Source organism: Bradyrhizobium sp. DN3, from assembly GCF_041357655.1.
Taxonomy (GTDB): domain Bacteria; phylum Pseudomonadota; class Alphaproteobacteria; order Rhizobiales; family Xanthobacteraceae; genus Bradyrhizobium.
This window is the reverse complement of sequence record NZ_JAULLN010000017.1, coordinates 109,968-166,040: the sequence shown is the minus strand read 5'-3', so window position 1 is coordinate 166,040 and position 56,073 is coordinate 109,968. Positions and strand designations below refer to the sequence as shown.

The 56,073-nt window shown below is 64.6% G+C and carries 57 protein-coding genes and 1 pseudogene (2 of these 58 running past the window's edge); 35 read left to right on the top strand and 23 right to left on the bottom strand.

What is annotated here, in order from left to right; all coding sequences use genetic code 11:
* Window positions 1-263 carry the 5' portion of an SRPBCC family protein gene (locus AAE027_RS24600; protein ID WP_128932943.1) on the bottom strand. It extends 184 nt beyond the left edge of the window, so 263 of the gene's 447 nt are visible here — the first part of the coding sequence; its start codon is at window positions 261-263; the stop codon falls past the left edge of the window.
* 169 nt (window positions 264-432) lie between these two features.
* Here AAE027_RS24600 and AAE027_RS24595 point away from each other — a divergent pair, with 169 nt between their 5' ends.
* The 3 genes from AAE027_RS24595 to AAE027_RS24585 all read left to right on the top strand — a co-directional run bounded on the left by AAE027_RS24595 (window position 433) and on the right by AAE027_RS24585 (window position 3,103).
* A complete protein-coding gene (locus AAE027_RS24595) occupies window positions 433-1,788 on the top strand; it encodes a 3-carboxy-cis,cis-muconate cycloisomerase (protein ID WP_370988935.1) in 1,356 nt (451 codons plus the stop codon).
* Window positions 1,789-1,825: 37 nt separating this feature from the next.
* Window positions 1,826-2,608, top strand: a complete 783-nt coding sequence (gene pcaD, locus AAE027_RS24590; protein ID WP_370988934.1) for a 3-oxoadipate enol-lactonase — start codon at window positions 1,826-1,828, stop codon at window positions 2,606-2,608.
* Window positions 2,609-2,710: 102 nt separating this feature from the next.
* Window positions 2,711-3,103 (top strand): carboxymuconolactone decarboxylase family protein, encoded by a 393-nt coding sequence (locus AAE027_RS24585; protein ID WP_370988933.1) that lies wholly within the window; start codon window positions 2,711-2,713, stop codon window positions 3,101-3,103.
* Here AAE027_RS24585 and AAE027_RS24580 read toward each other — a convergent pair.
* The gene (locus tag AAE027_RS24580) at window positions 3,065-3,589 is read right to left on the bottom strand and encodes a hypothetical protein (protein ID WP_370988932.1); all 525 of its coding nucleotides are present in this window, start codon (window positions 3,587-3,589) and stop codon (window positions 3,065-3,067) included. The genes AAE027_RS24585 and AAE027_RS24580 overlap by 39 nt on opposite strands.
* Before the next feature lie 205 nt (window positions 3,590-3,794).
* Window positions 3,795-3,956, bottom strand: a complete 162-nt coding sequence (locus AAE027_RS24575) for a hypothetical protein (RefSeq protein ID WP_370988931.1) — start codon at window positions 3,954-3,956, stop codon at window positions 3,795-3,797.
* 269 nt (window positions 3,957-4,225) lie between these two features.
* On the opposite strand from AAE027_RS24575, the gene AAE027_RS24570 reads away from it, so the two are divergent.
* From AAE027_RS24570 to AAE027_RS24550, 5 genes are all read left to right on the top strand, one after another.
* Complete coding sequence (locus AAE027_RS24570; protein ID WP_130220606.1) at window positions 4,226-5,143, top strand: ABC transporter permease subunit; 918 nt, start codon at window positions 4,226-4,228, stop codon at window positions 5,141-5,143.
* Between the two features lie 30 nt (window positions 5,144-5,173).
* Window positions 5,174-6,475: a high-affinity branched-chain amino acid ABC transporter permease LivM gene (gene livM / locus AAE027_RS24565; protein ID WP_370988966.1), complete on the top strand. Its 1,302-nt coding sequence runs from the start codon at window positions 5,174-5,176 to the stop codon at window positions 6,473-6,475.
* Window positions 6,472-7,305, top strand: coding sequence for an ABC transporter ATP-binding protein (locus AAE027_RS24560; protein ID WP_370988930.1), 834 nt, complete (start codon window positions 6,472-6,474; stop codon window positions 7,303-7,305). The genes livM and AAE027_RS24560 overlap by 4 nt, the downstream gene beginning before the upstream one ends.
* Window positions 7,302-8,045: an ABC transporter ATP-binding protein gene (locus AAE027_RS24555; protein ID WP_370988929.1), complete on the top strand. Its 744-nt coding sequence runs from the start codon at window positions 7,302-7,304 to the stop codon at window positions 8,043-8,045. Before AAE027_RS24560 ends, AAE027_RS24555 begins: the two co-directional genes overlap by 4 nt.
* 170 nt (window positions 8,046-8,215) lie before the next feature.
* Window positions 8,216-9,334 (top strand): branched-chain amino acid ABC transporter substrate-binding protein, encoded by a 1,119-nt coding sequence (locus tag AAE027_RS24550; RefSeq protein WP_370988928.1) that lies wholly within the window; start codon window positions 8,216-8,218, stop codon window positions 9,332-9,334.
* A 76-nt stretch (window positions 9,335-9,410) separates the two neighbouring features.
* Here AAE027_RS24550 and AAE027_RS24545 read toward each other — a convergent pair whose 3' ends face one another.
* Window positions 9,411-9,794, bottom strand: coding sequence for a response regulator (locus tag AAE027_RS24545; RefSeq protein ID WP_370988927.1), 384 nt, complete (start codon window positions 9,792-9,794; stop codon window positions 9,411-9,413).
* A 235-nt stretch (window positions 9,795-10,029) separates the two neighbouring features.
* Between AAE027_RS24545 and AAE027_RS24540 the strand changes: the two genes are divergently transcribed.
* Entirely contained in the window at window positions 10,030-12,867 is a 2,838-nt protein-coding gene (locus tag AAE027_RS24540) for a PAS domain S-box protein (RefSeq protein ID WP_370988926.1), read from the top strand.
* Window positions 12,868-12,925: 58 nt separating this feature from the next.
* Window positions 12,926-13,930: a P1 family peptidase gene (locus AAE027_RS24535; RefSeq protein WP_370988925.1), complete on the top strand. Its 1,005-nt coding sequence runs from the start codon at window positions 12,926-12,928 to the stop codon at window positions 13,928-13,930.
* Between the two features lie 170 nt (window positions 13,931-14,100).
* On the opposite strand, the gene AAE027_RS24530 is transcribed toward AAE027_RS24535, so the two are convergent.
* Window positions 14,101-14,898, bottom strand: a complete 798-nt coding sequence (locus AAE027_RS24530; protein ID WP_370988924.1) for an EF-hand domain-containing protein — start codon at window positions 14,896-14,898, stop codon at window positions 14,101-14,103.
* A 282-nt stretch (window positions 14,899-15,180) separates the two neighbouring features.
* On the opposite strand from AAE027_RS24530, the gene rpe reads away from it, so the two are divergent.
* From rpe to AAE027_RS24510, 4 genes are all read left to right on the top strand, one after another.
* The gene (rpe, locus tag AAE027_RS24525; RefSeq protein WP_370988923.1) at window positions 15,181-15,882 is read left to right on the top strand and encodes a ribulose-phosphate 3-epimerase; all 702 of its coding nucleotides are present in this window, start codon (window positions 15,181-15,183) and stop codon (window positions 15,880-15,882) included.
* 151 nt (window positions 15,883-16,033) lie between these two features.
* Complete coding sequence (locus AAE027_RS24520; RefSeq protein WP_164940187.1) at window positions 16,034-16,177, top strand: hypothetical protein; 144 nt, start codon at window positions 16,034-16,036, stop codon at window positions 16,175-16,177.
* A 5-nt stretch (window positions 16,178-16,182) separates the two neighbouring features.
* A complete protein-coding gene (locus tag AAE027_RS24515) occupies window positions 16,183-16,362 on the top strand; it encodes a hypothetical protein (protein ID WP_370988922.1) in 180 nt (59 codons plus the stop codon).
* 25 nt (window positions 16,363-16,387) lie between these two features.
* Entirely contained in the window at window positions 16,388-16,579 is a 192-nt protein-coding gene (locus tag AAE027_RS24510) for a hypothetical protein (RefSeq protein WP_370988921.1), read from the top strand.
* Window positions 16,580-16,601: 22 nt separating this feature from the next.
* Here the strand turns inward: AAE027_RS24510 and AAE027_RS24505 are convergent, their stop codons facing one another.
* From AAE027_RS24505 to AAE027_RS24485, 5 genes are all read right to left on the bottom strand, one after another.
* Window positions 16,602-18,029 (bottom strand): serine/threonine protein kinase, encoded by a 1,428-nt coding sequence (locus tag AAE027_RS24505; RefSeq protein ID WP_370988920.1) that lies wholly within the window; start codon window positions 18,027-18,029, stop codon window positions 16,602-16,604.
* 5 nt (window positions 18,030-18,034) lie between these two features.
* Complete coding sequence (locus AAE027_RS24500) at window positions 18,035-18,775, bottom strand: metallophosphoesterase family protein (protein ID WP_091888979.1); 741 nt, start codon at window positions 18,773-18,775, stop codon at window positions 18,035-18,037.
* A 116-nt stretch (window positions 18,776-18,891) separates the two neighbouring features.
* Window positions 18,892-19,497, bottom strand: a complete 606-nt coding sequence (locus AAE027_RS24495) for a hypothetical protein (RefSeq protein ID WP_370988919.1) — start codon at window positions 19,495-19,497, stop codon at window positions 18,892-18,894.
* On the bottom strand, window positions 19,490-20,176 hold the full coding sequence (locus AAE027_RS24490) for a hypothetical protein (RefSeq protein ID WP_370988918.1): 687 nt from the start codon (window positions 20,174-20,176) through the stop codon (window positions 19,490-19,492). Before AAE027_RS24490 ends, AAE027_RS24495 begins: the two co-directional genes overlap by 8 nt.
* A complete protein-coding gene (locus AAE027_RS24485; protein WP_370988917.1) occupies window positions 20,173-20,943 on the bottom strand; it encodes a MotA/TolQ/ExbB proton channel family protein in 771 nt (256 codons plus the stop codon). The genes AAE027_RS24490 and AAE027_RS24485 overlap by 4 nt, the downstream gene beginning before the upstream one ends.
* Window positions 20,944-21,156: 213 nt before the next feature.
* Between AAE027_RS24485 and AAE027_RS24480 the strand changes: the two genes are divergently transcribed.
* From AAE027_RS24480 to AAE027_RS24470, 3 genes are all read left to right on the top strand, one after another.
* On the top strand, window positions 21,157-22,527 hold the full coding sequence (locus AAE027_RS24480; protein ID WP_370988916.1) for a sensor histidine kinase: 1,371 nt from the start codon (window positions 21,157-21,159) through the stop codon (window positions 22,525-22,527).
* A gap of 7 nt (window positions 22,528-22,534) precedes the next feature.
* Window positions 22,535-23,188 (top strand): response regulator, encoded by a 654-nt coding sequence (locus tag AAE027_RS24475; protein WP_370988915.1) that lies wholly within the window; start codon window positions 22,535-22,537, stop codon window positions 23,186-23,188.
* Window positions 23,189-23,298: 110 nt separating this feature from the next.
* Complete coding sequence (locus AAE027_RS24470) at window positions 23,299-23,604, top strand: hypothetical protein (protein WP_370988914.1); 306 nt, start codon at window positions 23,299-23,301, stop codon at window positions 23,602-23,604.
* A gap of 34 nt (window positions 23,605-23,638) precedes the next feature.
* Here AAE027_RS24470 and AAE027_RS24465 read toward each other — a convergent pair whose 3' ends face one another.
* Window positions 23,639-24,226, bottom strand: coding sequence for a TetR/AcrR family transcriptional regulator (locus AAE027_RS24465; RefSeq protein WP_370988913.1), 588 nt, complete (start codon window positions 24,224-24,226; stop codon window positions 23,639-23,641).
* A 565-nt stretch (window positions 24,227-24,791) separates the two neighbouring features.
* Here AAE027_RS24465 and purB point away from each other — a divergent pair.
* Window positions 24,792-26,099 (top strand): adenylosuccinate lyase, encoded by a 1,308-nt coding sequence (gene purB, locus AAE027_RS24460; RefSeq protein WP_091888994.1) that lies wholly within the window; start codon window positions 24,792-24,794, stop codon window positions 26,097-26,099.
* Between the two features lie 169 nt (window positions 26,100-26,268).
* Window positions 26,269-27,441 (top strand): M20 aminoacylase family protein, encoded by a 1,173-nt coding sequence (locus AAE027_RS24455; RefSeq protein ID WP_370988912.1) that lies wholly within the window; start codon window positions 26,269-26,271, stop codon window positions 27,439-27,441.
* Between the two features lie 24 nt (window positions 27,442-27,465).
* Here AAE027_RS24455 and AAE027_RS24450 read toward each other — a convergent pair whose 3' ends face one another.
* The 3 genes from AAE027_RS24450 to AAE027_RS24440 form a co-directional block, all read right to left on the bottom strand.
* On the bottom strand, window positions 27,466-29,283 hold the full coding sequence (locus tag AAE027_RS24450; RefSeq protein ID WP_370988911.1) for a caspase family protein: 1,818 nt from the start codon (window positions 29,281-29,283) through the stop codon (window positions 27,466-27,468).
* Window positions 29,284-29,332: 49 nt separating this feature from the next.
* Window positions 29,333-31,132, bottom strand: coding sequence for a caspase family protein (locus AAE027_RS24445; protein ID WP_370988910.1), 1,800 nt, complete (start codon window positions 31,130-31,132; stop codon window positions 29,333-29,335).
* A gap of 207 nt (window positions 31,133-31,339) precedes the next feature.
* Entirely contained in the window at window positions 31,340-33,247 is a 1,908-nt protein-coding gene (locus AAE027_RS24440) for an acyl-CoA synthetase (RefSeq protein WP_370988909.1), read from the bottom strand.
* Window positions 33,248-33,498: 251 nt separating this feature from the next.
* Here AAE027_RS24440 and AAE027_RS24435 point away from each other — a divergent pair, with 251 nt between their 5' ends.
* The 10 genes and pseudogenes from AAE027_RS24435 to AAE027_RS24390 all read left to right on the top strand — a co-directional run bounded on the left by AAE027_RS24435 (window position 33,499) and on the right by AAE027_RS24390 (window position 41,043).
* Window positions 33,499-34,572 (top strand): SecDF P1 head subdomain-containing protein, encoded by a 1,074-nt coding sequence (locus AAE027_RS24435; protein WP_370988908.1) that lies wholly within the window; start codon window positions 33,499-33,501, stop codon window positions 34,570-34,572.
* Window positions 34,573-34,815: 243 nt separating this feature from the next.
* Window positions 34,816-35,622: a Crp/Fnr family transcriptional regulator gene (locus tag AAE027_RS24430; RefSeq protein WP_370988907.1), complete on the top strand. Its 807-nt coding sequence runs from the start codon at window positions 34,816-34,818 to the stop codon at window positions 35,620-35,622.
* Window positions 35,623-35,809: 187 nt separating this feature from the next.
* Window positions 35,810-36,607, top strand: a complete 798-nt coding sequence (murI, locus tag AAE027_RS24425) for a glutamate racemase (RefSeq protein WP_370988906.1) — start codon at window positions 35,810-35,812, stop codon at window positions 36,605-36,607.
* 61 nt (window positions 36,608-36,668) lie between these two features.
* A complete protein-coding gene (locus AAE027_RS24420) occupies window positions 36,669-37,442 on the top strand; it encodes an HpcH/HpaI aldolase family protein (protein ID WP_370988905.1) in 774 nt (257 codons plus the stop codon).
* 49 nt (window positions 37,443-37,491) lie between these two features.
* Window positions 37,492-37,624 (top strand): annotated as a pseudogene (locus AAE027_RS24415) (cupin domain-containing protein); the annotation flags it as partial.
* A gap of 105 nt (window positions 37,625-37,729) precedes the next feature.
* On the top strand, window positions 37,730-38,497 hold the full coding sequence (locus AAE027_RS24410) for an acyltransferase (RefSeq protein WP_370988904.1): 768 nt from the start codon (window positions 37,730-37,732) through the stop codon (window positions 38,495-38,497).
* Window positions 38,498-38,696: 199 nt separating this feature from the next.
* Complete coding sequence (gene rpsD / locus AAE027_RS24405) at window positions 38,697-39,314, top strand: 30S ribosomal protein S4 (protein WP_018647416.1); 618 nt, start codon at window positions 38,697-38,699, stop codon at window positions 39,312-39,314.
* 115 nt (window positions 39,315-39,429) lie between these two features.
* A complete protein-coding gene (locus tag AAE027_RS24400) occupies window positions 39,430-39,657 on the top strand; it encodes a hypothetical protein (protein WP_370988903.1) in 228 nt (75 codons plus the stop codon).
* Entirely contained in the window at window positions 39,654-39,929 is a 276-nt protein-coding gene (locus AAE027_RS24395) for a type II toxin-antitoxin system RelE/ParE family toxin (protein WP_370988902.1), read from the top strand. The genes AAE027_RS24400 and AAE027_RS24395 overlap by 4 nt, the downstream gene beginning before the upstream one ends.
* A gap of 46 nt (window positions 39,930-39,975) precedes the next feature.
* Window positions 39,976-41,043, top strand: a complete 1,068-nt coding sequence (locus tag AAE027_RS24390) for a threonine aldolase family protein (protein ID WP_370988901.1) — start codon at window positions 39,976-39,978, stop codon at window positions 41,041-41,043.
* A 106-nt stretch (window positions 41,044-41,149) separates the two neighbouring features.
* Here the strand turns inward: AAE027_RS24390 and AAE027_RS24385 are convergent, their stop codons facing one another.
* Genes AAE027_RS24385 through grxD form a run of 4 tightly spaced genes read right to left on the bottom strand, consistent with a single transcriptional unit; the run spans window position 41,150 to window position 44,628 of the window.
* Entirely contained in the window at window positions 41,150-42,409 is a 1,260-nt protein-coding gene (locus AAE027_RS24385; protein WP_370988900.1) for a serine hydrolase domain-containing protein, read from the bottom strand.
* 1 nt (window position 42,410) lies between these two features.
* Window positions 42,411-43,697: a serine hydrolase domain-containing protein gene (locus tag AAE027_RS24380; protein WP_370988899.1), complete on the bottom strand. Its 1,287-nt coding sequence runs from the start codon at window positions 43,695-43,697 to the stop codon at window positions 42,411-42,413.
* A gap of 46 nt (window positions 43,698-43,743) precedes the next feature.
* On the bottom strand, window positions 43,744-44,298 hold the full coding sequence (locus AAE027_RS24375) for an O-acetyl-ADP-ribose deacetylase (protein WP_370988898.1): 555 nt from the start codon (window positions 44,296-44,298) through the stop codon (window positions 43,744-43,746).
* A gap of 3 nt (window positions 44,299-44,301) precedes the next feature.
* The gene (gene grxD, locus AAE027_RS24370; RefSeq protein WP_061883061.1) at window positions 44,302-44,628 is read right to left on the bottom strand and encodes a Grx4 family monothiol glutaredoxin; all 327 of its coding nucleotides are present in this window, start codon (window positions 44,626-44,628) and stop codon (window positions 44,302-44,304) included.
* A 249-nt stretch (window positions 44,629-44,877) separates the two neighbouring features.
* Between grxD and egtB the strand changes: the two genes are divergently transcribed.
* Window positions 44,878-46,176: an ergothioneine biosynthesis protein EgtB gene (egtB, locus tag AAE027_RS24365; protein WP_370988965.1), complete on the top strand. Its 1,299-nt coding sequence runs from the start codon at window positions 44,878-44,880 to the stop codon at window positions 46,174-46,176.
* Window positions 46,177-46,224: 48 nt separating this feature from the next.
* On the top strand, window positions 46,225-47,196 hold the full coding sequence (gene egtD / locus AAE027_RS24360; RefSeq protein ID WP_370988897.1) for an L-histidine N(alpha)-methyltransferase: 972 nt from the start codon (window positions 46,225-46,227) through the stop codon (window positions 47,194-47,196).
* A gap of 10 nt (window positions 47,197-47,206) precedes the next feature.
* Here egtD and AAE027_RS24355 read toward each other — a convergent pair whose 3' ends face one another.
* Both AAE027_RS24355 and AAE027_RS24350 read right to left on the bottom strand, forming a co-directional pair.
* A complete protein-coding gene (locus AAE027_RS24355; protein WP_370988896.1) occupies window positions 47,207-48,388 on the bottom strand; it encodes a low temperature requirement protein A in 1,182 nt (393 codons plus the stop codon).
* Between the two features lie 38 nt (window positions 48,389-48,426).
* Window positions 48,427-48,672 carry a BolA family protein gene (locus tag AAE027_RS24350; RefSeq protein WP_128932902.1) on the bottom strand — a complete coding sequence of 82 codons (246 nt, stop codon included), beginning with the start codon at window positions 48,670-48,672 and terminating at the stop codon, window positions 48,427-48,429.
* 174 nt (window positions 48,673-48,846) lie between these two features.
* Between AAE027_RS24350 and AAE027_RS24345 the strand changes: the two genes are divergently transcribed.
* Window positions 48,847-49,206, top strand: a complete 360-nt coding sequence (locus tag AAE027_RS24345; protein ID WP_091889032.1) for a DUF427 domain-containing protein — start codon at window positions 48,847-48,849, stop codon at window positions 49,204-49,206.
* 122 nt (window positions 49,207-49,328) lie between these two features.
* On the opposite strand, the gene AAE027_RS24340 is transcribed toward AAE027_RS24345, so the two are convergent.
* On the bottom strand, window positions 49,329-49,502 hold the full coding sequence (locus AAE027_RS24340; RefSeq protein WP_007612121.1) for a DUF1328 domain-containing protein: 174 nt from the start codon (window positions 49,500-49,502) through the stop codon (window positions 49,329-49,331).
* A 174-nt stretch (window positions 49,503-49,676) separates the two neighbouring features.
* Between AAE027_RS24340 and AAE027_RS24335 the strand changes: the two genes are divergently transcribed.
* On the top strand, window positions 49,677-50,867 hold the full coding sequence (locus AAE027_RS24335; RefSeq protein ID WP_370988895.1) for an acyltransferase family protein: 1,191 nt from the start codon (window positions 49,677-49,679) through the stop codon (window positions 50,865-50,867).
* Window positions 50,868-51,067: 200 nt separating this feature from the next.
* Here AAE027_RS24335 and purL read toward each other — a convergent pair whose 3' ends face one another.
* Window positions 51,068-53,278, bottom strand: a complete 2,211-nt coding sequence (gene purL, locus AAE027_RS24330; RefSeq protein WP_370988894.1) for a phosphoribosylformylglycinamidine synthase subunit PurL — start codon at window positions 53,276-53,278, stop codon at window positions 51,068-51,070.
* A gap of 184 nt (window positions 53,279-53,462) precedes the next feature.
* On the opposite strand from purL, the gene AAE027_RS24325 reads away from it, so the two are divergent.
* Together AAE027_RS24325 and AAE027_RS24320 are read left to right on the top strand one after the other, a co-directional pair.
* Window positions 53,463-53,942, top strand: coding sequence for a PaaI family thioesterase (locus AAE027_RS24325; protein WP_370988893.1), 480 nt, complete (start codon window positions 53,463-53,465; stop codon window positions 53,940-53,942).
* Window positions 53,943-54,017: 75 nt separating this feature from the next.
* Window positions 54,018-54,983 carry a DMT family transporter gene (locus tag AAE027_RS24320; protein WP_370988892.1) on the top strand — a complete coding sequence of 322 codons (966 nt, stop codon included), beginning with the start codon at window positions 54,018-54,020 and terminating at the stop codon, window positions 54,981-54,983.
* Between the two features lie 26 nt (window positions 54,984-55,009).
* Here the strand turns inward: AAE027_RS24320 and AAE027_RS24315 are convergent, their stop codons facing one another.
* Window positions 55,010-56,073, bottom strand: the 3' portion of a protein-coding gene (locus AAE027_RS24315) for an NAD(P)H-dependent oxidoreductase (protein ID WP_370988891.1). It continues 292 nt past the right edge of the window; the window shows 1,064 of its 1,356 coding nt (coding positions 293-1,356); its start codon lies off the right edge, out of view; it ends in the stop codon at window positions 55,010-55,012.

Here is a 56,073-nt window from a genome sequence, read left to right as displayed (position 1 = left end):
CCGGCCACCCCACCCTCACCCTCACCGGAGATCTTGTAGCCATTGGGCGGGTCGAGATCGGACAGCATGACCTTGCCCCTGAAGCGCGCGGACACTGGCCCGACCTTCATTTTCGCCGTTGCGCGAAAGCCGCCGTCGTCAGTTTTCTCCAGCTCCTCGCAGCCGGGAATGCAGGCCTTCAGCACCTCGGGATCATTGAGCTTGTCCCACACGGCCTCGCGCGACGCCGCAAGCTGGACTTCGCCGTTCATCGTCATGGCCATGGGTGCCTCCCGGATCGCACAACTATAATGCTGTTCAAGTAACGCACGGAGGCCGTAAAGGAAAGGGCGGGCCCCGGTCACGTGCAATGCATATTCGCAACTGCAAAAAGCTTGCGCCGATGGTTTGGGATTGGCACAGGCGGGCCATGGTGGTTAGGTCCCGCACAATATGAGCACTTCCCTCTCCCCCCTGCTCGCGCCGATGCTGTCGAGCGCAGCCATGCGCGCGGTCTGCGACGACCGGTCGACCCTTCAGAACATGCTCGATTTCGAGGCAGCCCTGGCGCGGGCCGAGGCTGCCACAGCTGTGATTCCCGCATCCGCGGTGGGGCCGATCGCGTCTGCCTGCAAGGCTGATGCCTTTGATATGGCAGCCCTGGCCGAGGCGGCAACGCGATCAGGCAATCTCGCGATTCCCCTGGTCAAGGCGCTGACCGCCAATGTCGGCAAGGCCGATGCGGAGGCCGCGCGTTACGTGCATTGGGGCGCGACCAGCCAGGACGTCATCGATACCGCGACCATGCTCACGCTGCGCGCCGGCATCGATGCGCTGGACGCCGACCTCAGCCGCGCCATCAAGGGTTTTGCCGCGCTGGCGCGAGCCCATCGCGCCACCGCGATGGTAGCGCGGACCTGGCTCCAGCACGCGCTGCCGATGCCGTTCGGCCTGAAGGCCGCCGAATACGCCGCAAGCCTCGCCCGCGCCCGCTGCCGCCTCAGGCGGCTCTCCCGCGAGGGCCTCGCGCTGCAATTCGGCGGCGCCGCCGGCACGCTCGCCGCGCTCGGCGATAAGGGGCTCGCGGTCGCCGAGCGGCTGGCGCAGGAGCTGAACCTGCCGCTGCCTGAGGCGCCCTGGCACACCCATCGCGACCGCATCGCGGAAGCCGCCTCCTGCTTTGCAATTCTCGCCGGCAGCTGCGGCAAGATCGCGCGCGACGTCTCGCTGCTGATGCAGACCGATGTCGCCGAAGCGTTCGAGCCCGCCGGTGAAGGCCGCGGCGGCTCCTCGACCATGCCGCACAAGCGCAACCCGGTTGCCGCCGCGAGCGCGCTCGGCGCTGCGACCATGGCCCCGCAGCTCGCCGCGACGATTTTTGCCGCGCAAGTGCAGGACCACGAACGCAGTGCCGGCCCCTGGCACGCGGAATGGCCGACGCTGCCGCAATTGATGCTGGTCACCTCGGGGGCGCTTGCCGCAATCGTCGACATCGCCGAAGGCCTCGACGTCGACGCCGCGCGCATGCGCAGCAATCTCGATGCGACGCACGGCCTGATCATGGCGGAAGCGGTCACCTTTGCGCTGGCCGAGAAGATCGGCAAGAGCGATGCGCATCATCTCGTCGAGGCCGCCAGCAAGCGCGCGGTCGCCGAGAAGAAGCATCTGCGCGAGGTGCTGTCGGCCGATTCGCTAGTCACTGCTCATCTGCCGCCGGAAAAAATTGCGGCATTGTTCGATCCGATGGCCTATCAAGGAGCTTCCCAAGCCCTGATCGACCGGCTGCTCGACAGCCTCGGCCGCGAATAAGAACCGCAATTACGACCAAATACGACGGAGACGCCGCATGCCCATGATCGATGCCGACGGATGCCTGCTCAACGTCTCCGTCGACGGCCGCGACGGCGGACCGACCTTGATGCTCTCCAACTCGCTCGGCTGCACGCTTCAGATGTGGGAGCCGCAGATGAAGGCGCTGACGCAGGTGTTCCGCGTCATCCGTTACGACCGCCGCGGCCACGGCAAATCGAACGTGCCGCCCGGTCCCTACACGATGGAGCGCTTCGGCCGCGACGTGCTCGCGATCCTCGACGATCTCAACATCGAGAAGGTGCATTGGTGCGGCCTGTCGATGGGTGGCATGGTCGGGCAATGGCTGGGCGCCAACGCGCCGGAACGCTTCGGCAAGATCGTCCTCGCCAACACCTCTTGCTACTATGCCGAGCCGACCAAATGGCTGGAGCGCATCGACGCCGTGAAGAAGGGCGGCATCGCGGCGGTCGCGGATGCCGTGATCGCGGGCTGGCTGACCCAGGACTTCCGCGAGCGCGAGCCCGAGATCACCGCCAGAATGAAGTCGATGCTGCTCGCCTCCCCCGTCGAGGGCTATCTCGCTTGCTGCGAGGCGCTGTCGACGCTGGACCAGCGCGCGCTGCTCCCCAAGATCAAGAGCCCGACGCTGGTGATCGCCGGCCGCCACGACATGGCGACGCCGATCTCGGCAGCCGAACTGATCCGCTCGAGCATTCCCGGCGCCAGCATGACCATCATCGACGCCGCCCACATTTCCAACGTCGAACAGCCGCACGCGTTTACGGACGCGGTGGTGGGATTCTTGACGCAGCGCTGATCTCACAACGCGTCATTGCGAGGAGCGTAGCGACGAAGCAATCCAGACTGACGCATTTCTGGATTGCTTCGCTACGCTCGCAATGACGAAGGAGGAAACACAATGGACGACCAGAACCGCCGCGATGCCGGCATGAACGTACGCCGAAAGGTCCTGGGCAATGCCTGGGTCGACAAGTCGATCGCGGGCCGCAACGCGTTCAACACCGACTTCCAGGACCTGATCACCCGCTATGCCTGGGGCGAGATCTGGACGCGGCCGCATTTCGACCAGCGCACGCGGCGGGTGCTGGTGATCGGCACCATGGTCGCGCTCGGGCAATGGGACGAATTCCGCCTGCATGTGCGCGCCGCGCTCGCCGAGGGCGGCTTCACGCCCGACGACATCAAGGAGATCCTGCTGCAGCAGGCGATCTATTGCGGCGTCCCGGCGGCGAACCACGCCGTGAAGGAAGCCTCAGCGATTGTGCAGGAGCTCGGCCTGCTCAAGACTTAGCGGCGCGGCGGTCTCGACGGTCTTTGGCGCCGTCGCCGGCTTCTCGATCACCACCACGATGGCGGCACCGAGCAAGAGCAGGAGCTCGGTAGCGTGCAGCCGGAGCGCGGCCATCTCGCCGACCTTCGAGGCCATCACCATGCTGGCAAACGAGATAAGGCTGCCGATCGCCAGGGCAATGCCGAGTGCCTCGTCGCTGCCGCCATTCTTCCGCGTGCGGGGGATACAGAGCAGCGCGAGATAGATCACGAAGAACGCCACGACGGTCAGCCGGCCCAGGGCCAGCAGCCAGGCGGCCCGCACCGTGCTCATCCCCGTCACCTCGAGATGGTCGCTGAGGAACAGCGCGACCGCGACGCTCGGCCGCTCATAGAGGCCGTGCACCGGTGCCACCATGATACTGAAGGCGACGAGGGTCCAGGCCGGGATGAAATAGGCCGCCAGCAGCGCGCCGTTGACCGAGCCGATCCGCCAATTCCTGAACATGCCGCTTCCCGCTTGGTTTGCCGAAGGCCCTCAACGGAAGGCAGCGGCTTTGCCGGAGCTAACTCGCATCAGACTGTGGCGGCAATTTAAACCCTTTGTTTACCTTAACTGCCCGGTGGACCGGGGCGCCCCCAATAACGGGGCGCCCCCAATAAAAAGGCCCCGCCTTACGGCAGGGCCCCTCTTCTCACGCCTGGGCTCCCAATTACTTGTCCTGACCCTGTTGCTGACCGGGCCGGTCGCCCTGGCGCATCGGATCCTGCTGTTGCTGTCCGGGTTTCTGCCCGCCGCCCTGCTGCGGCTGAGGGGTGCGCTGGCCGGGGTTCTGACTCTGCTGACCCGGATTCTGGTTCTGCTGCTTCGTCATTCGGGGAACTCCCTTGTTGGACGACAGAGGCGAGACAACGGCCGCCCTCCATTTTGGTTGCCCAGGAACCCGGTTCCTCACTGTTCGTGGGAACCGAAGGCGAAAATGACCTCTGTACAAGCCTTGATGTCGAGATCTGGCCAGTTGCAGCCGCCAGTTCCCTCCTGTTACAAAAACCGGAAGAACGCTCAAGGGCTGCCGGGGCCCGAGAAGAAACTTGAGAACTCTCTCTCCCTTTGAGCCGCGTCAGGTTTGGTAAACGGCAGCGCATGGATTATTTCGCCCAGCAGCTCATCAACGGTCTCGTCCTGGGCTCGATCTACGGCCTGATCGCGATCGGCTACACGATGGTCTACGGCATCGTCGGCATGATCAACTTCGCCCATGGTGACATCTTCATGATCGGCGGCTTCATTGCGCTGATCACCTTCCTGATCCTGATCTCGTTCGGCCTCACCGCAATCCCGGTGATCCTGCTCGTGGTTCTCTTGGTTTCGATGGCGATCACCGCGCTCTATGGCTGGACCATCGAGCGTATCGCTTACCGGCCGCTGCGCCATTCCTTCCGCCTCGCCCCGATGCTGTCGGCGATTGGCATGTCGTTCGTGCTGACCAACTACTCGCAAGTGGCGCAAGGCGCCCGCGTCAAGCCGATCCCGCCCTTCATCACCGGCGGCTACACGCTGCATGAGAGCCCGGACGGCTTCGTGATCCAGCTTTCCAACATCCAGATCATGGTGGTCATCACCACCATCGTGCTGCTGGCGATCTTCACCTGGCTGGTCTCGCGCACCCGGCTCGGGCGCGACATGCGCGCCTGCGAACAGGACCAGACCATGGCGGCGCTGCTCGGCGTCAACGTCGACCGCACCATCTCCATGACCTTCGTGATCGGCGCCGCGCTCGCCGCGGTCGCGGGCCTGATGTACCTGCTCTATTATGGTCTGGTCGATTTCTTCATGGGCTTCGTCGCCGGGATCAAGGCCTTCACCGCAGCCGTGCTCGGCGGCATCGGCTCGCTGCCGGGCGCCATGCTCGGCGGGCTTGCGATCGGTCTGATCGAGACGTTCTGGTCGGCCTATTTCTCGGTCGAGTACAAGGACGTCGCGGCGTTCTCGATCCTCATTGTCGTGCTGATCTTCATGCCGACCGGCCTGCTCGGCCGTCCCGAAGTCGAAAAAGTCTGACGGATCGGCCGCGTGACAGCTCCCTCGACCATGATGGCCAAACCCAGAGCGGGCATCCTCTCCATCCTCAAAACCGCCGTCATCAACGCAGCTGTCGCACTGGTGCTGTTCTCGCTGATGGTCGGTATCCGCACCGAAGCGGGCTCCTCCGGCCAGCTCACCTACTGGACGCGCCTCGGTGAGCTCGCATCCCTCGTCGGCGTCGTGTTCGGCGGCTCGATCGTGATCGAGCTGCTACGGCAATGGATCGGTCCGAGCGGCGCCGAGCGGCTGGTGCCGCCGGCAGTGCAAAGCGGAATGTCGTTCGTCGGCCGTTTCCTCGCGCCGGCGCTCCTGATCTTCACCCTGCTGGTACCTGTGATCTTCTATGACCAGCGCTACATCCTCGACCTCGCGATCCTCGTGCTCACCTATGTCATGCTGGGCTGGGGGTTGAACGTCGTGGTCGGCCTCGCCGGCCTGCTCGATCTCGGCTACGTCGCCTTCTATGCGGTGGGCGCCTATTCCTATGCGCTGCTCGCCACCAATTTTGGCTGGTCGTTCTGGATCTGCCTGCCGCTCGCCGGCATTCTCGCCGCCCTCTGGGGCGTGATGCTCGGCTTCCCGGTGCTGCGCCTGCGCGGCGACTATCTCGCCATCGTGACACTGGCCTTCGGCGAGATCATCCGGCTGGTCATCATCAACTGGCAGAGCCTAACGGGCGGGCCGAACGGCGTCTCTAGCATTCCGCGCCCTACCCTCTTCGGCATCCCGCTCGACAGCAGCGACGATGGGCTCGCTGCGAAGCTCGGCATCGAGTATTCGCCGACCCACCGCATCGTCTTCCTGTTCTATGTGATCCTGGCGCTGGCGCTCCTCACCAACTGGGTGACGATCCGCCTGCGCCGCCTGCCGATCGGACGGGCCTGGGAGGCCTTGCGCGAGGACGAGGTCGCCTGCCGCGCGCTCGGTATCAACACCACGACCACCAAGCTCACGGCGTTTGCGACGGGCGCGATGTTCGGCGGCTTCGCCGGTGCGTTCTTCGCCACGCGCCAGGGCTTCATCAGCCCGGAATCCTTCACCTTCCAGGAATCGGCGCTGGTGCTCGCCATCGTCGTGCTCGGCGGCATGGGCTCGCAGCTCGGCGTCGCGCTTGCAGCGCTCGCCATGATTGGCGGCTTCGAGCTGTTCCGCGGCCTCGAAACCTATCGCATGCTGGTGTTCGGCATGGCGATGGTGCTGATCATGATCTGGCGGCCGCGCGGCCTGATCGGCCACCGCTCCCCCACCGTGTATCTGACCAAGGCGCAGGCGATCTCCTCCGACCTCGTCAAGGAAGGGCACGGATGAGCGGCGACAAGATTCTCAGCGTCGACCGGCTCACCATGCGCTTCGGCGGCATCGTCGCCGTGCAGGACCTGTCGCTCTCGGCTGAGCGGAAGAAGATCACCGCGCTGATCGGACCGAACGGCGCCGGCAAGACCACCGTCTTCAACTGCATCACCGGCTTCTACAAGCCGAGCGGCGGCACCATCCGCCTCACCCACGACGACGGCAAGGTCATCGCGCTGGAGCGGCTGAACGATTTCCGCATCGCCAAGCGGGCCAAGGTCGCGCGCACGTTCCAGAACATCCGCCTGTTTCCCGGCATGACCGCGCTGGAGAACCTGATGGTGGCGCAGCACAACCCATTGATGCGCGCCTCCGGCTTCACCCTCCTCGGTCTCCTCGGTGTCCCCGCCTACCGCGACGCCGAAAAGCGCGCGATCGATCTCGCCACCGACTGGCTCAGGCGGGTCAATCTGCTCGACCGCGCCGACGACGCTGCCGGCAATTTCGCCTATGGCGATCAGCGCCGGCTCGAGATCGCGCGTGCCATGTGCACCGAGCCCGCGCTATTGTGCCTGGACGAACCCGCGGCCGGCCTCAACGCGCGCGAGAGCGCCGCCTTGAGCGAACTCCTGCTCTCGATCCGCGACGAGCTCGGCACCTCGATCCTGCTGATCGAGCACGACATGTCGGTCGTGATGCAGATCTCCGACCACATCGTGGTGATGGACCACGGCGTCAAGATCGCGGAAGGATCCCCGCGCGAAGTCCGTGACGATCCCAAGGTGATCGCCGCCTATCTCGGCGCCGACGAGGACGAGGCCGTGGCCGTGATGGAGAGCGGGACGTGACGTCGGCCCGCACTCCCCTGCTCGCGATCCACGGTCTTCGTGCCGCCTACGGCAAGATCGAGGCGCTGAAGGGCGTCGATGTCGAGATCGATGCCGGCGAGATCGTTGCCCTGATCGGCGCCAACGGCGCCGGCAAGTCGACGCTGATGATGACGATCTTCGGCAAGCCGCGCGCCCGCGCCGGCCAGATCCTGTACGAAGGTCGCGACATCACCGACGTTCCCACCCACGAGATCGCGCATTTGCGCATCGCGCAATCGCCGGAAGGCCGCCGCATCTTCCCGCGCATGAGCGTTGCGGAAAACCTCCAGATGGGGGCGGATGCCACCGGATGCACCGATGCGGAGCGCGAGGCGACGCTCCAGCGCGTGTTCACGCTGTTTCCGCGACTGAAGGAACGCTTTGCCCAGCGCGGTGGAACCCTGTCCGGCGGCGAGCAGCAGATGCTGGCAATTGGCCGCGCCCTGATGAGCCGCCCCCGCCTGCTTCTGCTCGACGAACCCTCGCTCGGGCTGGCACCGCTGATCGCCCGCCAGATTTTCGATGCGATCCGCACCCTGAACCGGCAGGACGGCCTGACCGTCCTGATCGTCGAGCAGAACGCCAACCATGCGCTCAAGCTCGCCCATCGCGGCTATGTCATGGTCAATGGCCTGATCACGCTGGCCGGGACCGGCGCCGAGTTGTTGCAGCGCCCCGAGATTCGCGCCGCCTATCTGGAAGGCGGCCGGCACGGCTGACGCCCCCAAGGGCGATTAAGGACGAACCACGTGCGGCCCAATGTGGCGAGATATCTCCGCCCACGCCCATATTTTGCCGGTGACTTCTCGGCAATTTCATTCGAGAATAGGACCGGTTTGGACCGGGCAAGCCCGGCAACTCCCACAGGCGACCACCCGCGAGGTATCTCATGAAATCACTGAAGCTCATCGGTCTGGCATTTGGCGCATCGCTCGCGCTGTCGAGCGCGGCATTCGCGCAGGATGTCACCGTCGCAGTCGCTGGCCCGATGACCGGCGGCGAGTCCGCCTTCGGCCGCCAGATGAAGAACGGCGCCGAGATGGCCGTGACCGACATCAACGCCGCCGGCGGCGTCAACGGCAAGAAGCTGGCGCTATCCGTCGAGGACGACGCTTGCGATCCGAAGCAGGCGCGCTCGATCGCCGAGAAGATCGCCGGCGCGAAAATCCCGTTCGTGGCCGGGCACTATTGCTCGTCGTCGTCGATCCCCGCCTCTGAAGCCTATGCCGACGGCAACGTGCTCGAGATCACGCCCGCCTCGACCAACCCGCTGTTCACCGAGCGCAAGCTCTGGAACGTGGCGCGCGTCTGCGGCCGCGACGATCAGCAGGGCCTGATCGCGGCGCAGTACATCGCCAAGAACTTCAAGGGCAAGAACATCGCGATCCTCAACGACAAGACCACCTACGGCAAGGGTCTTGCTGACGAGACCAAGAAGGCGCTCAACAAGGCCGGCATCACCGAGAAGATGTATGAGTCCTACAACAAGGGCGACAAGGACTTCAACGCGATCGTCTCGCGCCTGAAGCGCGACAACATCGACCTCGTCTATGTCGGCGGCTATCATCAGGAGAGCGGCCTGATCCTGCGTCAGATGCGCGATCAGGGCCTCAAGACCGTGCTGATGGCCGGCGACGCGCTCGCCGACAAGGAGTACGCCTCCATCACCGGTCCGGCCGGCGAAGGCACCCTGTTCACCTTCGGCCCCGATCCGCGCAACAAGCCGACGGCGAAGAAGATCGTCGAGGCCTTCAAGGCCAAGGGCATCGATCCCGAGGGCTACACGCTCTACACCTACGCGGCGATGCAGGTCTGGTCGCAGGCCGCCAAGAAGGCCGGCACCACCGACCCCAAGAAGGTCATGGCGGCGATGAAGGCCGGCAAGTGGGACACCGTGATCGGCCCGATCGAGTATGACGCCAAGGGCGACATCAAGCAGATCGACTACGTCGTCTACAAATGGGATGCCAAGGGCGGCTACTCCGAGATCGCCGGCAGCGGCACCTAGCCCGCTGGCGTGGCCTCAGACCGACCAATCACCACCACGCCCCGGCTTGCCCCGGGGCGTTTCTTCTTACGTGAGGTCAGACGGCTGCCGGCAACTCGCCGCCCGCCGCGGCCTGGGCCTTTCGCAGGGCTTGCAGGAGATCATTCGGCCGAAACGGCTTTTGCAGGCAGACCACGTCGGCGAGGTGAGGCGATTCCATGAAATCGAGCGTCGTCATCCCGGACACCGCAACGACGGGCAGCGCAGGCGCGCGCTCACGCAGGGTCGCGATGACGTCGACGCCGCTGGCATCACCGAGGAAGATGTCGACGATTGCCGCGTCAAACGAGCTTTCCGCGAAGGCTTTCAGCCCGGCCGCACCGCTTTCAGCCTCCACGACCTCGAAACGATTGACCCGAAGCACGATCGCGACCATCGCGCGGACGTCCTTCTGGTCGTCGATGATGAGAACGCGAGGCATGGGGACACCTTCCGATATTGAGATCAAAATCGCTGATTCAAACCTGGAACCCGCCGGGACGGAGGGGCATTATGACACCACCCAGTAAAGCGCATCTTACCCCGTCCTATACTGCGTTCCCGCCGAAATTAAGTAATCTGTAACCTTCGGTTGAGTCGTCACCGGTTCCGTTCACGATGTGCGCCAGAACTCGCTACCATGAACGAGGCTGACGGCCGAATGAGACGAAGCGGAGATGCTCAAAACGCTGCTCAAAGCTGACCTGCTCAAGATCGACCCGCGAGAGGTGGACGTGCCTGCACCGATCGACCGAAGCACATTTCTTTCGACCCTGCCGGCCACCTCGACCGACCGCAGCGCGGCATTGACGATTGTCGGCGTGTCCTCGATCCTGTTCGCGGCGGCCGTGCCCTTCGCGGGTACCCCGCTCCTACCCGTCCCCGCCTTCGTCGCGAGTTATCAATCGGCGCTCGCCGTGAGCGACATCGTCACGGCAGTGCTGCTGCTGTCGCAATTTGCAGTCCTGCGGACCCGTGCGTTGCTGTGGCTCGCGACCGGTTATCTCTTCACCGCCGCAGCGGCGCTGGTCCATGCCCTCACCTTCCCCGGCCTGTTCACACCGAGCGGGCTCTTCGGCGCGGGCCGGCAGACCACGGTCTGGCTTTACATGATCTGGCACGGCGTCTTCCCGCTATGCGTGCTGGGCTATGCCTGGCTGAAGGAAAAGGACGGAGGCCCGCGGGTTCGGACTGCGACGAGCAGGGCGATCTGCGCCAGCGTGCTCGGCATCATCGCCGCGATGGCTGTCTTCACCTGGATCGTCACCGTGCAGCATGATCTGTTGCCGGTCCTTCTGCGCGACGGCCGCTACACGCCGACGATGATCGGCGTCGTGTCCTTCGTGTGGTCGCTGAGCTTTGCCGCGCTCGTCTCGCTCTGGTTCCGCAGGCCGCATTCGGTGATCGACGTCTGGCTCATGGTCGTCATGTGCGCCTGGCTGTTCGACATCGCGCTGTCGGCGATCGTCAACGTCGCACGCTTCGATCTCGGCTTCTATGCCGGCCGGCTCTATGGCCTCGGCGCGGCGACCTTCGTGCTCGCGGTGCTCCTCATCGAGAATGTCCGCCTTCAGGCGCATACGGTGGGCCTCGTCGGCAGGTTGCGCCAGCAATCGGCTTCGGAACGCGACTATTACGGCAAACGCCTCGCCCTGTATGGCGCGGTGGTCGAGTCCTCCAACGACGCCATCATCACGAAAACGCTCGACGGCATCATCACCGGCTGGAACAAGGCCGCCGAACATCTGTTCGGCTATTCCGCTGCAGAGGCGATCGGCAAGCCGATCGACATCATCGTGCCGCCGGATCTCAAGGGCGAAGTCAGGAGCATCCTCAACCGGATCGCCAGCAACGAGTCGATCGCCCAGCACGAGACGATCCGCATCCGAAAAGACGGACGCCCGCTCGACGTCGTCCTGAATGTCTCCCCTTTGCGCACAGATCATGGCGAGATCATCGGCGCCTCCAAGATCGCGCATGACATTACCGAAGAGAAGCAAGCGAGAGAGAAGCTGCGCCGCGAGACCGAAGAACGCCAGCGCATCTTCGAGACATCGCAGGACCTGATCCTGGTCACCGACGGCTATGGCAATTTCGTCCAGATCAGCCCGAGCGTGAAGAACATCCTCGGCTACAGCCCCGAGGACATGGTCGGGCACAGCGCGACCGAGTTCATCCATCCCGACGATCTCGAGAACACGCGGAGCGAGATGCGCGCGGCCCGGCGTGGCGCGGTCAAGCGCAGTTTCGAGGCGCGCTACTACCACTACGACGGCCACGAGGTCACGCTGAACTGGATGGGCACCTGGTCGGAGCCGGTGAAGCGCCACTTCTTCATCGGCCGCGACCTCACCGACAAGCAGGCCGCCGAAGCCCAGCTCCGGCAAGTCCAGAAAATGGACTCCATCGGCCAGTTGACCGGCGGCGTCGCCCACGACTTCAACAACGTGCTGACCGTCATCACGGGCACGATCGGCATTCTCAGCGACGCCGTCGCCGACCGGCCCGAGCTTGCCGCCATCACCAAGTTGATCGACGATGCCGCCGAGCGGGGCGCGCAGCTGACCAAGCACCTGCTTGCCTTCGCGCGCAAGCAGCCGCTGCAGCCGCGCGAGATCGACGTCAACGCACTGGTGCTCGAAGCCGCCAAGCTGTTGCATCCCACGCTCGGCGAGCAGATCACGATCGTGCCGCAGCTCACCGAGGATGCCTGGCCGACACTGGTCGACCCGGGCCAGCTCTCCACCGCGATCCTCAATCTGGCCTTGAACGCGCGCGACGCCATGCCCGACGGCGGCACATTGGTGCTGGAGACGCGCAACATCTTCCTCGACGACGGCTATGCCAGCATGAACCCTGACATGGTCGCCGGCAGCTACGTGATGATTGCGGTCAGCGACACCGGCAGCGGAATTCCGGCGGACCTGATCGACCGTGTGTTCGATCCCTTCTTCACCACCAAGGAGGTCGGCAAGGGCACCGGCCTGGGCCTGAGCATGGTATTCGGCTTCGTCAAACAGTCTGGCGGCCACATCAAGATCTACAGCGAGGAAGGCCACGGCACGAGCGTGAAGATCTACCTGCCGCGCTCGACCGGGGTGCAGGAGACCGAGTTCGAAGTGCTACAGAATGCGCCCATCACCGGCGGCAACGAGAAGATCCTGATCGTCGAGGATGACGCGCTGGTGCGGCAATATGTTGTGACGCAGGTCAAGAGCCTCGGCTATACCGCGCTCGAGGCCGCCAACGGCGCCGAGGCCCTCACCATCATCGATAGCGACAAGACCATTGACCTGCTCTTCACCGACATAATCATGCCCGGCAACATGAATGGCCGCCAGCTTGCTGACGAAGCGCACAGGCGCCGCCCCGACCTGAAGACGCTGTTCACCTCGGGCTACACCGAGAACGCCATCGTCCATCACGGCCGGCTGGATTCCGGCGTGCTGCTGCTGGCCAAGCCCTACCGCAAGTCCGAGCTCGCCAAGATGCTCAGGGCGGCCCTCGCCAGTTGAGCCTGCGACGTCTCTGCGCTATCGCAGATGCGAACTCCTCTCAGCTCACGAGGCCAGTTTGAAAAATCTCCTCACCGACATCGCCGGCGTCCGCGTCGGCCATGCCGAAGACGCAAAAGTCGGCTCGGGCGCGACCGCGGTTGTCTTCGATTCTCCGGCGGTCGCCGCCATAGACGTGCGCGGCGGCGGACCCGGCACGCGCGAGGACGCATTGCTCGATCTTGCCAACACCGTCGAGCGCGTCGACGCCATCGCGCTGTCGGGCGGCTCCGCCTTTGGCCTCGATACCGGCGGCGGCGTGCAGGCCTGGCTCGCCGAGCAGGGCCGCGGCTACCGGGTTCGCGAAGCGCTGATCCCGATCGTGCCGGGCGCGATCCTGTTCGACCTCCTCAACGGTGGCGACAAGGCCTGGGGACGCTTCTCGCCCTATCGTGACCTCGGCTACGCCGCGGCAGCAGCAGCCGCCGCCGGCACGGACTTCGCGCTCGGCAGCGTCGGCGCCGGCCTCGGTGCCACCACCGCGACGTTCAAAGGCGGACTCGGCTCGGCCTCGGCGGTGACGCCCGATGGCGTCAAGGTCGCGGCGATCGTCGCCGTCAACGCGGTGGGCAGCGTCACCGTCGGCGACGGACCGTGGTTCTGGGCGGCGCCGTTCGAGGTGGACGGCGAATTCGGCGGACGCGGCCTGCCGGACAAATTCACCGACGACATGCTCCGCATGCGCATCAAGGGCGGTCCCGCCGCGAGCGCGCGCGAAAACACCACTATCGGCGCCGTCGTCACCGATGCGGCGCTGACCAAACCCCAGGCCAAGCGGCTGGCGATGATCGCGCATACCGGCTTTGCCCGCGCGATCTATCCGGTGCATGCACCGACCGACGGCGACGTGCTGTTCGCCGCCGCGACGGGCGCGAAACCGATCGAGCCGCTGGTCGGCCTCACCGAGCTTGGCACGATCGCTGCCAACGTGGTCGCACGCGCGATCGCGCGTGGTGTGTACAGCGCGACGGCCTTGCCGTTCGCTGGCGCCCAACCGGCTTGGAGGGACCGGTTTGGGGCGTAAGGGGCACACGTCTCTCACCACGTCGCGCGTCATCGCCCGGCGAAGACCGGGCGATCCAGTATTCCAGAGACAGGATTGATTGGACCGAGAGGTCGCGGCGTACTGGATGCCCCGGTCAAGTGTTCAAGCCGGGGCATGGCAGCCTTAGTTGTGGAGAGCGCGCGTGGTGCTTAGACGCTCATCGACATGGACGAACCGGCAGTTGCTGACGCGCCTTGCCCCTGCCCGCCTTGCCGCTGCATCAACTGCGCGAACAGATCGTAGGCCGAGTTACCGGAACTGCTGGACGCGCCAGGCACCGTGGTCGACATCTTGAAGCCGTCGGCATAGGTGACGGTGGTGGTGGTCGAGCCGTCGGCGTTGGTCGTCGTGGTCGAGGTCGATCCACCGCTCGACGACGAGGAATCCGAGCCGCTGGAGGCGTCGCCCGCGCCGTTCGCGCCATGGGCGTGGTGGCCGCGGTGACCGCTCTTCAGCGCCTTCGACATCTCATCCAGGCTGATGCCGTCGTCCGAGTTCGCATCCATCTTCGAGAACACGTCGTCGGCCTGCGCCAGATTGGTGCCGCCGGCGCCCAGCGCATCCTCGAACTCGGACTTGGTGATCTTGCCGTCGCCATCCGCATCGATCTGCGAGAACAGATCCTTCAGCGCCGACTCCCGGTCCTTCGAGGTCGAGGACACCGAACTCGACGAGTTCGAGCTGGTCGCGCCGCTCGCGCCGTCGGTCGACTGGCTTTGCGCCGCGAACAACGCATTCATCGTTTCGGGCGATATCTGCGGATACCTGCCCGAATTGACCGACGAGGTCGCGCCGCTGGTCGTGCTGCTGCTGCCGCTGTCGATCGCGAACGGATTGGTTGCACCTTGGGAAGATCCCGTCTTCTGCGTTGCCGATGACGATTTCGAGTTCGTCAGCGACTGGATCGCGTCGAGAGCGCTCGATACCGCACCGAGGGCGAACAACATTGCACAACTCCAACCGATGCGGCATGCCGCGGCCAATGTTCCGAAGACGACTTCAGCAAGAGACGACGTCAGAAAGAGACGTCAGCAAGCGTCGTGCCAGCGTGAAAAGCTCAATGAAATCCGCCTTCGCTGCGCCTTGCACGGTCCGGGAACACCGGCAATTCGTGCCGGTCGCGGCAGAAATTTCCGCCCACAGGAAGCAGCTTCCCCCTGCATTGCCCGCCGCGGAGGCCCATGTTAGGCGAGGCCGTTCTTGTTTCGGCCGCCACCGGAAACCGCGCCATGACCCAAGCCTTCGCCCCCCGCCCCCTGGCCATCGCACCCTCGATCCTGGCCTCGGATTTCTCCAAGCTCGGCGAGGAGGTGCGTGCGGTGGATGCCGCCGGCGCCGACTGGATCCATCTCGACGTGATGGACGGGCACTTCGTTCCCAACATCTCCTACGGTCCTGATGTCATCAAAGCGATGCGCCCGCACACGAAGAAGATCTTCGACGCGCATCTGATGATCTCGCCCTGCGACCCCTATCTCGAGGCCTTTGCGAAAGCCGGCTGCGACCACATCACCGTGCATGCGGAGGCTGGTCCCCATCTGCACCGTTCGCTCCAGGCCATCCGCGCGCTCGGCAAGAAGGCCGGCGTCTCGCTCAACCCGGGCACGCCGATCAGCGCGCTCGAATACGTGCTCGACCTGGTCGACCTCGTGCTGGTGATGTCGGTCAATCCCGGCTTCGGCGGCCAGGCCTTCATCCCCTCCGCGATCGGCAAGATCCGTGACATCCGCGCGATGACTGCGGGACGCCCGATCGACATCGAGGTCGACGGTGGTGTCGGTCCCGACGTTGCCGGCGCGCTCGCGGCGGCCGGCGCCAACGCCTTCGTGGCTGGCACCTCCGTGTTCAGGGGCGGCACGCAGGAGACCTACAAGACCAACATCGCGGCCATCCGCAACGCGGCGCTAGGGGCGCGCGGCGAAGCGATTTGAGCTGGATCGGGAGCCCATAAACCTGCGGCTCCTAGCGGTGTTGCGGCGCGCAATGCCTAAAACTGCAACCTTGATCCGTACTCATCCGGACTTCACCGATTCGTGCAAATCACCGCAAGTAACTCCTGCCTGCTTTTGACGGGAGCACATCATGACGACGACCCTGGTTTGGACTGGCGTAGCGTTGTGGTTCGGATTCAATGCGGCGATTGCAGCTCGCAGCCTCTACGTGGCGCGACCGGTGAAGGCCCCAACTTCGGCCCGCATCATCCCGCTTCATCGTCACCGGGACTGAGCGCCATGCAGATCGCACTCGTGAAGCGCCAGCCGAAGCGCAGGTGCCGGATCCCGCGTCGCCCGCATCCGAGCCTCGATGACTTCTTCGGCCGCCTCGAACGCGCCGACGGCACGCTGGACAACGATGCCTGGCCCGACAATTCGGACCTCGACCGGTCGTTCTCCTCGCAGCGCCGACACTGAGATTTCCTTTTCCGGACCGCCTCCCATGAAGCCGCACTGCCCGAACTGCCTGAAGGAAATGACCAAGGCGTCCGCGTCGCGCAACCTGTTCAACTGCGAGCCCTGCCGCGAGATCATCCAGTATTTTGGCGGCAGTGCGGATCACGGCGAGCCCGGCCCGCAATTCTCCTGGGCCATCCGCCGTAAGCGCGCGGCTCACACCGTCCAGGCGGCCTGATCCGCCGCTCGGAGGCGCAGCCCTATCCGGCATCCGCTTCGGCTGCATCCCCCGCCATTCGCGGCGGCCGCACCACGGTGACGGTGCAGGCTGCTTCCGAGGCCACCTTGGCCGAGACGCTGCCGAGCAGCGTACGGCGGAACGAGCTCTGCCGTGCCCCGATGATGACGTGGTCGACCTGATTGACCGCGGCGAACTCCAGGATCGCAGCGGCGGGATCGACGGCTTCCAGCACATGAACCGACAGCCGGCTCTCGTCCAGCTTGAGCGGCGTCGCCCAATGCCGGAGCGCGACCAGGCGATCGATATGCTTGTTGGAGCCCTGCTCGTCAAGCGTCCGGTCGATCGCGATGCGGTTGAGCTTGAGCACGTTGAGGCAGGCAAGCCGCGCCGAGGGCAGTGTGGCGAGAATGCGCTCGGTCGTCACGCGGAGCGCTTCGTTCAGCTCCGGTGCGCCCTCCACCGTGTCGAGCGCCACCGCAAGAATTGGGCTCGACGCGATCTGCGCCGCGACATCCGATTTCGCCTGTGGCTGCATGACGCCCTGATTGAAGCGGCGCCGCCACACGATGCCCAGGGAATCACGCTTCAGCCGCTCCGCGCGCGCGGTGAGCTTGACCTGATCCGGATGGGTGAGGTCGAAGGCGAGCTGGGATGCCGTTGGATAGCGCCACACCGGCTCGATCTCGAGGCAGCGCAGCACCACCTCCTGGAGCCAGGGCGGATAGTCGGCGCGCAATGCGCGCGGCGGATAGGGATCGCGCCACAGCCGGCGCCGCATCGCGCGCAACGTCTCACCCTCGCCGAAGGGACGCTCGCCCGTGGTGAAGAAATACAGCAGCACGCCGAGCGAGAACAGGTCACTGCGCGGATCGTCACGAACACCAAGCAGCCGCTCGGGGGCCATGTAAGGCGCGGTCCCGTAAGGCAGGCGAAATTCTTCCTGCAACAAATCAGGCAGATGGTTGTGGTGCGACAGGCCGTAATCGATCAGCACGGCCTCGCCGCTCTCGCGGAACATGATGCTGCTTGGCTTGATGTCGTGATGGATCACGTTCTGCCGGTGCAGGTCGGCGAGCGCGGTCGCAATCTTCGCCACGAGTTGCCGCGCCTCGTCATAGGGCAGCGGCAGGTCCGGCAGCCGCTTGTAGAGCGTCGTGCCGACGATGCGCTCGATCACGACATAGGCCTGGTGCGCGAAATCCCCGGTGCCGAAGCAGGCCGGCACGTGCGGCCCTGCGAGCCGCGGCAGGATCATCATCTCCATCTCGAAAGAGACGATCGCGGCGGGATCCTCGCCCTCCGACACCCGCGGGATCTTCATCAGCATGGGCACGTCGATGCCGGGATGGGTGACGGTCCACAGCGTCGCCATTCCGCCGGCATGCACGCACTCGCCGATGGTGAAGCCGTCGATCACAGCGCCTGATTTGACCAGCGGTTTCGGCATCGCCGTCAGCGCCCCTGCGAGAGGCGGTCGGCCAGCCAATGCGGCAGGCCGTTCTCGCGGATCCGGTTTGCGGCCGTCTCGATATCGTATGGCGCGCGGCAATAGGTGATCTGGCACGAGACCGTGTCGAACAGCACGAAGGCCGCGGATGGATCGCCGTCGCGGGGCTGGCCGACCGAACCGAGCACGGCAAGCCATTGCCGCCCGCGCAAGAGCTGCACGGACACGTCGGTCTTCGGCACGAAGCTCGTCATCTTCGCCGTCACCGACATCGAATAGAGCGCCGGACGGTGGATGTGGCCGCAGAAGGTGACGTGGGCGGGCGTCGATATCAGGCTCTTGGCGGCATCGGCCGTTGATCGGACATAGTGCCAGCGCTGCGGGCTGGAGGCTTCCGAATGCACGAACAGACGGCCGTCGTCCTCCACCAGCATCGGCAATTCGGCCAGGAACCGCCGCTGCGCGCTATCGAGCCGGCCGCGGGTCCATTCGATCGCGACCTGCGCCTCGATATTCATGGTCTCGGCCGAGGAATTGACCGCCTGGTCGTGATTGCCGCGCACGGCAATGGCGCCGCCGGCGACGAGCTCCATCGCTGTGTCCACGACCCATTCCGGATCGGCGCCATAGCCGACGAAATCACCGAGCAGGACGAAGCGCTCCGCGCCCTTCGCACGGGCGATCTTCAGGCACGCCTCGAACGCCTGCCGGTTGCCGTGGATATCCGAGAAGACAGCTAGGAGCACGCACCCTCCACCCTCAAATCTTATCGGAAGCCGATAAGGCCAAATTGAGGGACGTCAAGAACATGCGCCGGCGCGGGTCGGTTTTCCAGCGGGTCGCTGCCGCGATGGTGAAGGGCCTATTGCTCGTCCTTTGGCGGCATCCGGGGCGGCGGCAGCGGCGTGAACACAGCGCCTTGCGCGCCGGCCGGCGGGGCGTTGAACTCGCCGGTCGAGGAATCGCCGCCACTGGTCTCCAGGATCGTCTTCGGCGTCACATATTCCCGCACCATGTCGATCAGGCTGCCGTCACCACCGCCGAAATCGGCAGCGCGCCCGCCCTGCGGATGCCCGGCCGCGATCTCGTTCTGCGCCGCATGGGTCTTGTCGGCCAGCCTGTCGTCGTAGGGCACCCGGAACGCCCGGGGAATGCCGCTCGGCCGATTGTCTTCGTCCAGCGCCTCGACCCACAGATAGATCGAGCCGGGGTCGCCCTCCAGCGAATGCGGCTCGACGATGCGGGCCTGGAGCAGCTTGAAGGCGGCCGGCATCCGGTCGGCGCTGGCCCAGCCGAGCAGCCCGCGCATCTCGGTGAAGCTGACGACATAGAAGGCGCTGGTCACGACCACCGCGACCGCCTTCAGTGACCAGTGCAGCCTCGCATAGACCAGCACGACCAGCAGCAGAGCGCCTACGACGGCGTAGGCGACCGACAGCGAGAGGATGACCGTCTGCAGGCTAATCACGGCGCACCCTCACAGCGTTCTTGCTCACACCGGTCTTGGGATCGACATCGCCGCCGTTGCGCCAACTGCTGCGAAACGTCTCCAGCAGCGACTTCGGCCGCTGATCCACGTTGACCACCTTGCCCTCGGCATCGAGCCGGAACCGGACCGCGGTCTTCTCGTCGCCGGTGTGGTCGAGCGTAAACTTGTTGTCGAAGATCACCTGCGCTGTCGGATTGAGCTTCTGCACCTTCACATTGGCCGTCACGGGCTCGCCGGTCGTCGCGACGAAATGCGAGACGTTGACGGTGTATTCGCCGGCGAGGATACCACGCACGGTGACGATCTCCTCGCGGATGGGCGATGCGATCTTCTTGCCGGCGACGATGATGAAGTCATTGGCGCCGCCGCGATCGTCGCGGTCGAGCGTGAGGAAGCCGGCCTCGCGGTGGCGGTACCAGGCGATGTTGCCGGCGGGATCCTGCACGAACAGGTCGAGATCGTCGGGGTGATTGTCCGGCCAGTCCAGCGTGATCATGAACTCGGCCTTGGAATCGATCTTGCCGTCCTTGGCGTCCGGCGAGACCGCAAGCAACGCCAGAAAGAACAGGAACGCGATCACCTGGAGCGCCTTGAACAGCATCACGCCGAGCGGATCGAACGGCTCCTCGCGCGGATAGAGACCGAAATCATCCATCATGACAGCGTCCCAGATCCCCTGCGCTCCAGGACCGGGGTCACATAGGTCTCGGTCAGTACCACCGCATCCGAGAACACCCGCTGGGTCGCCGCATCCAGCATGTAGTACTGGATGCGGACCAGGATCGAGCCGACGAGGCCCGCCAACGTCGTGTACATCGCCACCGCCATGCCGTCGCTCATCAGCCCCATCGAGGAGCGCATCGCAGCCTTGTCGGCGGCATCCAGGCCCGCGATCGGCGCCAGCATGATGATGAAGCCGATGATGGTGCCGAGCAGGCCGAGCTTCATCAGCGTGTCCGAGACGAAAGCGCCGAAGCCGTTGGAGCCGCGCAGGCGGTCGGCCAGCGTCCGCAGCAGCAGCGTCTGGTCGACCGGCCGGTAGCCTTGCGCAGCGGCCTTGGTCACGAGGCTCTCGATGTGATCGCGCACGAGGCCGCGCGGCAGCGCGGTCGACCCCGCATCCAGCGCCTTGCTGCCGCCGGCAGCCGACAGCACCGCCCGGCAGCGCCGTGCCGCGGCGCCCTCCCGGGCGATCGCCCGTGTCCGCAGGAAGCAGTGGCCGCAGGTGACGACATAAAGCACCGCGATCACGCTCGAAATGTAGGTGCGGTCGGAGGTCAGCATCAGGTGGATCAGGCCGAAGCGCCACAAGAGCACGACGGCGAAGACCGAGAGCCCGGTGAAGATCATCCAGAACAGCAGTGCGCTGCGCTCGGATGGGTCGGCAGCTTGGCCCGCGATCGGTCCAATCGTCATAGAACTCATGCTGCACTGCTCCTGACTTGCGCCGATTGGCTTGCGACGATTGGCCGAGAAAGATTCTTGCCCGATTAGATCAAAGCCGCCGCGCCAGGTCCAAAGACCTATGCCCAATCCGGCTTGGGAATTTTGCCCGAGCTGCCATCCTGCCGCTCCCCGCAATTGGCAAGGCGCGGCGGCGTTGTTAGGCTGAGCTTACCAAACGTTGAGGGTGATCGCATGCGCCTCGTGCTTCAGCTCGTCGCCCGTCTGCTGCTCATCGTGGCGCTGTGCCTGGGTGCGGCGACGGTGTGGGCCACGTTCGATGCCTATCGCAGCGTCGACCGGGCGACAGCGGCCTCCGCGCAGCGGGTCGCGCAGGCGCTTCAGGCGCTATATTGGCGTGAGTTCTTGTTGCGCAGCAGCAGAGCCCGCGAACATCTCTTGCCGGTTCCGGATTGGCGCACGCTGGAGACGATGAAGCTGATCTCGCCCGGCGTCTGCGTCGAGTTCCAGCCAGCCGCGGCGTTCGAGAAGCCGCTCTGCGGCCAGAGCCAAGGCATCGGCAAGACACCACCGCGCTGGTTCGCATCGATCGTGCCGACCTTCCTCGGCAGCCACGCCGAGGTGGTGCGGCCTGTCAGTCCCCGCGCGGCAGCCGCCGGCACGGTGGTTGCGACACCGGACGCCGCCGCCGCAATCTCGCTCGCCTGGGAGTACATCCTCAACGTGATCGACGTTGCGCTGCTGATGGCGGCGGCAATCGCTCTGCTGGCTTCGCTCGCGATCGCGCACGCGCTGGCGCCGGCACGCACCATCGTCACCGCCTTGCAGCGCATGGCGCGCGGCCAGTATCGCACGAAGCTGCCGCGCTTCCGTTCGATGGAGCTTGCGATGATCGGCAGCGCCGTCGATGCGCTCGGCGGCCGGCTGGAGGAAGCGACCGAGCAGCGCGCGGCGCTGACACGCCGGCTGATCGAGATCCGAGACGACGAACGCCGCGCGCTCGCCCGCGAGCTCCACGACGAATTCGGACAAAATCTATCCGCCATCCTCGCCTTCGCCAACACCATCGAGATGGCGAGCGCGAAGGAAAGCAAAGACAACGGCATCGCGCAGGATGCGCGCATGATCTCGCAGGCCACCCATCACCTGATGGCCTCGCTGCGTGACGCCTTGAAGCGGCTGCGCAATCCGCTGCCCGAGGAGCTCGGGCTCGAGGCCAGTCTCGTCAATCTCGTCGACAGCTGGCGTTCGCAAAGCGCGGCGCGGCCGACGATCCAGCTCGACCTCAGGGGCGATCTCACCGACATCAGCGGTCCGGCGGCCACCACCGCCTATCGCGTGGCGCAGGAATGCCTGACCAATGCCCTGCGTCACGGCTCGGCGCGCGAGATCTCGTTGCGCATCGAGCGCCAAGCCGGCGAGGACGACGCTCTCCTGATCCGTGTCGAGGACGACGGCGGCGGCGATGCGGAGCGCGTCGCGCAATCGGCCGGCTTCGGCCTCACCGGCATCCGCGAACGTGTTGCGGCCGCCGGTGGATCGCTGTCGATCCTGCCAGCGACCCGCGGCCTCAGCGTGGCCGCTACCATCCCGCTCGCCGCGTGAGGCCGAGATGAGCGAGGTCGCGGCAACAGGGATTTCCGTGCTGCTGGTCGACGACCACCCGATCGTGCGGCAAGGCTACCGGCGCGTGCTGGAAAGCCAGGGCGATCTTCGCGTCGTGGCGGAAGCCGACAACGCCGCGGACGCCTATGGCGCCTTCAAAGCGCACGATCCCGATGTCGTCGTGCTTGATATCTCGATGCCCGGCGCGAGTGGGCTGGAGGCGATCCGCAACATCCGCGCGCGCAGCCCGCGGGCGCGCATTCTCGTCTTCACCATGCACAACGAAGCCGTGCTGGTGAAAGCCGCCTTCGGCGCCGGCGCCTCTGGCTTCGTCACCAAGAGCAGCGAGCCGTCGGCAGTCGTGAATGCGATCCGCAGCGTGGCGCGCGGCGAGCGCGCCATGAGCGACGACATCGCGCATATTCTCGCCGAGGACAGCCTGTCGCCGACCGGCTCGGCGCTGGATCAACTTGGCGAGCGTGAGATCGAGATCCTGCGGCAGTTCGCCGGCGGCGCCACCACCGAGCAGATCGCAGCGCATCTCAACCTCAGTGTGAAGACCGTGCAGAACTATCACTATCTGATCAAGTCGAAGACGGGCGCGCGCACGGACGCGCAACTCGTGCGGCTCGCGGCGTCGTGCGGGTTGACGAGGATCTAGCAGCAAAGCTGCCGCATCGCTTCAGTCCCTTGAACCTTCTCAATGTGCCGAGCGGAATGGAACGGAGACCGTTCAGTTTCGGTTAGCAACGGAGTGAAGGAGTAACGGTCATGAGTAAGGGTCATCACAAAACAGTCGACCATCCCCCGATCATCACAGTAGGCGAACTCATTGACGAGCTTTGCCGCCTGCCGGACACCGCCGTCGTCCACTTCCGCTGCCCAATGCTCGATCAGGAACTCACATTCTACCGCCTCCGAAAGCGATCGAAGGAGGTCGTCGAAATCGCGGTCAATGCATATCCGGAGAGTCCGCCGGTCGTGCCCTCGTCCGACCCTGTTTTCCACACGCGAAGACACCAGGCTTCCTCGCCCTCGCTTCGCGACGGCCCCCTGCTCCACAAGGCGAGAGGTTGATTAGCCGCACCGCTTTTGAAGGGATCCTGCGGCTTTAGGCCGCCTTCAGCCCACGCAGCAGCAGCGCCAGCGTCGCATCGACGCGCGCGGAGAGATCGGCATCCTTCCACTCGTCGGCATGGGCCGGATGGTGGAAGCGGACGGTGGCATCGAAGATGGCGCGCGCGGTGGTCTTGACGTCCTCCACCTCGAATACGCCCTGCTTGACGCCGTCGGTCAGGATCGCCGCGATCTGGTCGATCATGGTGTCCTTGTGACACTTGACGGCCGCACAGGCCTCGCGCGCCAGCGTCAGATAAGTCTGGAACATCTCGGGGTCGTCGAGCACCCGCGAACGCTTGGCGGCGAACAGCGTGCGCAACCAGCGATCGAGCCTATGAGGCGCGGGGCCCTGCTCCCCGGCGATCGCGCGCAACGGCGCGTCGATGCGGTCGAGCCAGCGTTTGGCAACGGCCTCGCGCAGCGAGGCCTTGCTCGGGAAATGGCGATAGACGCTGCCGTGGCTCACATCGAGCGCACGGGCAACGTCGACCACCGTGGCCTTGGCAAGTCCGAAGCGCCTGAGCACGTCCTCGGTGACTTCGAGGATCCGCTCCGGCGTCAAGACAATAGCTTCATTCATGCCAGCACCATGTTCCCGTTCAGGGCTCAGTTACCCGGCAATAGGACCGCTTCCGAAGCGCCCTGGCCGGTCGTTCGGAAAGCCTATGCCTTAATGAGGCAGTTTTGCAGCCTGCGCCGCGATCTGGCGCGCCACCAGCAAATTGAGCCAATGCCCAATCACGCCGGTGAAATTGAGGATTTCGGTCGTCATTGTCTTAAGTCTCCATTCGTCCGCGGTCCCCGTTCTTCAATCCGCCCTCCGATCCGAGCTTGTTTCGGATGTCGGGCTCCCCGGGGCTTGTCGCGGGACGCCCAATCGGAGCGTCCGAGTATGGATATACACGTCTCGCTGACAGATTTCAATATCTGTCAGTCAATGATCCGTGATTGATAGCCAATTTTTGGTCCGGCGCAGGCTCGCCCCGCCCGACCGGTGGATAGTTGCCCCCATACCCAGCTCCCTGAGCCGGATCGTTTGTTTCGCCCTCCCCGCTCTGCTAAATCGCGGCGTAAAAAGCATTTTGGCCGGAGCCCACGCCCCTAGCGTCCCCAGGGGTATCCCGCCCACCTCTTGGAGCCGTCAGATGATCCCCCGCTATACCCGCCCGGAAATGGCCTCGATCTGGGAGCCGCAGACCCGGTTCAAGATCTGGTTCGAGATCGAGGCGCATGCGGCGGACGCGCTCGCCGAGCTTGGCACCATCCCCAAGGAGGCCGCCAAGACCGTCTGGGCCAAGGCCAAGGACGCCACGTTCGACGTCGCCCGCATCGACGAGATCGAGCGCGAGACCAAGCACGACGTCATCGCCTTCCTCACCCATCTTGCCGAGATCGTCGGTCCCGAGGCGCGCTTCGTGCACCAGGGCATGACTTCCTCCGACGTGCTCGACACCTGCCTCAACGTCCAACTCACCCGCGCCGCCGACCTGCTGCTCGCCGACCTCGACAAGGTGCTGGCCGCCCTGAAGAAGCGTGCCTTCGAGCACAAGATGACGCCGACCATCGGCCGCAGCCACGGCATCCATGCCGAGCCCGTCACCTTCGGCCTCAAGCTCGCTTATGCCTATGCCGAATTCTCGCGCGCCAAGGAACGCCTGATCGCGGCGCGCAAGGAGGTCGCGACCTGCGCCATCTCCGGCGCCGTCGGCACATTCGCGCAGATCGACCCGCGCGTCGAAGCGCACGTCGCCAAGGCCATGGGCCTCGTGCCGGAGCCGATCTCGACGCAGGTGATCCCGCGCGACCGCCATGCGATGTATTTCTCGACGCTTGGCGTGATCGCCTCCTCGATCGAGCGCATCGCGGTGGAGATCCGCCACATGCAGCGCACCGAGGTGCTGGAGGCCGAAGAGTTCTTCTCGGAGGGACAGAAGGGCTCTTCGGCAATGCCGCACAAGCGCAATCCGGTGCTGTCGGAAAACCTCACCGGCCTCTCCCGCATGGTGCGAGCCTATGTGACGCCGGCGCTGGAGAACGTCGTGCTCTGGCACGAACGCGACATCTCGCACTCTTCGGCCGAGCGCATGATGGGCCCGGATGCAACGGTGACCCTCGACTTCGCGCTGGTGCGCCTCGCCGGCCTGATCGACAAGCTGCTGGTATACCCCGCCAACATGCAGAAGAACCTCGACCGCCTCGGCGGCCTCGTGCACTCCCAGCGCGTGCTGCTGGCTTTGACGCAGAAGGGCGCCAGCCGCGAGGACGCCTACAAGCTCGTGCAGCGCAACGCGATGCCGGTCTGGCGCGGCGAAGGCGACTTCCTCCAGCTCCTGAAGAAGGACACTGAGGTGAAGAAGTATCTCACCGACGCCGAGATCGAGGAGCAGTTCGACCTCGGCTATCACCTCAAGCACGTCGATACGATCTTCAAGCGCGTGTTCGGGGAGTCGTAGGATCGTAAGGTGGGTTAGCCTTGCGGCTGCGCGAAGCGCAGTCCGCTGGGCGTAATCCACCTCTTTCGCGTCCGCGGAGACAAACAGTGGTGGGTTACGCCGAGCAGATGCGCGTTGCGCATCTGCAGGGCTAACCCACCCTACGAGCAACAACAAGAACGGATCCCTCATGCCCATCGTCAACCGCATCGCCGCCCTGTCCGACGAAATGGCCGCCTGGCGCCATGACTTCCACGAGAACCCCGAGCTGCTCTACGAAGTCCACCGCACCGCCGGCATCGTCGCCGACAAGCTGCGCGAGTTCGGCTGTGACGAGGTGGTGACGGGCATCGGCCGCACCGGCGTGGTCGGCGTGATCCGCGGCCGCAAGTCCGCCTCCGGCAAGACCATTGGCCTGCGCGCCGATATGGACGCGCTGCCGATCATGGAGACGTCAGGCGTACCTTACGCCTCAAAAGTCCCCGGCAAGATGCACGCCTGCGGCCATGACGGCCACACCGCGATGCTGCTCGGTGCCGCCAAATATCTCGCCGAGACGCGCAATTTCGACGGCACGGCGATCATGATCTTCCAGCCCGCCGAGGAAGGCGGCGGCGGTGGCAAGGCCATGGTCGAGGACGGGCTGATGACGCGCTGGAACATCCAGGAGGTCTACGGCATGCATAACATGCCGGGCCTGCCCGAAGGCCATTTCGCAACCACCCCCGGTGCGATGCTCGCCTCCTCCGACAACATCCAGATCACGGTCCGCGGCAAGGGCGGCCACGCCGGCGCCGGACCGCATAAATCCGTCGACAGCGTGCTGATCGGCTCGCAGATCGTGGGCGCGCTGCAATCGATCGTGGCGCGCAACGTCGATCCGCTGAAGTCCGCCGTCATCTCGATTACGCAATTCCACTCCGGCACAGCCTTCAACATCATCCCCGAAATCGCCGAGCTCGCCGGCACCGTGCGCACGCTCGATCCTGAGGTGCGCGATCTTGTCGAGCGCCGCATCGGCGAAGTCGCCGACAGCATCGCCCGCGCATATGGCGGTTCGGCCGAGACGAAATACACGCGGATGTATCCGGTGACGATGAACCATGCACGCGAGGCCGGCATCGCCGCCGAGGTCGCCCGCGACATCGTCGGCACTGATCGCGTCAACGACAAGTTCATCCCGATGATGGGCGCCGAGGATTTTTCGTTCATGCTGGAAGCCCGCCCCGGCGCGATGATCCTGGTCGGCATGGGCGAGGGCAACGAGTGCCACCACCCGGCCTACGTCTTCAATGACAACATTTTGGGCCACGGCGCATCGTACTGGGTGCGGCTGATCGAGACGCGGATGCCGGCGGGATAGCGCCCCGCCCCGGCGCCGTCTGTTTCAATTGCAGACCTCAGTCAAGCCGCCGCCGTTGATGGCGACGCTTGACGATCGTCCCAATTTGCACCCGGGACGAAGCGGCCGGCAGCCGGCATTCGTACAGACGATCTGGCCCGACGAAGTGGCTTGCGGGGCTGCTGGCGATGACTCGCCTTTCTTCCGTTCCGAGTCGCGCCTTGCGGACTCATCGCGCGTCGCGACGGGCTTCTTCTCGGGGATCTTTTCGCACTCGTTGTCGTCGCTGACACGATAGCCTGCCCGGCATGTGACCTTGCTGCATTGGTCGCCATCGGCCCTGAAGCCATGATCGCAGACTAGTGGGCAGACTCGCCCCGACTTCGCTTTGAGGGCGTCGAACACGTCCGGGCTGGCAAGCTTCACGTCGAATTTCGTACCGGCGTATTTGTTGAACAGCGTCAGCGAACGCTGTGCTGTCTCGCTCCAGTCGCTGTTAGGCTCGGCCTTCATGCAGCCGACGCGGCGCAGCTCGAGCTGGACGGATCTGGAGAGTTCGCCAGGCGGCGGGCCGCTCGATGGCGGCGACAGCGCAGCGACCCTCTTGCTCTCGGCCTCGGCAGCTTGCTTCTCCCCAGCCTGCTTCGCCGCGGTCTCAGCCGCTGCCTTTTCGATTGCCTGCTTCTCCGCGAGCGACTTAGCGGCCGCGGCCTCCGCCGCCCTGCGTTCGCGTTCGGCCGCGTCAGCCTTTGCCTGCTCGATCTGCTTTTGCTTCTCCGCAGCGATCCGCGCATCTTCGGCAGCTTTCGCGGCGGCGGCGGCTTTTTCCAACTCCGCCTTCCGAGCACGTTCTGCGGCGAGCCTCAACTTTTCCTGCTCGGCCAGCCGCGCCTTCTCCGTCGCCACCGTACGCTCCTCCTCGGCGGCAATCTTCTTCAACTGCACGCGGGCGAGGTTGGCGTAAAAGCCGTCCGGATAGGTCTGCAGGAATGCTTCCCAGGCCTCCCGCAACCCGGCCTGGAGTGCAAGCTCGTAGTCCCTGCGGACGCTGTCCTGCGGATTGGCCTGCGGGCCGGGCGCAGCGGGCTTGGTCGGGACCAGCGCCACGTCGTCGCCGCCGAGCGAGCCGTAGACATAGGGCTCCTGCCTGTTGCCGGTGTTCTTCAGGACGTCGTCCCGCACGAAGCCGAACGCCTTGCGCAGATCGAGCCCGGGCTTCGGCAGATGATCCGACAATGCCACCGCAAACGGGCTGTTCCGGGAGTCACCATCCGAGGCGGTTGAGCCTGCCTTGGCTGCAAAAGCGATCATCGTGTTGGGGCTGGTCGGTTCGACCTTGGCAAGCCCGCGCCCGATGGCGCGCGAGGCCACCGTACGCTTCATCGACTTCGCGAACGGATTGTCACGGCAGGCGTCGAGGATGACGAGCCGAAGCTGTTTGGCAGGCTCGATGCTCACCAGCACGCGATCGATCGGCAACGCCTCGTCGTAGACGTCGGTGTCGGTCTCGAGAGCGGCATCGGTCGGGATCAGATAGTTGGTGCCGTCCAGCTCCATGCCGTGGCCCGCATAGTAGATGACCGCGACATCGGCATCTCGCGTCCGCCCGCCGAACTCGCGCAGCGCCTTGCGCATTTCAGGAGCATTCAAGTCCTGCCTGACGTCGACCGTGTCGAAGCCGGCTTTCCTCAGCATGGCGCCGATCAAGCCAGCATCGTTCACCGGATTGGCAAGCTTCGGCACGCTCTTGTACGCGGAATTGCCGATGACGAGCGCGACCCGCTTCTCGGCCTGCGCGGGCGCGCAAGTGACGAGTGCTGCAACAATCAAAGCGCAAAGAAATCGAACAATATTCACGCACATCACCCGCGGGCCTTGATGCACTTCATGGGAACCGGTCGGTCAGGAAAGGCTAGTTGCACACTTCCGCTTGAATCATGCCGGCACTACCCGGCCTGGGATCGCGCACAATGCGACACCCTTTGGCAACCGGCCTGCATCCAGCACTCGTGCAGATTATCTGCCCTGAGGCTTGAGGGGTCGACGGCGCGGCCTCCGTTTGTTTTCGATCAGCATCCCGCCGCTTCGAATCCTCGCGCGTCGCGACCGGCTTCTTCTCCGGCACCTTCTCGCATTCGTTGTCATCGCCAACGCGATAGCCGGCGCGGCAGGTAATCTTCACGCATTGATCGCCGTCGGCTTTGAAGCCGAAATTGCACACCAGCGGGCAGACCCGGCCCGGCTTCGCCTTCAGCGCATCGAGCGCGTCGACGCTGGCGAGCTTCACGTCGAACTGGGTGCCGGCATATTTGTTGAACAGCGTCAGCGAGCGCTGCGCGGCCGAACTCCATTCGCCCTCTGCAGCCGACGTAAGACAGCCGACGCGGCGTAGTTCGCTCTGCACGGATTTTGTCAGATCAGCCGCAGATAATGTTGACGTCGGCGCCGGCGAGAGCGCAGCGACTTTCTGGTTTTCGACTTCGGGCATCTGCCGATCGGCAGCCGGCTTTGCGGCCTGCTCCGCTTTCTCTGCCGCCTGCTTGGCAGCGAGCTCGGCCTTAGCCTTCTCCGCGGCCTGCTTCTCGGCCAAGGCCTTCGCTGCTGCCGCCTCGGCAATCTTGCGCTGCTGCTCGGCCGCCTCGGCCCTCGCCTGCTCGATCTGTTTCTGCTTCTCCGCGGCGATGCGCGCCTCTTCGGCCGCCTTGGCCGCCGCGGCCGCCTTCGCCTGCTCGGCCTTCTGGGCACGCTCGGCGATGAGCCTTGCCTTTTCCTGCTCGGCTGCCTTGGCCTTTTGTTCAGCGGAAGCGCGCGTCTCTTCGGCCGCGATCTTGTTCAACTGGCCCTTGGCCAGATTGGCGTAGAAGCCGTCGGGATACGCCGCTAGAAACGCCTCCCAGCCGTCGCGCGTGGCAAGCTGGAGCGCAAGTTCGTAATCCCTGCGGATGGCATCCTGCGGGTTGGCCTGCGGACCGGTTGCGGCTTGCTTCGCGACGAGGGGCACGTCGTCGCCGCCGAGCGAGCCGTAGACATAAGGCTCCTGCTTGTAGCCGGTACTCTTGAGCACGTCGTCGCGGACGAAGCCGAAGGCCTTGCGCAGATCGAGTCCCGGCTTCGGCAGGTGCTCGACCAGTGCCGTGGCGAACGGGCTGTTTCTGGAATCACCGTCGGATGCGGTCGACCCAGCCTTGGCCGCGAAGGCAATCATCGTGTTCGGGCCGGTCGGCTCGACCTTGGCGAGGCCGCGTCCGATCGCGCGCGAGGCCAGCGTGCGCTTCATCGTCTTCGCGAACGGATTGTCGCGACAGGCGTCGAGAATGATCAGGCGCAGCTGTTTGGCCGGCTCGACTGCGAACAGTGCACGCTCGACCGGGATGGTCTCGTCGAGAACGTCGCCGTCCGTCTCCAGCGTGGCGTCGGTCGGAATGAGATAGTTGTTGCCGTCGAGCTCGATGCCGTGACCGGCGTAATAGATCACCGCCATGTCGGCGTCGCGCGACCTGCCGGCGAATTCGCGCAGCATGCGCCGCATCTCGCTGGCGCTGAGATCCAGCCTGACATCCACGGAATCGAAGCCGGCCTTCTTGAACATGCCGCCGACCAGGGTGGCATCGTTGACGGGATTGCCGAGCTTCGGCGCGCTCTTGTAGGCGGAATTGCCGATCACGAGCGCCACCCGCCGGTCGGCATGCGCCGATCCGCAGGTAAGGCCCATCGCAAATATCAACAAAGCAAATAGCCGAAACGGAATCACTTGCGTCCCCCCGGATGCAATTCCACGAGACTATTCGGAAGCATCGCCGATTGCTAATTCTTCCTATGTGACGCCTGTCACATAAGATGCTTCTAAATGGGGGTATGGATAATGCGGCGCAGCGTCGCCCTGCTTTCGGGCTGACGCCGAAGCCGTCTGTCGGGGCCGCTACATCTGCACCACCTCGTGCCGCATCACGAAGGGTGCAAGCAGCGCGTGCACCTCGTTCGCGACCACGTCGCGCTGATCCGGTGGCAGGCCCGCAAGCGTCACGGTCGCGATCGAGCCGTGGCTGCCATGGGCACCAACACTGACCTTGCAATCGATGCCGCGCGCGACCAGCGGCGCCAGCACCTTGGTGAACACGCGTTCGGCCGCATCCCAGCGCAGTTGCGGCTTGAACACCTTGCCGACCCCAGTCACCGGCATCGGATTGATCGGAATCACCTGCACCGGAACGGCGGCGCGCTCCGGCGTGCGCTCGCGCACCCACGCTTCGAGCTCGCCCGGCTCGACGCTCGCGCCCGGCTTCAACTGCACGTAGCCCACCGGCAGCTCGCCGGCATAGGCGTCGGGCTGGCCGACCACGGCGGCGAAGCCGACGGCGGGATGCCTGAACATGATCTCCTCGATCGGCGCCGGATCGATGTTGTGACCGCCGCGGATCACGAGGTCCTTGGCGCGGCCGGTGATCCAGAGATAGCCGTCGGCATCGAGCCGGCCGAGATCGCCGGAATTGACCCAGACCTCGTCGACGAAAGCGCCCTTGTTGTGCTCGTCGTTGAGATAGCCGCCGAACACGCCCGGCCCGGCCATGATGACGACACCGATCTCGTCGGGCGGACAGTCGCGGATCAGGCGGCCATCGGCATCGAGTTGCACGATGCGCACGCGCGCGTAAGGCATGGGAAGGCCGACCGAGCCGAGCCGGATCGGCCGCGACGGATAGGCCAGGGTGTGCACACTCGAGGTCTCGGTCATGCCGTAGACCTCGATCACCGGCAGCTTGAGCTTGTCCTGGATCGCCGAGCCCACAGCGACGGGAATCGCCGAGCCGCCGCCGGCGGCATATTTCAAGCTCGAAATATCTGCACCACCCGGCGGCACCGCCAGCGTAGCGGCGAGCACCGTCGGCACGCTCGACAGCGCGTCGGGCCTGTAGCGCTCGACGAGCTGCCAGATGTTCTTCACCGCATTCGGATTGCGCCAGCCGCTCGGCGACAGTACGACCAGCGAGCCGCCGCTCGACAGCGTCAGCAGCACCTGCGTCAACGATCCGCCGACGTGAAACAGCGGCATTCCGAACAGTAGATTGGAGCCAGGCTTCGCCTTCAGCAGCAGATTGAGCGCCCAGGCCTGATAGACCTGGTTGGCATGGGTATGCCGCACCAGCTTCGGCGTGCCGGTGGTGCCGCCGGTGTGGAAATAGGCGGCGATGTCGGCACCCGAAATCTTGCGCCCGCTGACAAGCCGGTCCGACGGCTGCTGCTTGATCAGGTCGCCGAAGGCAAAGATGCCGTTGGCGGGATCGCCGCCGCCGAACACCTGCACGATGGCCTTGAGATGCTTCAGTTGCGGGCGGATCTGCTCGACCTTCTGCCAGACGTCGGTGCCGGGCATCGGCCCAAGCGCCACCAGGATTTTCGTGTTCGCGGCCTCCAGGATCTCCGCGATCTGGTGCGGCTCGAGCAGCGGATTGACGGGATTGGCGATGCCCGCGGCTTCGGCGCCGAACAGCGTCACGAAGGCATCCGGCACCAGCGGCAGCATGAAGCTGATGACGTCGCCCTTCTCCGCTCCCAACGCGTGAAACATGTTGGCGGCCTGCGTGACGCGCGCGATGAAATCGCGATACGTGACCACGACCGGCGTGTCGGTGGGATCGGCGTTTTGGAGGAACTGGATCGCCGCGCCGTCGGGGTTGCGCGCTGCACCCAGCCTGATCGCGTCATAGGTGCTCTCGGCCGCGACGCGATCGGCATAAGGAATCTGCTCGAAGGCCCGGACGTCGGCGTCCGTCAAGAAATCCGGATAGTCGTTGCCGATGAGCCGATCGAGCGCATGGATGCCCGCCATGGAATTCCGTCCTCCCTCAGATGCATGTCCCCGCCCCCTGTCTTTTGACATTTTGGTTCGGCGAGGCCTCGACCGATTTGCCGGTCGAGCGGGAACACAATGATGGATGATTTGGCGTTCGTCTATCGCCTACCGGCCGCGGCGGTCGGCCTCGATCCAGACCAATATTGAACCTCCGCGCTCCATCCGGGGACCAAGAAACTGGCGCCGGACTCCCCCGCCAGCGTCCTGCCGCAAGACTTGAGGTGATCATGCCTACGCATCTGCGGAACCCCATCACAAGGCTGCTCGTCGGACTCGCCATGGCGATCGTGCTGCCTCGCGTGGCGTTGGCCGACACTCAATTCGACAAGATGCGCGCCAAGGTCGCGGCTTTCGTCGCCGACAAGATGGAGAAGCTGGGCGGATCCCGCATCGTCTACAAGGTGGACACCGATGGCTTGCGGGAGGCAGTCATCACGGATCTGCGCGACGACGCCTACAAGATTCTGCGCGAGGGACGGATCGCCTTCTCCGGCCTTGCGATCCGCGACGGCGGCGTTGAAGTGAAGATCGCGGACGCCAAAGGTAGCGAACAGCTCACGCGCAAGCTCGCCTCGGCGGCGGAGGGATTGCCCATGCACGCGCTCACCGTGACCGACGCCGGCGACGGACTGATCAGGCTCGCGCCGACCGACGCCGCATCCGCCGCACGGCTGCACGATCTCGTCGAAGATTCCATCGCTATGATCGAGCAGCGCCTCAAGGACGCCGGCGTCACACTCGCCAGCGTCCAGCCTGAGGGAACGGACCGCATCCGCATCTTCCTGCCGGGCGCGATGGAGCCCGAGCGCATCACCACAATCTTCGCCAAAAAGGTGCGGGTCAGCTTCCGCCTGATCGATCTCTCGATGCCGCCGGAGCAGGCGCGATCCGGCACGCCGCCCACTGGCACGGAAGTCCTGCTCGGCTTCAAGGACAAGCTTCCCTATCTCGTTGCCAAGGACAGCGCGCTCGACGGCGACGACATCAGCTATGCGGGACCGGGATTTACGAGCGACACGAAGGAGCCGATCGCCTCGTTCCGCTTCAACGGCCGCGGCACGCGGCGCTTCGCCCACATCACCGCAGAGAACATCGGAAGGCCCTTCGCAATCGTGCTCGACGACAAGGTGATCGCCGCTCCCGTGATCCGCGAGCCCATCACCGGCGGCTCAGGCCAGATCTCCGGCAACTTCACCCTGGAAGAGGCCAACAGCGTCGCCATGCTGCTGCGCGCCGGCTCGCTGCCCGGACGTCTTGGCCTCGTCGAGCAACAGGTCGTGCAACCCACCGCCAAGCCCTAAGGCGGAGATCGGGCGGCCCCGGCGTCCGGCGTCCCAGGCCCATCCGCGACGCTGAAGTCCCCCGAATCACGGCCGCGTTGCGGGCAGACGCACAACCAAAGGGGCAATTGCCGAAACGCCCGATCAAGCTAAAATTTGCCTCTTGCGGCATGATGGCCAAAGGCTTCATTTCAGGCGGCCGTCATTCGATTTCGGCTATACGAATACCGAGCAGGACTGAAGGCCTTACGCGGGGTTAGTACCATGCCGTCCGGCAGCGCAGACGTTTCTTCGATCCTCGACCGCATTCTCGATGCGGCAACGGACAACCTCAGGATCGCGAAGATCCTGGTCCAGATGGGCCTCGATCCAAACAACGTCACCTACGACGCCATCTTCAACCGGCTGCTGGAGATCTTCGTCCACAACATCACGCTGGCCAATCTGTTCGCCGCGGTCGGCGCCGTCTTCTTCGTCGCCACCCTCTTGATGCGGACGATGGTGCCGCTGCGCGTCGCCAACATGATCGGCTGCGCGTTGTTCGCCGTTTTCGGCGCGCTCTCCGCCAACGTCTCGACGTTCCTCCTGTATCTTCTGTTGCTGCCGATCAACGCCCTGCGGCTGCGGCAGATGCTCAAGCTGGTCAAGAAGGCGCGCCATGCGGCCGAAGGCGACATGTCGATCGAATGGCTCAAGCCGTTCATGACCGAGCGCAAATATCGCCATGGCGACACGCTGTTCAGGCTGGGCGACCCCGCCAACGAGATGCTCCTCACGGTCACCGGAAAATTCCTGGTCAAGGAGATCAATGTCGAGATCGGGCCGGGAACTCTCATGGGAGAGCTCGGCTTTCTCACGCCGGACAACCGGCGCACCGGAACGATCGAGTGCATCGAAGACGGACAGGTGCTGACGATCACCTATGACCGGCTGCTCGAGATTTATTTCCAGGATCCGCAGTTCGGTTATTACTTCCTGGTGCTGACCAGCCAGCGCCTCCTACAAAACATCGATCGCCTGCAGAAGCAGCTCGCCACGGAGCGGGCGGCCACCACGAACAGGATCGCGTGACCGCCCCGGCTCTGCGCCGCAACGCCAAAGGCGTTGCGGCCCGTCTAGCACACAACGGCTCCCCGCAATTTTGCGGATATGTCCCCGTCCGCAGCGCATTCGACCCTTCCAGATTGGCGCTGGGGCGGTCCCGCCGCAAAACCGCCCTAAAAACCGAATGGTAACCATGGCGCCTTAAGGTAATGACGTGACCAACTCCCCGACCATCCTGGTGTTCGATTCCGGCCTTGGCGGACTCACGGTGCTCCGTGAGGTCGTCGCCGCACGCCCGGACGCGCATTACGTCTATGTCGCCGACGACGCCTTCTTCCCCTACGGCCACCATGGCGAGGACGAGATCATCGCCCGCGTGGTGCCGTTGATGGGTGAATTGATCGGCACACATGATCCCGACCTCATCGTCATCGCCTGCAACACGGCATCCACCCTGGTCCTGTCTCACTTGCGCGCCGCTTATTCCGTACCCTTCGTCGGCACGGTGCCGGCGATCAAGCCGGCCTGCGCGCAGTCGAAGACCCGCCGCGTCTCGGTGCTTGGCACCAAGGGCACGGTGAAGCGGGAATATACCAAAGCTCTGATCCGCGATTTCGCGCAAGGATGCGAGGTGACTCTGGTCGGCTCACCCGAGCTTGCCTCGCTGGCTGAAGCCGAGCTCGGCGGCGCTCCGATCAGCGACGAGGCCATCCTCGCCGAACTCGCTCCCTGTTTCGTCGGCGACGCCGGGGATGCGACATCGCGCACCGACACAGTGGTGCTCGCCTGCACGCATTATCCGCTGCTGCTCGACCGGCTGAAACGGCTGGCGCCCTGGCCGGTCGAGTGGATCGACCCCGCGCCCGCGATCGCCCGCCGCGTCTCGGATTTGCTTGGGCCGCGGATCGTCGGCATCGCGCAGTCCGGCGCCGAGATGATCTTCACCTCGAACCGCGTGCATGGCCTTTCGGCGATGCTGACACCGTTCTTCGGCGGCCGCGCCCTGGCCTGACTTTGCGCGGCAACGGCGCGCTGCTAGGCTTTGCCGTCGTCACCTTGCCGCAGGCCTTCCCATGTCGGTCCCCTCCACACCACTCAACCGTCTCCGCCAGCTCTGGCGCGAGGGGCGCCCCGCCTTCGGCGCGATCGCGACGATCCCGAGCGTGCAGATGGTGCAGATCATGGCGCGCTCGCTCGACTGGATCATCGTCGATCTCGAACATGGCCCGATTGGATTGACCGAAGCACATGCGATGATCGCCGCGACCACGGGCACGCCATGCACGCCACTGGTTCGGATCGCCGCGAACGAGCCATGGCTTGCGAAAGCGCCGATGGACATCGGTGCCTTCGGCATCAACTTCCCGATGATCACCAACCGAGACGATGCCGAGAAAGCAGTGCGCAGCGTGCGCTACCCGCCGCGCGGCGATCGGCTCTGGGGTCCCTTCCACGCGCCGTTCCGCTGGGGCCAGTCGATGCCGGACTACATGGCCAGCGCCGACGATGAGATGATCTGCATGATCACCATCGAGCATGTCGATGCCGTCAATCGCATCGACGAGATCATGGCAACGCCGGGCATCGACGTCGCGGTGATCGGCCCCGGCGATCTCGCCACCTCCATCAACAAGCGCGGTCGGATGGATGATCCGGAGCTGCTTGAGCTGATCGCCCGCGCGGAGGCCGGCATCCTCAGAAGCGGCGTGCCGATCGGGGGCGTGGCGCGCACCGCCGACCAGGCCAACGCCCTGATCGACCGTGGCTACCGGGCGATCGCGCTCGGCTTCGACTGGTCGCTGTTCCAGCGTGGCATCATGGCGGCGTTCGAAGGGATCAGGCGCTAAACAAGCCGATCTCGGCCTTGCCGGAAACTGCCAGGGTCGACGGTTCCACAAGCATCTGGAGGCCGGCGATTCCTACCAGATCCCAGCAGGCGCCGTGCGCGACGCCAAACCCCATGGTAACAAATCATTGAAAGTGCTTGTAATTTACGCCGGCCAAGCCGCTGGCCTCGCCGGCGCCCTGATGCGACGAACCGACCGAGCCCAAGCGGGTTGGTTCGTGCTAGATCACGCGGCGAGCGGATGACCCGCTCGCTGCACATATTTCAATCTGCAGGAACCGGAGACCAATGCGCGGGACGCCCAAGACCATCTCGCTGCGACGCCGCCTGATTTGCGACCTCATGCGCGCCTCGATGGGCGTGCCCTTCGTCTCGCTCTCCCGTTCGCTTGATATCCGCCCCCTGCTCGAATCCCGCGCCGGCGCGATGGCGCCTGCCGGCTGGGCGGCGATGTTCGTCAAGGCCTTCGCCCTGGTCGCCAAGGACGAGCCGATCCTGCGGACCGTCTATGCCAAATGGCCCTGGCCATCGCTCTACGAGCTGCCGAAGAGCGTGGCGCTGGTCGCCATCGCCCGGGTCGAACGGGGCGAGGAATGCGTGCTGCCGCAGCGGATATCGGCCCCGGAAGCCCTGCCATTGGGCCAGATCGACGCCGAGATCCGACGCGCCAAGACGGCGCCGGTCGAGGACGTCCCGATGTTCCGCAAGATCATGCGGGCGACCCGCCTGCCCCTGCCGCTGCGGCGCCTGTCCTGGGCGGTGGGGCTGAATTTCGGCCGGCAGCGCGGCAACTGGTTCGGCAGCTTCGCGGTCAGCTCGGTGGCCGCCTATGGCGGCGGCGAGCTCCACCCCATCACGCCGGGCCCCTTCGTCATCAGCTATGGGGTGGCCGAGGCGGACCAGACCATTCATGTCGTGATCCGCTGGGACCACCGGGTGACGGATGCCGCCCCGATCGCCCGGGTCCTGACCCGGCTGGAACAGGTCCTCAACACTGAAATCGCTGCCGAATTGCGGGCAGCCGGCCCCAAGCCCATCCGGGCAGTAAGGACCTGATTCCGGGGGCATTTGCATTGACAGCGAACCCCAAACTCCCCTAAAAGCCGCCTGCTCGCGGGCCGATTTCGGCCCGCGAAGCGTTTCGCGACCCGTGGTCCTGTCCCTTAAGCTTTGGGGATCGGACCTGTCGGTGCCGGGCCTGGCCCGTCACACAGGAGGGCGCGTTTCCTCAAACCATGCAACCGAAGAGGACGCGATGACTAAGCGCAGTGAGGCGAAGTACAAGATCGATCGCCGTATGGGCCAGAACATCTGGGGCCGCCCGAAGAGCCCCGTGAACCGCAGGGAATACGGCCCCGGCCAGCACGGCCAGCGCCGCAAGGGCAAGCTCTCCGACTTCGGCGTGCAGCTCCGCGCCAAGCAGAAGCTGAAGGGCTATTACGCCAACATCAGCGAGCGTCAGTTCCACGGCATCTACGTGGAAGCCAGCCGCCTCAAGGGTGACACCGGCGAGAACCTGATCGGCCTGCTCGAGCGCCGTCTCGACGCGGTCGTGTACCGCGCCAAGTTCGTCTCCACGATCTTCGCCGCGCGCCAGTTCATCAACCACGGCCACATCAAGGTGAACGGCCGCAAGGTCAACATCTCGAGCTACCAGCTCAAGGTCGGCGACGTGATCGAGGTCAAGGAAGCCTCCAAGCAGCTCGCTCACGTGCTCGAAGCCAGCCAGCTCCCCGAGCGCGATGTTCCCGACTATCTCGAAGTCGACCATGGCAAGATGACCGCGAAGTACGCGCGCATCCCCGGCCTCTCCGACGTACCGTTCCCGGTGCAGATGGAGCCGCATCTGGTCGTCGAATTCTATTCGCGCTGATCGTTTCGGCAGATCGACGTTCAAAGGCCCCGGTTTCCGGGGCCTTTTTCGTTTCAGGCCGCCACTCCCCTGTCTCATCCCATCCGTGCTATGCTTGCACGTAGCGGAGTTGACCATGACGCGTCTTCTGGAAGAGGCCTTTAGCAAGGTTTCCGGCCTGCCCGATTCAGAGCAGGATGAGTTGGCGCGAGCGCTGCTTGAACTCGCCGGAGTCGATCAGCCTCCGATCCAGCTGACGGCGGCGGAAGAGGCGGATCTCGCCGAGGCCGAAGCTGAAATCGCCCGCGGTGAGCTGGCTAGCACCGATGAAGTTCGCGCGATGTGGGCCAAGCACGGGCTGTGAAGGTCCGCTACACGAAGCGGGCGCTTGCCCAGATCGACGTAGCCCTGACCTATATCGAAGCGCGCTCGCCCCAGGGAGCAGGCCACGTCCGCGACCGCATTGTCGCGCTTATCGCGCTGCTTCAGGACCATCCTTATGCAGGGCGGCAGACCACTCGTGCATACGTGCGCCGCTTGCCAGTCAACCCTTATCCTTATCTGATCGATTATCGTGTGACCGAAACAGAAATCGTTAATTATGCGGTTTCGTCACGCCGCCCGACGCCCACCTAGAACTCGCTGACCGCGAGTGAATGCCAATCCCTCAGGGAGCAAGTTGATGCTCTATACCCCTCCCCCCGTCGATCCCAAGGCGCCGCCGGTGCGCATCAATCTGCTCTCGGACACGCAGACCAAGCCGACGGCCGCGATGCGCGAGGCTATGGCGCGGGCGGAGGTCGGCGACGAGCAGGTCGGCGACGATCCGACCGTGAACGCGCTGTGCGAGCGCGTAGCCGATCTGCTCGGCAAGGAAGCCGCGGTGTACATGCCCTCTGGCACGATGTGCAACGTCACCGCGACGCTGGTGCATTGCCGTCCCGGCGACGAAATCCTCGCGCATGAGACCGCGCACATCATCGCCCGCGAAGGCGGCGCGCATGCCGCGATCGGCGGCTTCCAGGTCACCCAGCTGAAGGGCGCCGACGGCCAGTTCACGCCGGAGACGTTGCGCAAGGCGCTGCATCCGCGCACGCGCTACCAGCCGCCGCAGACCGTCGTCAGCGTCGAGCAGACCGCCAATATCGGCGGCGGCACGATCTGGAAGAAGGCGGCGCTGGACGAGATCGTCGCGATCGCGAAGCAGCACGACCTCATCACCCACATGGACGGCGCGCGCCTGCTCAACGCCACCGTGGCAAGCGGAATCTCGCCGCGCGACATGACCGCCGGATGGGATTCGGCCTGGATCGACTTCTCCAAGGGCCTCGGGGCGCCGATCGGCGGCGTGCTTGCAGGCTCACGCGCCTTCATCGACGCGGTATGGCAATGGAAGCAGCGCCTCGGCGGCTCGATGCGGCAGGCCGGCATCTGCGCCGCGGCCTGCATCTACGCCCTCGACCATCACGTCGAGCGCCTTGCCGACGACCACGCCAATGCGCGCGCGCTCGCCCGCGGGCTGTCGCAGATTTCTGGCATCGAGGTGCAGGAGCCCGAGACCAATCTGGTGTTCTTCAAGCCCGACGGCGCCGGCGTTGCCGGCGACAAGATGGTCGCAGCGCTGCGCCAGCGCGGCGTGACGCTTGCGATGATGGACGGCCGCATCCGCGCCTGCACCCATCTCGACGTCAATGCGAGCCAGATCGAGGAGACGATCGGATACGTCAGGGAGATCGTGCGCAGGGCGTAATTACCGTAGCCCGGATGGAGCGCAGCGAAATCCGGGAGTCTATCGGCGCGGTGAGAATCCCGGATTGCGCTTCGCTCCATCCGGGCTACGAAGGCGGCGAAACCGATCACCGCCCCATCGCCTGATAGATCAGCGTCTTCAGCGCCAGCTGGATCCGGCCGCGCTGCGAGGGGGTCTGCACCATGAAGATCCCGAACAGATCGTCTTCGGGATCGATGAAGAAGAACGTGCCGCCGACGCCGTCCCAGCGATACTCGCCAAGCGGCCACGCCGTACCCGGCGGCACCGAGATGCGTACGGCAAAGCCGAGGCCGAAGCCGGAGCTGTCGCCCGGGTAATAGTTCTGGTCGCGCGCGATCTTCGTCTCAGGTCCGATGTGATCGGACGCCATCAGCGCGATGGTCTCGGGCTTGAGATAACGCCGTCCCTCGTAGAGGCCACCATTCAGCAGCATCTGCGCGAAATGGGCGTAGTCGCCGATCGTGCCGACCATGCCGCCGCCACCCGATTCCCACTTCGACGGCCGCCTGCTGTCGCGAACCGGCGTGGTCGGGTTGATGTTGCGATCCTCCGGCATCGGCTCGGCAACGCGCGGGAATTTGGCGGGATCGGCAACGAAGAACGCGGTCTCGGTCATGCCCAGCGGATCGAGCAGTCGCTCCTTCTCGAACTGGAGCAGCGTCTTTCCGGAAGCGACCTCGACGACGCGGCCGAGCACGTCGGTGGAGAAGCCGTAATCCCACGCGGTGCCCGGCTGCTCGACCAGCGGCAGCGTCGTGATCTTCGCGACGAAGTCGGCATTGCTCAGATTGCTTTGGAACAGATTGGCCTCGGCATAGAGCTCGCGCACGATGCCGCCACCATGATAGCCATACGGCAGACCCGAGGTGTGGCGCAGCAGGTCCTTGATCGTGACGGGACGATTCGGCGCTTCCAGCACCAGCGCGACCTTGCCGTCCTCGGCCTTCGTCTCGACGCCGACCTTCATCTTGGCGAAGGCCGGAATGTATTTCGAGACGGGATCGTCGAGCGAGAGTTTGCCCTCCTCGACCAGCATCATCGCCATGACCGAGGTGATCGGCTTCGACATCGAATAGAGGCGGAAGATCGTGTCCGCGCTCATCGAGATCTCGGTCGCGACGTCACGGACGCCGAAGTTCTCGTAATAAACCGGCTTGCCGTGCTGCTGGAGCAGCAGGATGGCGCCGGGAATCTTACCGGTGGCGATCTCGTTCCGGATGTAGTCGGAGACCTTTGCGAGGCCTTCAGGCGAGAATTTGTGCGCAGCGCGCTCGGAGCCCGCACGCGCACCGACCACGCCAAACAGAACAATGAGCGCCGCGATCAGCGCGCGGCGCCCGCACACATCATTTCTCCATGGCTTCATAGACCAACTGCTTCAATGTCCGTTGCACCCGTTGGCGCTCGGTCGGGGTCTGCTCCAGGAGGACGAAGAACACGTCCTGCTTGGGGTCGATCACGAAATAGCAGCCGGAGGCGCCGTCCCACTTCAATTCGCCGAGATCGCCGGGTGGCGGCGGCTTGGCATTGCCGGGATCGGTGCGGACTGCGAGGCCGAGGCCGAAGCCAAAACCGTCACCGGGGAAGTAGAAATAGTCGCGGTCGACGCCCGATTTCGGGCCGACCTGATCGGTCACCATCAGCTTGAATGTCGCGGGCTTGAGGATGGTCTTGCCGTTGAGGCTGCCGCCGTTGAGCAGCATCTGCGCAAAGCGCTCATAGTCGGCCATGGTCGTCACCATGCCGCCGCTGGCGAATTGGATCTTCTTGACCACGGTCGGATCGTTGATCCGGCCGACCCGGAAATCGCTGTCGTTCGGCACCGGCTGCGCCAGGAGCTTTTGCTTCTCGGGGACCGTAACGAAGAAGCCGGTATCGACCATGCCGAGCGGGTCGAGCAGCTTTTCCCGCATGATGTCGATCAGCGGCTTGCCGGCCGCGATCTCCATCACACGCGCCAGCACGTCGGTGGAATGGCCATATTGCCAGAGCGCACCCGGCTGGTTGTGCAGCGGCAGTTTTGCGATCCGCTCGGCGAACTCGGCAAGATCGAAATCGCCGGCATAGATATTGGCCTCGCGATAGGCTTTGCGCACCAGGCTGTCGCCATAGAACCCATAGGTGATGCCCGAGGTGTGGCGCATCAGGTCGAGCACGGTCATCGGCCGGTTGGGCGGCACCAGTTCGAGCGACTTGCTGCCGTCCTCAGCCTTCTTCTCGACGCCGACCTTCACATTGGCAAACGACGGGATGTATTTCGAGACGGGATCGTCGAGCTTGACCTTGCCATCCTCGATCAATCGCATCGCGACCACCGAGGTGATCGCCTTGGTCATCGAGAACAGGCGGAAGATCGTCTTGTCGGTGATCGGCGCCTTGCTGACCACGTCCTGCACGCCGAAGGCTTCGTGGTAGACCGGCTTGCCGTGCTGCTTGATCAGCACGGTGGCGCCGGCGATCTTGCCGGTGGCGACCTCGTTCTTGAAGAACTCGCTGACCTTCGCGAGCTTGTCCTGGTTGAAATGCGCGCCGGCCGGAATCTCGTAGGCGCCCTCCGCATGCGCGGACGACATCGCGCCAAGCGACACCAGCGCGCCGCAGACCAGCGCACGCAGCCCAGATTGTGAAATCATACCCCCTCCCCGGAACATGGTCCGGCGGAGTGTACTGACCGCGTCGTCACGCACAAGGGCTGCTGCCGTACGGGGCCAGAACGGCCCTGTGAAGGGCGGCGCTTCGCTCCGAGAAACAACAGAATATGACACGGCTGACCGAGGGCGCGGCCGGCAGCGTGTCGATGGTCGTATGAACCGCAATCTTCGCGGCCTGGCCGGCCGGGAAACGATAAACGCCAGTGGAGATCGCGGAGAAGGCCAGCGAGGTCAGCCCATTGGCCTGACAGAGCTCGAGCGCGCGACGATAGCACGAGTGCAGCGCCTCCGCCTCGCCGCGGCTGCCGCCATGCCAGACAGGGCCGACGGCATGGATCACATGGCGCGCGGGCAGGAGGTAGCCCTTGGTGATCTTGGCATCGCCGGTCGGGCATCCTCCGAGCGTCCGGCACTCGGCGAGAAGCTCGGGACCGGCAGCATCGTGGATCGCCCCATCGACGCCGCCTCCGCCAAGGAGAGACGAATTTGCGGCGTTGACGATGGCGTCAACGCCGAGCGTGGTGATGTCGGCAACGATGACCTCGAGCTCGGCGCCACTGACCCGGCGCGTCAGCTGGGTCATGCATCAAGCCGCGACGACGACGCCCTTCTCGGAGAAGAGCTGCTGCAATTCGCCGGCCTGGAACATCTCGCGGACGATGTCGCAGCCGCCGACGAACTCGCCCTTCACATAGAGCTGCGGGATGGTCGGCCAGTTCGAATATTCCTTGATGCCGTTGCGCAGCTCAGCGGATTCGAGGACGTTGAGGCCCTTATAGCCGACGCCAATATGGTCGAGGATCTGGACGACCTGGCCGGAGAACCCGCACTGCGGAAATTGCGGCGTGCCCTTCATGAACAGAACCACGTCGTTCGACTTCACTTCGTTGGCGATGAATTCCTCGATGCTCATTTCCATGTCCTTCCGGGGCAGAGCCCTCACCAATTGTCTCGGGCCGGCTCAGCCGATCTAACCCGACATCTGCCCATATATGTAGCCCAAACCGTTGTGCACCCAAAGTAAAATGGCGGCGAAGGGCCTCATCCTGGACTTGGGCGGCCGGTCTGAACCCCGCCGGTCCATAGGCTGATGACATCAATATCATCGCCGGAGAGGACTTTCATACCGTAACGGAGCCCCTATCTAGGACGAACCTTGGTTTTGGAACCGGGTAGCGCCAACAACGTTCTCTTGTCCTGTCTGGAGAAAAACGTGACGAAACAAGCCTCAGCTACGGCCGCCGCCCCGCTTTCGTCACCGTCCTCCGACCCGGGCAAGCTCGCCCAGCGGCTGGGAGACGCGTTTCTCACCGTCCGCAGCGAGACCGAACGCCGGGCGGCGCCACTCTCACCCGAGGACCAGCAGATCCAGTCCATGCCGGATGCGAGCCCGATCAAATGGCACCGGGCGCATACCACCTGGTTCTGGGAGCAATTCCTGCTCGGCGAACATTGCCCTGATTACCGGCCCTTCCACCCCGATTTCGCATTCCTGTTCAATTCCTATTACGTCAGCGCCGGCCCGCGTCATGCCCGGCATCGCCGCGGCGACATCACCCGTCCCAGCGCCGACCAGGTCGGCGCCTATCGCAGATATGTCGATGCGGCCGTCGTCAAATTCTTCCGCGAAGCCGGCGCGGCCAAGCTGCGCGAGATCGCACCGCTGGTCGAGGTCGGGCTCAATCACGAGCAGCAGCATCAGGAATTGATGTTCACCGACATCCTGCACGCCTTCGCACAGAATCCGGTCTCCCCGGCCTATGATCCCGACTGGCGCTTCCCGGCCGCGACCCGTGCCGGCGAGGATTGGCTGTCTCTGAACGAAGGCATCCACACCGTTGGCCATGTCGACGACAGCTTCCATTTCGACAACGAGAAGCCGGCGCATCGCGCCCTCGTTGGCCCGGTCAAGATCGCCCGCCATCTCGTCACCAACGGTGAATGGCTCGCCTTCATGCGCGACGGCGGCTACCGGACCGCAACGCTGTGGCTGATGGACGGCTTTGCCACGGTGAGCAACGAGGGCTGGGAGGCTCCGGGCCACTGGCGCGAGGTCGATGGCGCGTGGCACGTGATGACGCTTGCCGGCCTCAAGCCGATCGATCCGAACGCGCCGGTCTGCCACGTCAGCTATTACGAGGCGGACGCGTTCGCCCGCTGGGCCGGAAAGCACCTGCCGACCGAGATGGAATGGGAGGTCGGCGCGCGCGCCGGCCAGCTCGACGATGCCTTCGGCATCGTCTGGCAATGGACCCGCTCTTCGTACGCGCCGTATCCGGGCTACCGCGCCGTCGAAGGCGCGCTTGGCGAATACAACGGCAAATTCATGGTCAACCAGCTGGTGCTGCGCGGCTCCTCGCTTGCAACCCCTGAAGGCCACAGCCGTATCAGCTATCGCAACTTCTTCTACCCGCACCACCGCTGGCAATTCACGGGGCTGCGGCTCGCCGACTACGACTAAAAATTCCGACGACAAATGCGCGCCGGACAGCGCGTTCAGGAGACTATCATGAATGTGCACGCCAGCGCTTTGGCCGAAGCCCATCTCCCCGACGAGCAGACGACTGCCTTCGCCCGCGAGGCGATCGAGGACCTCTCGCAGCAGCCGAAAAAGCTGTCGCCGAAATATTTCTACGATGCGACGGGGTCAGAGCTGTTCGAGGCGATCACGCGCCTGCCGGAATATTATCCGACGCGCACTGAGCTTGCGATCCTGAGGGAGCGCGGCAGCGAGATCGCGAAGATCATCCCGGAGCATGCGGCGCTGGTCGAGTTCGGCGCCGGCGCGACCACCAAGGTGCGCCTGCTCCTGGGCCATTGCAAGTTCGCGGCCTATGTGCCCGTCGACATCTCCGGCGACTTCCTGAAGGCGCAGGCAAACGGCCTGAAGCGGGACTTCCCGACGCTCGGCATCTATCCGGTCGCCGCCGACTTCACTACCCCGTTCGAGCTGCCCAGGGCGGTCGCATCCATGCCCAAGGTCGGCTTCTTCCCGGGCTCGACCATCGGCAATTTCGAGCCGCAGGAAGCCCAGGCCTTTTTGAAGAGCGCCCGCAATATCCTCGGTAAGGGCGCGCAGATGATCATCGGCGCCGATCTCGAGAAGGATGAGCGGGTACTGCACGACGCCTACAACGATGCCGCCGGCGTCACCGCGCGCTTCAATCTCAATGTGCTGGTGCGGATCAACCGCGAGCTCGGCGGCAATTTCGACCTGTCCGCCTTCACCCATCGCGCGATCTACAATCGCGAGCGGCACCGCATCGAGATGCACCTGATCAGCAGGAAGAGCCAGACCGTGCGTCTGCTCGGCACCAGCTTCTCATTCCGCCCGGGCGAGAGCATCCACACCGAAAACAGCTACAAATACAGCATCGACCGTTTCGCATCACTGGCACATGGCGCGGGCTGGCGTGTGCGCGAAAGCTGGACGGATGCGGCGAAGATGTTCTCGGTGCACGCGCTGGAGGTGGCCGAGTAGGCCTCCGCGCCTACTCCTCAGTTGCCGCTCCCAGCGACACCGACTCCCACACAGCGACCACGATCATGATCACCGTCGTTGCGACCGAAAGCCAGAGCGGCGATAGCTCCGACGCGAACCTGCTCAGCACCAGCAGCAGGATGATGCCGATGCCGTGGGAGAGCTGAAGGAAGCCGCGGATGGCGTGCTTGAACAGGATGGTGCCGATCAGGAACACCAAGGGACCACCGATCGTGCTCACGATGGTCCGCAGGTCGGAATGGCCGGCAGGATGCTTCAGCACCAGCTCGTCCGAGACCGCGGTCAGGATGATGCCGGCGACGATCGGCATGTGCAGATAGGTGTAGGCGAGCCGCGCCAGCCGGCCAGATTCGGAGGACTTCGAGATGCGCTCGGAGCCGGCCTCCGCGCCCTTGTGGAAATAGACCCACCACATCGCGATGGCGCCGACCAGCGCCGAGACGAAGGCGAGGATGTTGTCCGCGGTCCACGTCAGCTCGGCAAAAGTGGCACCGTTGACGACGATGGCCTCGCCGAGCGCGATGATGACGAACAGAGAGCAGCGCTCGGCCATGTGCGCGCCTTCGACGGCCCAGGCCTCGACCGACGAGAAGCCCAGCTTCGGGACCCAGAAGCGCGCAGCCGGCGAGATGTACTCCCAGGTCACCACCGCGATCCACAGCCATAGCCGCGTGTCTCCCTCGGAGACACCGCCTGCGATCCACAGCACCGCGGAGATCGAGAGCCAGGTCAGGATGCGAATCGCGTTGTGCCGCACCGCGGTGCGGTGATGCGGGGTCGCGAACAGCCAGAATGCGGTACGCCCCACCTGCATGGTCGCATAGGCGACCGCAAACCACAGGCCTCGCCCCTCGAAGGCGGTCGGAATCGTCGTCGACAGCACGAGGCCGCCCAGCATCATCGCAAAAAGCAGGATGCGGACCGGCGTCAGCTCGGGATTGAGCCAGTTGGTGACCCAGGCGGTGTAGACCCACACCCACCATACTGCGAGAAACAGCACCGCGACATGCACCGCGCCGAGCGGCGTAAAATGGTGCAGCAGAGTGTGCGAGACTTGTGTGACGGCAAAGACGAAGACGAGGTCGAAGAACAGCTCGGCATTGGTGACACGGCTGTGCTGGTTCGGACCGATGACGCGAAACATCGCGCCGCGCGGGTTCTCCGCAGCCATCTTCGTCCCCGTCGCGCTTGGATCAGGTGCCCGTCAGATCAAGTGCCCGGCCCGCCGGGTACTCCGGTTTGCAGCGCCAGCGCATGCAGCACGCCGCCCATCTGGCCGCGCAGGGACTGATAGACGATCTGGTGCTGCTGGACGCGGGATTTGCCGCGGAAGGATTCAGAGATCACGGTCGCAGCATAGTGGTCGCCATCGCCGGCGAGGTCTCGGATGGTCACTTCGGCATCGGGGATTGCTGCCTTGATCATCGCCTCGATATCGTGGGCGTCCATGGGCATTCTGGTCTCGCTCCTTCTGGTCTCGAATCGCTCGCCGGGGTCCCCTCACCGGCACCGCCAAACTTAGCGTGAACGGCCTTCACCGTCACGCACTCAGGCACTATATCCCTGATCCCAACAGGAAGGCACGACAAAGTGCCGCGCGCGGCAGGTTGATCGAAAAGGCGTGACATCATGAAGCTTCCAGGGCCCGACCACCCCATCACCATCACCCAAAATCCCCGGCGCGTCCGCGTCACGGCCGGCGACATCGTGATCGCCGAGACCAGCAAGGCGCTGACCTTGAAGGAGGCCAAATATCCGGCGGTGCAATATGTGCCGCGGGAGGACACCAACATGGCCCTGCTCGAGCGCACCGACCGCGTCACCCATTGTCCGTACAAGGGCGACGCGAACTATTACAGCGTCAAAGCCGACGGCAAGACGCTGGACAACGCGATCTGGACCTACGAGACGCCCTTCCCCGCGATGACGGAGATTTCCGGCCATCTCGCCTTCTATCCGGACAAGGTGAAGATCGAGGAAGTGGGGTAGTTTTGGATGCCGTCATTCCGGGGCGGTCCGCAGGACCGAACCCTGGTGCGCAGTTGCGCACCTGAGAATCTCGAGATTCCGGGTCTGGTGCTGACGCACCATCCCGGAATGACGGACCTAAGCTACGCCCTGAAGATCGTGAGCCCCAGGATCAGCAGCACCAGGAAGATCACGACGAAGACGTAGAACAGGAAGCGGGCGATATCGGCGGAGGCGGCCGAAATGCCGGTGAAGCCGAGCACGCCCGCCACGATCGAGACAAGTAAGAAGATCAGCGCCCACTTCAGGATCGTCATCGCCAGCTCCGAATTGGTACCGCCCCTTGCGGCCTCACGCCCTTTTCGCGAACCCTAACTTCGCTACGCGGAACTGGTTCCTAAGGGTCCGGGACTGAAGAGCGACCCAAACGGCCCTTGCTGAATCAGGTTCCCGGCGGCACAGTCCGGCCGGGGCGGGAGCGCGGGGCAATCATGATGACGATGTCACATTCGGCGACGATCGGCGCAGAGGCACACGCCGCACCCAAGGCCAAGACGCGCAATTTGTCGCTCGATCGTGCCCGTACCTTCCTGACGCTGGTGGTGCTGCTGCACCATGCCGTCATCCCCTATACTTACTTCGGTCATACCGACCCGAAATTCTTCTTCGGCTTCGACATGATCGTGCTGGCCACCGACAGCTTCTTCATGGCGATGTTCTTCTTCCTGTCGGGCTTGTTTGCGTGGTCGGGCATCGCCCGCAAGGGACCGCTGAACTATTTGGCAGATCGCCTGCTTCGGCTTGGCCTGCCGTTCGTGATCTGCGCATTCACGATCATTCCGCTCGCCTATTACGCCATCTCGCTGAGACACCATCCCGAGATCGGCTTTTCGGAATATTGGTGGAATATGGTCACGAAGGGCCCGTGGCCGAGCGGGCCGATCTGGTTCCTTTGGGTCCTGCTCGGATTCGACGTGGTCGCCTGCATATTGCATCGGCTGTCACCCACCCTGCTCGATCCGATCAACCGCCTCTCGCTGCACGGTCGCCGTCGGCCCGCCGTGTTCTTCGCGGTCATGCTTGCCGTCACCGCAGCGTTCTATGTTCCCGGGCTGATGTATTATGGACCAGGCAACTGGTTCGAGTTCGGGCCGTTCTCGGTGCAGCACGGGCGTGTGATGCTCTATGCGAGCTACTTCTTTTTCGGTGCCGGCATTGGCGTCGCGAATATGGATCGCGGCCTGCTCGCGGCAGACGGCCGGATGGCGAAGGTCAGCTGGGACTGGATGGTCTTGACGATCGTTCCGTATTGCCTGCTCTGGGGACTGATCTTCATCAAGCGCGAAATACTGGGAAATCCGTCGCCGCTGCCGAACTGGTATGAGGGGCTCTATGCCATCTGCTTCGCTGTCTTCAGCGTGGCCATCATGTTTCTAATCCTGGCCTTTTTCCAGAGGTTCAGACAATCAGGCTCAGCCAAGCTACTCGATCCGATGCAGTCGGACGCCTACGGCATGTTTTTGGTGCACTACCCGATCGCGCTTTGGCTGCAATACTGGCTGTTTGATTATGAGCTGCCAGCGATCGTCAAGGCGACGATCGGGTTCGTGCTGACAGTCGCGTTCAGTTGGGCGCTAACGCGCGCCTTGCGCCAGATCCCCGGGGCAACGAAGGTGCTGTGACCCAGTAGATGGGATGGAGCGCAAGCGCAATCCGGGTCTTGCCACAAGCGGCAGTGGTCCCCTTATCGTGAGGCCAAGGTCTCTCAACTCGTCATTGCGAGGAGCCGCTTGCGACGAAGCAATCCAGAGTCCCTCCGCGGAGACCGTCTGGATTGCTTCGTCGCTTTGCTCCTCGCAATGACGGAGAGCGCGGGAACGCCTTACGCCGCCTTCCCGCCCATATACTCCGGCAGCCAGTGCTCGAACGATTTGCGCAGCGTGTCGATCGCCACCGGCGCCTCGCCCGCGATGGCGATCGCATCGCCCCCGGTGGTGCCGATCCGCACGCAGGGCACCTCGCATCCGCGCATCTTGGCGAGCACGCGGCCGGCCTCCGTTTCCGGCACGGTGACGAGATAGCGTGCCTGGTCCTCGCCGAACCAATAGGCCTGCGACACAAGCGCGGTCGGCGCCGCGAGCAATTTTGCGCCGATGCCGCTCGCCATCGCCATCTCGGCGAGCGCGATCAAGAGGCCGCCATCCGACAGATCGTGCACGGCCGTCGCGGTGCCCGCATGGATCATGCCGCGCACGCAATCGCCGTTGCGCTTTTCGGCTGCGAGATCGACCGGCGGCGGGGCGCCCTCTTCGCGGCCGCAGATGTCGCGCAAGTAAACCGACTGGCCGAGCCAGCCATGGGTCTCGCCGACGAGCAGGATCGCCTCGCCCTCGGCCTTGAAGGCGAGCGAAGCGGATTTGGTGAAATCGTCGAGCAGGCCGACGCCGCCGATCGAGGGCGTCGGCAGGATCGCGCGCCCGTTGGTCTCGTTGTAGAGCGAGACGTTGCCGGAGACGACCGGGAAGTCGAGCGTGCGGCAGGCTTCCGAGATGCCCTTCAGGCAGCCGACGAACTGCCCCATGATCTCGGGCCTTTCAGGGTTGCCGAAATTGAGGTTGTCGGTGATCGCCAGCGGCTTGCCGCCGACCGCGGTGATGTTGCGCCAGGCTTCCGCCACCGCCTGCTTGCCGCCCTCAAACGGATCGGCCTCACAATAGCGCGGCGTGACGTCGACCGTCAGCGCCAGGCCCTTCGGTCCGTCCTGCACGCGCACCACGGCGGCATCGCCGCCGGGGCGCTGCATGGTGTTGCCGAGGATGACGTGGTCGTACTGCTCCCACACCCAGCGCTTGCTGCACATGTCGGGCGTGCCGATCAGCTTCTCCAGCGCCGCGCCGAGGCCTATCGGCGCCGCAACGTCACGCGCATGTACGATCGGCAGCGCGGCGGAGGGGACATGCGGGCGATCATAGACCGGCGCTTCGTCACCGAGCTCCTTGATCGGCAGGTCGGCCATGACGTCGCCGCCGTGCTTGACCACGAAACGCTTGCTCGGCGTGGTGTAGCCGACCACGGCGAAATCGAGCCCCCACTTCGTGAAGATGGCCTCGGCTTCCTTTTCCTTCTCGGGCTTGAGCACCATGAGCATGCGCTCCTGGCTCTCCGAGAGCATCATCTCGTAGGCGCTCATGCCGGTCTCGCGGGTCGGCACCGCATCGAGATCGAGGTCGACGCCGAGATCGCCCTTGGCGCCCATCTCCACCGCCGAGCAGGTCAGGCCCGCCGCGCCCATGTCCTGGATCGCGATGACGCAGCCCTTCTCCATGATCTCGAGGCAGGCTTCCAGCAGCAGCTTCTCGGCGAAGGGATCGCCGACCTGCACGGTCGGGCGCTTCTCCTCGGACTTGTCGTCGAACTCGGCCGACGCCATCGAGGCGCCGTGAATGCCGTCGCGTCCGGTCTTGGAGCCCAAATAGACGATCGGCATGTTCACGCCGGAGGCGGCCGCATAGAAGATCTTGTCGGCATCGGCGAGGCCGACCGCCATCGCGTTGACGAGGATGTTGCCGTCATAGCGGGTGTGGAAGCGGACCTGGCCACCGACCGTCGGCACGCCGAAGGAATTGCCATAGCCACCAACGCCGGCAACGACGCCGGAGACGAGGTGCCGCGTCTTGGGATGTTCCGGCGCACCGAAGCTCAGCGCATTGAGGCAGGCGATCGGGCGCGCGCCCATGGTGAAGACGTCGCGCAAAATGCCGCCGACGCCGGTGGTCGCGCCCTGATAGGGCTCGATGTAGCTTGGATGGTTATGGCTCTCCATCTTGAAGACCACGGCCTGGCCGTCACCGATATCGATCACGCCGGCGTTCTCGCCCGGGCCCTGGATCACCCAGGGCGCCTTGGTCGGCAGGCCGCGCAGATGGATACGCGACGATTTGTACGAGCAATGCTCATTCCACATCGCCGAGAAAATGCCGAGCTCGGTGAAGCTCGGCTCCCGCCCGATCAGCTTGAGGATGCGCTCGTACTCGTCGGGCTTGAGCCCGTGGGCGGCAACCAGTTCGGGGGTGATTTTGGGTTCATTCTTCATGGATTCGGGGCTTTCGGCGGGCTTTGGCCGTTCTTAGGAACATCGGAGGGCTTGGAAAAGCCCTTTATGGCGCATTTTCCCGCTGTCCCACGTTTTGCGCCGGGGGCCCCGCGGGAACAGGAATTGCACGGCGCGGACGGATCGGATTTAAGGGCTAAAGACCCGTAATTGAAGGCCCATTTCCTTGCACGAATTGACCAAAGCGCCCGCTCCCCGCCGCCCCGACCTCCACGTCGCCACCGAGGGAGAATTTAAGGGCTGGCGGACCTGGATTCGGGACAGTTTTGAGTCCCATGTCGGCCCGTTCTGGCACCGGATCGAGGCGGACGGCAGCGTCCGCAGCGCCTTCCGGGTCGAGAAAAAGCACCTCAACGGCTCCGGCAACGTCCATGGCGGCTGCTACATGGCCTTTGCCGACTACTCCCTGTTCGCGATCGCCACCCACGTCCTGGACAGCCGGGCGGTGACGACCAACTTTGCCTGCGAATTCCTCGACGCGGCACGGGAGGGCGAGCTGATCGAATGCACCGGCGAGGTCAGCCGCGCCGGCGGCTCGCTGATCTTCCTGCGCGGCAAGATGATGTCCGGCGAGCGACTGCTGCTCACCTTTTCCGGCACGATCAAGCGGATGAAGCGGAAGCCGCAGCCCCAGCCAAACGCATAGCTCGACGGCTTCCCTTTTCACGCCCCCTCGCCCAGAGTTGCACCAAGCGCTTGTACGCCGGGGAGCAGGAACAAGGTGCCGCAGAGCACATCTGAGGCGGGTCGCGCGATGGCGTCCGCATCAACGCCGTCGCCGTCCATGGCCGCCACCGGCGCGCACGGCTGGCACGACTACGCGCTGCTGTTCGCGCTCGCCTGCTGCTGGAGCTCGACCTATCCGCTGGCGAAGCTCGCGCTGGACACGATTCCACCCATTACCTTCATCTCGGCGCGCTCGCTGATCGCGGCCGCGTTCCTGTTCGCGATCCTGTGGATGCGCGGCGTCACGATCCCGACCGACGCCAAGGCCTGGAAGCTGTTCGCGACCCAACAATTGATCAACTCGACCTTCCCGTTCCTGATCATCACCTGGTCGCAGCAATATGTGCCGGCGTCGAACACGGTGGTGCTGGCGTCGACGACGCCGATCTTCGCCTTCCTCATCACCTCGCTGATCACACGGCACGAACCGGCAACGCTGCTCAAGCTCGCGGGCGCGATCCTGGGCCTTGCCGGCACGATTCTCATCGTCGGCCTCGATGCGCTACGCGGCTTTGGCAGCGAGATCGTCGCTGAGATCGCGATCCTCTTCGCCACCATCTCCTTTGCCTGCGCCACGATCTTCGGCCTCAGGCTGTCCGAGTACGACCCGATGGTGGTGGCGGCCGGCTCGTTGCTGTTCGGCGGCATCATCCTGCTGCCGCCCTCGCTTGTCATCGATCAGCCCTGGACGCTGCACCCGACGCCGACCGCGATCATCGCCACCATCGTCATGGGCATCGTGTCGAGCGCATTGGGCTTGATGCTGTTCTACGTCTGCCTCGGCCGGCTCGGCACGCTGGCCACCAACGCGCAAGGCTATTTGCGCATCCCGATCGGCGTGGGTCTATCCGTGCTGCTGCTCGGCGAGAGCGTGCCATCGAACCTGGCGCTGGGCCTGCTGCTGGTCATGGCCGGCGTTGCGGCCATGACAGTGCCGGCGGAGCGGCTGAAGCTACGATAGCGTGAAGCGCTTTTTGCGAGCGTCAATCAAGCAGCCACGTTCGGCTGCCGGAAGGCCGCTTCCATCTCGCGGCGCACCCGCACGGCTAAACTATTGGGATCGTATTCGACGTCCTCCCATTTCAGGCGCTGACCTTGCTCGATATCGCTCTTGAGCTTGACATGGTGGGCGAGCCCGAGCGGCAAGTAGCCCTGCTTCAGTGAAGCGTCGGCCGGAGTCTGCTTGCCCCAAACGCAGAAACCGCCTTCGCCGTCGAGCACCTCGCCGGCCTTCAGCTTGCGCTTGGCGGTCGCGACCACGTCGGAGTTGAACACGATCGGCGCGCCGGTCGGCTCCTTGCGCAGCGCCGCGGAGGCGACGGAGATGCCGAGCTCGAGCCCGATCATGTGGATCGGGCGGTACAGCGAGGCATATTTGCCGGTCTTGTCCGGCAGCATGCTGTATTCGCGGAAGCATTCCTCGGAATAGGCGCTGTCAGTCTCGAACACGACATAGGTCCCCATCACGAGGCTCTGCGGCACGTCGGTGCCATCACGATAGACCGAGGACGTGACCTCGGTGACGCCTGACTTCTCCAGCATGCCACCGTCGGATTTCGGCTTGCAGATTTCGGCGTGCTCGAAGCGCGTCGCCGGCGGGAACGACAGGCCCTCGCTTTGCGCATGAAGCCCGGTCGCATTACATACGGCCGTCATCTCGATGCCGGACTTGGTGCCGTCGACGAAGGAGTTGAACATCTTCGGGTTGATCGAGTTGCGATCCTTGATCTTCATGTACTTGTCGAGAATGTCCCACACCGTATCCGGCGTCGACTGGTGATAGGTCGGGTGATAGCGCGTTCCCTTGCCGGCAGCGACGACCTTGAAGCCGGCGGCACGCGCCCAGTCGACGTGATCGGCGATCAGCGCCGGCTGGTCGCCCCAGGCGAGTGAATAGACGACGCCGGCCTGCTTCGCCTTGCGCGCCAGGATCGGGCCTGCGACTGCGTCCGCCTCGACATTGACCATCACGATGTGCTTGCCGTTCTCGATCGCCTTCATCGCAAAACGGATGCCGGCGCCGGGATCGCCGGTCGCCTCGATGATCACCT

Coding starts and splice junctions, on each gene's coding strand:
- AAE027_RS24410 (WP_370988904.1), top strand. CDS start 37,730: ATGCGCGGGACGCCCAAGACCATCTCGCTGCGACGCCGCCTGATTTGC.
- AAE027_RS24355 (WP_370988896.1), bottom strand. CDS start 48,388: ATGGCTGCGGAGAACCCGCGCGGCGCGATGTTTCGCGTCATCGGTCCG.
- AAE027_RS24595 (WP_370988935.1), top strand. CDS start 433: ATGAGCACTTCCCTCTCCCCCCTGCTCGCGCCGATGCTGTCGAGCGCA.
- AAE027_RS24400 (WP_370988903.1), top strand. CDS start 39,430: ATGACGCGTCTTCTGGAAGAGGCCTTTAGCAAGGTTTCCGGCCTGCCC.
- AAE027_RS24520 (WP_164940187.1), top strand. CDS start 16,034: ATGACGACGACCCTGGTTTGGACTGGCGTAGCGTTGTGGTTCGGATTC.
- AAE027_RS24550 (WP_370988928.1), top strand. CDS start 8,216: ATGAAATCACTGAAGCTCATCGGTCTGGCATTTGGCGCATCGCTCGCG.
- grxD (WP_061883061.1), bottom strand. CDS start 44,628: ATGAGCATCGAGGAATTCATCGCCAACGAAGTGAAGTCGAACGACGTG.
- AAE027_RS24450 (WP_370988911.1), bottom strand. CDS start 29,283: ATGTGCGTGAATATTGTTCGATTTCTTTGCGCTTTGATTGTTGCAGCA.
- AAE027_RS24340 (WP_007612121.1), bottom strand. CDS start 49,502: ATGACGATCCTGAAGTGGGCGCTGATCTTCTTACTTGTCTCGATCGTG.
- AAE027_RS24375 (WP_370988898.1), bottom strand. CDS start 44,298: ATGACCCAGCTGACGCGCCGGGTCAGTGGCGCCGAGCTCGAGGTCATC.
- pcaD (WP_370988934.1), top strand. CDS start 1,826: ATGCCCATGATCGATGCCGACGGATGCCTGCTCAACGTCTCCGTCGAC.
- AAE027_RS24560 (WP_370988930.1), top strand. CDS start 6,472: ATGAGCGGCGACAAGATTCTCAGCGTCGACCGGCTCACCATGCGCTTC.
- AAE027_RS24510 (WP_370988921.1), top strand. CDS start 16,388: ATGAAGCCGCACTGCCCGAACTGCCTGAAGGAAATGACCAAGGCGTCC.
- AAE027_RS24390 (WP_370988901.1), top strand. CDS start 39,976: ATGCTCTATACCCCTCCCCCCGTCGATCCCAAGGCGCCGCCGGTGCGC.
- AAE027_RS24440 (WP_370988909.1), bottom strand. CDS start 33,247: ATGGCGGGCATCCATGCGCTCGATCGGCTCATCGGCAACGACTATCCG.
- AAE027_RS24430 (WP_370988907.1), top strand. CDS start 34,816: ATGCCGTCCGGCAGCGCAGACGTTTCTTCGATCCTCGACCGCATTCTC.
- AAE027_RS24455 (WP_370988912.1), top strand. CDS start 26,269: ATGCCCATCGTCAACCGCATCGCCGCCCTGTCCGACGAAATGGCCGCC.
- AAE027_RS24505 (WP_370988920.1), bottom strand. CDS start 18,029: ATGCCGAAACCGCTGGTCAAATCAGGCGCTGTGATCGACGGCTTCACC.
- AAE027_RS24465 (WP_370988913.1), bottom strand. CDS start 24,226: ATGAATGAAGCTATTGTCTTGACGCCGGAGCGGATCCTCGAAGTCACC.
- AAE027_RS24480 (WP_370988916.1), top strand. CDS start 21,157: ATGCGCCTCGTGCTTCAGCTCGTCGCCCGTCTGCTGCTCATCGTGGCG.
- AAE027_RS24420 (WP_370988905.1), top strand. CDS start 36,669: ATGTCGGTCCCCTCCACACCACTCAACCGTCTCCGCCAGCTCTGGCGC.
- AAE027_RS24470 (WP_370988914.1), top strand. CDS start 23,299: ATGAGTAAGGGTCATCACAAAACAGTCGACCATCCCCCGATCATCACA.
- AAE027_RS24515 (WP_370988922.1), top strand. CDS start 16,183: ATGCAGATCGCACTCGTGAAGCGCCAGCCGAAGCGCAGGTGCCGGATC.
- livM (WP_370988966.1), top strand. CDS start 5,174: ATGATGGCCAAACCCAGAGCGGGCATCCTCTCCATCCTCAAAACCGCC.
- AAE027_RS24345 (WP_091889032.1), top strand. CDS start 48,847: ATGAAGCTTCCAGGGCCCGACCACCCCATCACCATCACCCAAAATCCC.
- AAE027_RS24485 (WP_370988917.1), bottom strand. CDS start 20,943: ATGAGTTCTATGACGATTGGACCGATCGCGGGCCAAGCTGCCGACCCA.
- AAE027_RS24585 (WP_370988933.1), top strand. CDS start 2,711: ATGGACGACCAGAACCGCCGCGATGCCGGCATGAACGTACGCCGAAAG.
- AAE027_RS24435 (WP_370988908.1), top strand. CDS start 33,499: ATGCCTACGCATCTGCGGAACCCCATCACAAGGCTGCTCGTCGGACTC.
- AAE027_RS24530 (WP_370988924.1), bottom strand. CDS start 14,898: ATGTTGTTCGCCCTCGGTGCGGTATCGAGCGCTCTCGACGCGATCCAG.
- AAE027_RS24475 (WP_370988915.1), top strand. CDS start 22,535: ATGAGCGAGGTCGCGGCAACAGGGATTTCCGTGCTGCTGGTCGACGAC.
- AAE027_RS24580 (WP_370988932.1), bottom strand. CDS start 3,589: ATGTTCAGGAATTGGCGGATCGGCTCGGTCAACGGCGCGCTGCTGGCG.
- rpe (WP_370988923.1), top strand. CDS start 15,181: ATGACCCAAGCCTTCGCCCCCCGCCCCCTGGCCATCGCACCCTCGATC.
- egtD (WP_370988897.1), top strand. CDS start 46,225: ATGAATGTGCACGCCAGCGCTTTGGCCGAAGCCCATCTCCCCGACGAG.
- AAE027_RS24575 (WP_370988931.1), bottom strand. CDS start 3,956: ATGACGAAGCAGCAGAACCAGAATCCGGGTCAGCAGAGTCAGAACCCC.
- AAE027_RS24540 (WP_370988926.1), top strand. CDS start 10,030: ATGCTCAAAACGCTGCTCAAAGCTGACCTGCTCAAGATCGACCCGCGA.
- AAE027_RS24380 (WP_370988899.1), bottom strand. CDS start 43,697: ATGATTTCACAATCTGGGCTGCGTGCGCTGGTCTGCGGCGCGCTGGTG.
- AAE027_RS24350 (WP_128932902.1), bottom strand. CDS start 48,672: ATGCCCATGGACGCCCACGATATCGAGGCGATGATCAAGGCAGCAATC.
- AAE027_RS24570 (WP_130220606.1), top strand. CDS start 4,226: ATGGATTATTTCGCCCAGCAGCTCATCAACGGTCTCGTCCTGGGCTCG.
- purB (WP_091888994.1), top strand. CDS start 24,792: ATGATCCCCCGCTATACCCGCCCGGAAATGGCCTCGATCTGGGAGCCG.
- purL (WP_370988894.1), bottom strand. CDS start 53,278: ATGAAGAATGAACCCAAAATCACCCCCGAACTGGTTGCCGCCCACGGG.
- AAE027_RS24445 (WP_370988910.1), bottom strand. CDS start 31,132: ATGGGCCTTACCTGCGGATCGGCGCATGCCGACCGGCGGGTGGCGCTC.
- AAE027_RS24545 (WP_370988927.1), bottom strand. CDS start 9,794: ATGCCTCGCGTTCTCATCATCGACGACCAGAAGGACGTCCGCGCGATG.
- AAE027_RS24490 (WP_370988918.1), bottom strand. CDS start 20,176: ATGATGGATGATTTCGGTCTCTATCCGCGCGAGGAGCCGTTCGATCCG.
- AAE027_RS24335 (WP_370988895.1), top strand. CDS start 49,677: ATGATGACGATGTCACATTCGGCGACGATCGGCGCAGAGGCACACGCC.
- rpsD (WP_018647416.1), top strand. CDS start 38,697: ATGACTAAGCGCAGTGAGGCGAAGTACAAGATCGATCGCCGTATGGGC.